We start from the raw sequence: 57,220 nt of genomic DNA, 5'->3' as shown, positions 1-57,220 counted from the left end.
CCTGCTGCGCCGGGCCAGCCTGCCGGTGCGGCTCACGCGGGCCGGGGCACGGGCGGCGCTTGCCAACCACTACGTGCCGCAGTACTTCCAGGCCCAGGAGCGGCGCCCGCGCATGGGCTGCTTTCCCTTTTCGTTCGTGGCGGCGGGGCAGGCCCTCAATCCGCCGGGGGTGCCGCCGCTGGGGGCCACCCTGGGGCTGGAGTACCGCGCTCCCTTTGCCCCCTTCCAGACGCAGGAGGAGGTGACCCGCCTGGGGCAGGCCCTCGCCCGCGCCACGGACGACCACGACCTGATCGTGGCCGACCTGTGGTTTGGCGACCTGCTGGGCCACCGGGGCCGGGCAGACGGACCCTTACCCGACACGCGGGCCGCGGCCCTGGCCTATCTGGCCCGCGTGGACGCCCTGCTGCGCGGCGCGCTGGAGGCCGGGGCGCGAGTGGTGGTGGGCAGCGACCACGGCAACCTGGAAGACCTGGGCACCAAGGGCCACACCGTGGCACGCGTGCCCTTTGCCGGCACGGGGGTGGACCTGGGCACGGCGGTCAACGTGGTGCAGGCCGGACAGGTCATCGCGGGCTGGTTTGGGCTGAAGGCTGTGGATGACGCAGAAATTGGCCCGCGCCTCTGAGAGACCTGCCGGTTATCCACAGAGTTGTCCACAGGGGCTGTGGACAAGCTGTGGATAACTGTTCCGACCTGTCCGGCAGCCGGTGGGGGCAGCGGCGTCCAGGACAGTCTTTTTGACGAGTACGCAGAAAAGAGCGGCTGGGCCGAGTTATCCACAGGGCTCAGTTTCACTGTGGATAACTCGGGTTCATGCTGATCCGGACCGCGGCGATGAAGGCCTCGACCGCCGACGGATCCTTCACGCCAGGACGGGCTTCCAGCCGGCTCACCGCGTCCACTCCGGCGGGCTGCAGGGCGCGGATGGCCTGCGCCACGTTCCACGGTCCCAGCCCCCCCGCCAGCCACGCCCCGGAGGGAAAGTGCGGGGCCAGCGCCGCCCAGTCCAGCGGCACCCCGCCGCCCGGCTCGGGGGCATCGAGCATGAGCGTAACGCCAGAAACACCCTCCCACACGTTCTTTTCCGTCGTCAGGTCGGCGGGGCGCAGAACGCGCAGAACGGGATAATACCCGGCGATCCGGCGCACGTAAACCCCCGGCAGCGAACCGTGCAGCTGCACCGCGCTGACCCGGGCCGCCTCGGCCGTACGCAGAACCTCGTCCAGGCCCTGGTCCAGAAAGACGCCCACCCGCGCCACCGACGGCCCCACATTCAGGCCCGCCTCGCGCGCCACCGCCGCACTGACCCGGCGTTTGCTGACCGGCGCGAAGATGAAGCCCAGCGCGTCCGCTCCGGCCTGCGCCGCGTGAACGGCGTCGGCCACCGTGGTGGTGCCGCAGACCTTGATCCTGATGGCGGGATCAGGCACCGCGGGCCTCCAGCGCCGAGAGGCGGGCTTCCAGCTCGCGGTTTTTCTGCAGCAGGGCAAGCAGCAGCAGGGCGTAGTGGTCGTAGAGCTTGGGCCGTTCCATGCGCATCTCGCCCGCCATCCAGCCGTTCAGCAGGCGCTCGGCCTCGCGCAGGACCTCATCGGTGGGCACCTCGCGGTAGCTGCGCTCACCGATGATTTCACGGGCAAAGTTAAGTTCGCGTTCGGAATCAGGCATGGAGCCATTTTGAGGGCTGGCCCAGCGGCGGAGGCCCGGTGCGGGAAGTGCCCCGTCTGTAGTGCCCCGGCTGTGCAGGGCGCCCCTGAACCCGCCGCCCCTTCAGGGCGCGTCTGCGTGCACCTGGACCTGTCCGGCCACCGCCAGTGCCAGCGTCAGGTCGCGGCCCGGCAGCGCCAGCGTCAGGGTACCCAGCGCCGCGTCCACCGTCCGCACGGTCACGCAGGCCCCCGGAGTCAGGCCCGCCGCCATCAGGGCCCGCAGACTGGCTGGATCGTGGTCGGGCACGCGGGCCACCGCCGCCGTCTCACCGGGCGCAAGCTGGGTCAGGCGGCGCTCGGCGCGCTCGGGCAGCTCGCCGGCCAGGGTGGGAATCGGGTCGCCGTGCGGATCGTGGGTGGGATCGCCCAGCCACGCGGCGATACGCGCCTCCAGCCGCTCGCTCAGGGCGTGTTCCAGCCGCTCGGCCTCCTCGTGGACCTCGTCGAGCGGCACGCCCAGGGCGCGGTGCAAGAACAGCTCCAGCAGGCGGTGGTGGCGCAGGACTTCCAGGGCCACGCGCTCGCCCTCGGCAGTCAGGCCCGCGCCCTGGTACGGCGCGTGCGCCACCAGTCCCTGCTCGGTGAGCTTGCGCAGCATGCCGGTTACGCTGGCGGGGGCCACTTCCAGCGCGCCGGCCAGCGCCTGGGTGCTGACTTTGCCCGCCCCGTCCCGGGCGGCCGGCTCTGAGGCGTGGCCCAGCAGGTACAGGTGCTTGAGGTAGTCCTCGGCAGAGCGGGACAGCGGACGGGCGGTCATGTCCTCCAGTTTAACGCCGTTTAGGGCCTGGGGTTGATGGGACAAACGAGCATGCTGAGCGCATAAAAAGGGAGACGATTTGTTATGCCGCACTGCGTTCAGGACGCCATTTTCCGCAAAGTGTCAGGTGCTAAGGAGGCGTCCAGTTCCCAGGAATATGCCGGAGCCGTCAATCAGGCCCTGATGGCCATGTGGGGGCAGTACACCGCCCCCTACCGCGTGGTGCGGTTTGAGGAGTACGGCTCTTACGTCCTGGAGTTCGGAGGTGAAGAGGGGCGCGCCGCCATCATGCGGAGGCACCTCCGGAGGCGGCCACGGTACTGGACGCCGCAAAACCACGTCACCTAGGACGCTGACGATGAGCCGATGGTCACGGGAACCAGCCTGGAATTCCTCGGCACCGAGACCGACGCGGCCTTGCGGGCCTGTCCTTACCCCTGGGCGAGTCTGGTGGGTCTGGCCCTGGCGCCCGACCTGGTGCCCCTGGTGCAAGTCATCCTGGCAGAGCAGGGAAGAACCCTCGATAACTGGCTGCAGTACTTCGAAAGCGACGACGCCCAGAAATGGTCCTGCCGATAGGCCTGGTGGGGGTGTGACGCCTTCACGGATGAGCCCGTGGACGCTTACTGGCTGACCGCTTGCCCAGAAGTGGTGCGCCGAACGCTGGGCGGCCTTTCTCAGAGGCAGGTGGCGGGGCTCATGGTGAATCCGGCAGAACCTGTCGGCATCCTGGTGGACCGGAAGGGGCAGATCCTGATGACGGAGTCTTTACTACTCCCCGATCAGCCACCTGTGGAACACCGCTCCCTTTGCCGAGATATCGGAGTTCCAGGTGCAGATCCTGGCAGGGCTTTGGTCTGTCGCACCATCTCGCCCGCTGGGTTAGGTGTCTCGGAAAGTCCCTCGCCGACAGCTACGAAGAAGGCGCGAGGCCAGGTTGAAAGGAGAGGAGGCTCTGCACAGGGCCTCCCCAGGACCGATGATCGGCCGCTCCGAGTCGGCGCTATTCCTGGCCGCGGTCCTCGATGACGCGATCAATAAATGCACCAACGTCGGGTGCGGTCAGGTAAAGGGCGAGCAAGTCGATGTGCAGGTATGCCAGGGTACGCTCCTGCGCCGGGAGGGTGCGCCGCAGGGCCTTGTTGGCCATCAATGTGGTGCGGTAGCTCAGTTGCACCAGTTCATCACGAAGGGTCGGCGCGCCCCGCGCAGGAATCTGGCAGCGCGCCAACAGCTCAGCCACCTTGCGGGCGTCCACGGGAAGGACTGGGGATGGCATGCGAGCGTAGCGCACGTCCTGGACCTGCCGTACCCGCTGCCGGAACTCCGGCAGGCAGAGATAAGCCAGCGTGAGGGAAACGTGCAGGGCGTTCCGGGACGCCCCACGCGGTGCCCGCGCTGTCCAGGCATCGTCGAGGGCCAATTCAAAGGAGCGGGTGACCCGGTAGCTCACCTGCACTTTGGCCTGCGTCAGTTCCTGGCGGCTAAACCATGGCACGCCCAGCCGCTGCGCGTGGTGCCGCATCTTCTGGATGCGGTCGTCGTCGGCCGTGGCATGGGCCGACTCGCCCTGGGTCTCCGAAACAAAGGCAAGGGGCGAGGGGAGGCGGTCCCCCTGCCGAAGGTGCTGGGCCTCCAAGCGGTCGAATTCGCTGCCCTGACCGCGCAGCAGCCGAGTATGGGCCTTCAGATGATCGGAGAGATTGGGTTCGGCTGGCTGGGTCTGGCGGTGCAGGGTCCAGAGCCCGGCTTTGAGGGTGAGGCTCTGCAATTCCTGCCGGGTCAGCGGCCCCAGGTCAGGCAGCAGACGGGAGAGGTACAGGCGGGCGGCGTGCAAGTTGAGCTGGTCTTCTGGCTGCGTCATGGTGTCTCCTGCTCCGCTTCTGGTCTGGCGGGGCAGCACACACTGGATCAGGCTCGCTCACACAGTCAAGGCCCAGCAGCACAGCATTTTCAAACAATTTCTCCGGTCAATCCAACACTCTGGAGGGAGAGGTCAGATGACTTGCGAAACAGCCGTCGCACACCCCCTACACCTCAATTTTCCTGCACTTCGGGAAAAGACAGCTGGCACCTTGAGCGTCACCAAGGATGCTGGCGGCAGGGGTGGCCAACGCCTGCGGATCACCGGCGTGACGCAAACTGAGCTGGAACGCTGCGCGGAAGCTGATCCGTACGGAGCCGGCCAGTCTCTGGGTAGTGGCGTCAGCACCTGGAACACGGCCCAAAGGCTGCGGCCAAGCTGAACCCCACCGCTCGCAGGGAACGCCCACACTCGCAATGTGGGCGTGTTTGCGCTGTGTGCCCCGCTGTGGCCCCTCCGGCCCAGCGTGCGGCCCCAGACCCCACCCGGCCCCACCCAGGGGCACTGTGCCCCGCTGAGGCGTTTTTTGGATCACGGTGCGGCCCCAGCACACCCAAGACTGCTCGCGTGCGCCACACACTTACTTCTTCTCTGATAAGTAAGCTCTGTTTATAGGGATTACCCCTGTGGGAAAACCACCCCCCCACCCGGTTTGCCGCACAGGAAAATCGCCCCCCCCGGTTTCCCCACAGGCAAACCGGGTGGCCGGGCGGAACGCAGGGGTATTTCCCTACTTCTTCCCGCGCCACTTCTTCCCGCGCCGCTGCGCGCGTGAATGCCCCCACCACCCTATCCCTTGCCCCCGCGTGACGCGGGGGTTTTTCTTTTCCCCCAGGAGGCCCGAGTGGCGCCGAACACCAGACCATGGGGCAAAGCCCTCGGTCAGCCGACGAGCAGGCTGGTCGGCACGCGGGCCAAGCCCCCTCAGGGCCGCGACATGACGCGCACCGTGTCCCACAGCGTGCCCACCGGACTGGTCGCCCGCACCCGCCTGCGCCTACTACCTTCGAGTCAATGATGACCTCGGCCAAGTGTTCAGCCGTACTCACCAGAGTTTCGAGCTGGGTCAGGAGCCGCACACTCCGTGTGTATGCCTGGGTGTATGACGGAAGACCGGGACGGTCTTCCCACAGCAAACTCCACCAGATCGAAGCGTGCGGCACCTTGAAGACGAAACGGCTGAGCAACAACGCGATCAACTCAGCGTCCGTGACTTTCTGATGCCTGCAGGTCTTCCGGGTGCTGAGGTCGCCGGGTCCAGCGGTAGAAGGAGCGGATGGCTGCACGGCGGCCTCAGTGGGGACGATATCTGGCCATATCGTCTCCCTGTTTATGCGCTCAGCATGCTCGTTTATCCCATCAACCCCAGGCCCTAAACGGCGTAGTTTATTCAGTTCTTCATGAGCGTTCCGTGCTTCCGGGCGGCCGCCCCCGCGCCCCCGGCGCGGCCACAGACGCCCGGAACTTTCCGGACGCTCGGCCCCTCTAAGGTATGAGGTGACTTTGCGTGAAGCCCTGGCCCCACCCACAGCGGAAGATCCCGGCCCGCCGGACGCCGTCCTCGTGCGCCTCGCCGCGCGCGACGAGCGGGCCTTCGAGGTGCTGGTGAGGCGTCACGCGGGCACCGTCCACCGCCTGGCCGCGACCATGGTCGGTCCGGGCGCGGCGGACGACGTGGTACAGGAGGTGTTTATCTCCGTCCACCGGGGGCTGAAGGACTTCCGGGGCGAGGCCACCTTCAGCACCTGGCTGCACCGCGTCACCCTGAACGCCTGTTACGGAGCGCTGCGCGGCAAGGGCCACCCCACGGTCTCCATGCACGACGCCCCCGAACCGCTGGCCCCCCACGACCCGGCCCGGACCGGCGAGCAGGCCGAGTTGCGCGACCAGCTGGCCCAGGCGCTGCAGGCCCTGCCCCGCGAGCAGCGCGAGGCCGTCTCGCTGCGCGAACTCGCCGGGCTGGACTACGCCGAGATCTCGCGCATCACCGGCGCGGAGCTGGGCACGGTCAAAAGCCGCATCAACCGGGGCCGCGCCGCCCTGCGAGCGTGGCTGACGCGCGCCGGAATCGAGCCGTGAACCCCCTCTCCCCGCCCATGCCCATCCACCAAGGACTTCTCCATGAATGACCACGACCTCGATACCCTGCTCGCCCGCGCCCGCGCCGAGACTCCCGCCGACGCCGGGGCCGCCGAACGTTTCCTGGGGGGCGCGGCCCTGCGCGACGAACGGGCCCGGGCGGCCCGGGCCCGACACCTGCGCGCCGGCTGGGTCCCGGCGCTGCTCGCCTCAGCGGCGGTGGTGGCGGGGGTCAGCGTGCTGCGTCCCCCTCCTGCGCTGCCGGCCAGCGCGGCCTACGAGGCGTATCAAAGTGCCTGGGGAGACGGCTGGTGAGGACGGGTGGACTGCGGGGGGCGCTGCTCGCGGCGCTGGTCCTGAGCGGCGCAGCGGACGCACAGGACGTGGACGATCTCAGCGCGGCCCTGCTGCGCGCGCGGACGCTGGAGGCGCGCGGCACCGCCGAGGTCACGGTGCTGTTTCCGCCCCGCGACGTGCCGACCCGCACGGCGAGGGCGCTGCCGCGCGTGCCGTTTCGCCCGGGCCTGCTGGCCCGCAACTTCACCGTGAAACGTGTGGGGCCGGAGACGGTCGCGGGCCGCTCCACCACCCGCTTTGACCTCACGCCCCGGGCAGGCGAGGCGGCCCGCTGGTCGCTGTGGATCGACACGCAGTGGAACATTCCGCTGGCCTACCAGGAGAACTTCCCCGACGGCACACCTGCCCGCCGCGCCGCGTTCACGGCGGTCACTGCCCAGCCCACAGCGGTCCGGGACCCGGTGCCGGCCCTGCCGGCCGGTCTGCGCGCAGCGGTCCTCGCCGCCCTGCCGGGGCTGCGGCTGCCTCCCGGCGTGGTGCCCAGCGAGGTCCGCAGCCGCCCCAACGGCCGGACCGAGATCACCCTGACCGACGGCGTGAACATGTTCGCCCTGGTCACCGCGCCGCGGGGCGTGCGGGCCGCGCCGGGCGTCGCGTCGCGGCAGGTGGCGGGCGGCTTCGTGTGGCTGGTCGGCAACCTGCCGGACCGTGCACTCCGGGCGGCGCTGGCCCAGGTGCAGCGGGTGGACTCCCCGGGGCTCGCTGCCCTGCGCGGAACTTTTTTGGAGCCCGGCGCATCTGACCCGTAGGGTGCCGCTTTCCCCACTCCACCTGACTCTACCCGCCCGCCCCCCCTCTGCCCCGGCCGCCCGTCACCCTCAAGGAGCATCCAGCGTGAGCCTACCCCCCCATCCCCGCCCCCTGACTTCCGAGGACGCCGCGCATTTTCTGCGGCGCACGGCCTTCGGCGCGACCGACGCACAGATCCGCGCCCTGGTCGGCAAGAACCCCCGTGACGTGGCGAGAGAAGCCCTGCGGTTCGACAGCCGCACTGCCCCCGGCAACCCCTTTGATCCCTCCACCGGCGCGACCCCGGGCGCGATGCTGCAGCTCACGCGTGCCGCATGGCTCTACGAACTGATGTACAGTCCCCAGCCGCTGCGCGAGCGCCTGGCCCTGACCTGGAGCAACCACTTTGTGGTCGGCACCGACAAGGTCAAGAACCATCCGGCCCTGGCCGGGTACCTGGGCCTGCTGCGCCGGCACGCAGCCACGCCCAGCTTCGAGCGCTTCACGCTGGAGGTCGCGCAGTCGCCGGCCATGCTGCGCTACCTCGATAACGATCTGAACCGCAGGGGGCGGCCCAACGAGAACTTCGCCCGCGAGCTGCTGGAACTGTTCACCGTGGGCATCGGCACGCCCGGCCGGCCCAACTACACCGAACAGGATGTCCGTGAGGGCGCGCGCGCCCTGACCGGCTGGAGCTTCGAGGGCGGGCGCGGCAACCCCAGGAACACCTACCTGCAGACCCCGCGCGCCAGCTTCAATCCCCGCCAGCACGACGACGGACAGAAAACGTACCTGGGACAGACCGGGCGACTGGGTTTCGAGGACGTGGTTCACCTGGCCGCCACCCACCCGCAGACCGCCGTGTTCGTGTCGCGCAAGCTGCACCGCACCTTCCTGGCCGACACCCCCGACGAGGCCGCCGTGCAGGGCAGCGCCGAGACCTTCCGGCGCACGGGCGGCAACGTGGGCGCGGTGCTGGAAGAACTGCTCTCCAGCGCGGCCTTCTATGCCCCGCACAGCCGCGCCCGCATCATCCGGGGTCCGGTGGAATACATCGTCAGCGCGGTCCGCACCCTGGGGGGACCCAAGCTGGAGGCCAAGCAACTGCTGAACCTGGCCCAGACCGCGGGCCGCATGGGTCAGCTGCTGCTGCAGCCAGACACGGTCAAGGGCTGGGACGGCGGGCGCGAGTGGATCAACGACTCGGCCCTGCTGACCCGCCTGCAGGTGGCCGCCGCACTGTCGCTGGGCGGGACTGCTCCCACACTGGACGCCGTACCCAGCGACCTGGCCCTCTTCGGCAGCGAGACCGGTCCGGCCCAGGCCGCCCTGAAGGGCCTGAACCCCAAACAGCGCGTGTACCTGGCCCTGATCAGCCCCGAGTTCCAGCTGGCCTGAGGCGGCCCTGAGGCGACGGCGGTTCCACCCAGCTTCCTTTCCGCGGACGGCCCCCAGCGCCCCGCGTCCCTATCTTCCCCGAGGTGTCCGATGCCCGACAGACGTGACTTTCTGAAACTCTCCGCCCTGGCGGTGGCCGCCACCACCGGCATGCCCGGCTTTCTGGCGCGCGCGGCGGCCCAGGCGGGCGGCTCCAAGACGCTGGTGGTCATTCAGCTCACCGGCGGCAACGACGGCCTGAACACCTTGGTGCCCTACAGCAACGGCGCGTACTACGCCGCGCGCCCCAACATCGCCATTCCCCGCAAGGACGTGCTTACCCTGACCCCGGATCTGGGAATGCACCCGGCCCTCAAGCCCCTGATGGGCCTGTGGGACGCCGGGCAGCTCGCGTGGATGGAGAACGTGGGTTATCCCAACCCCAACCGCTCGCACTTCGCCAGCATGGCGATCTGGCACACCGCCGATCCCACCCAGGCCGGAGCCGAGGGCTGGATCGGGCGGGTGGCCGAGAAGATCGGTGATCCCTTCTGCGCCTCCAATCTCGGGGGCACCACGCCGCTGGCGTTGCGGGCCGAGACCTTCAGCCTGCCGAGCATCGAGCGGGTGGATACCTTTCAGGTCAAGCTGCCGCAGGGCCTCGACGGTGCCCTGAACCGTCTGCTCGACGCCCCGCGCGAGGGCGAGGCCGACTACCTGCTGCGTGCCACCCGTCAGATGATGAAGAACACCGCGCGGGTGCAGGAGAACGTCAAGAAGTACCGCGCGGGGGCCAGCTACCCCGAGGGCCGCTTTGCCGAGCAGCTGCAGGACGCTGCCCGCCTGATCGCTGCCGGGGTGGGCCAGCGCGTGCTGTACGTGTCGCTGGGCGGCTTCGACACCCACGCCGGGCAGCGGGCCGAGCAGGACGAGCTGCTGGGCACGCTGGCGGCGGGCCTGAGCGCCTTCCACGCCGATCTGGAAAAACAGGGCTTGGCCGACGACGTGATCGTGATGGGCTTTTCCGAATTTGGCCGCCGGGTAGCCGAGAACGCGAGCGCGGGCACCGACCACGGCAAGGGCAGCGTGATGTTCGCGCTGGGCAAGGGGGTCAGGGGCGGGGTTCACGGCAGCAGCCCGGACCTCGAGGACCTCTCGGAGGGCGACATCAAGTACCGCCAGGACTTCCGGGGCGTGTACGCCGAGGCCCTGGCCCGGTGGCTGAAGCTCGACGACCGCGCCATTCTGGGCGGCACGTTCCAGGGACCGGGATGGGTCGCCTGAACGTCCGCTGGATGGGGGGCGGGCTGGCGACGCTGGTCCTGCTGGGAGCGCCGGTGGCCCTCGCCCTGCCCAAGTACCGTCTGCAGGCCATTCCGCAGCTGCGTTACGACGCAGACAATCCGCTGTGGACCCTGGACCGCCGGGTGATGGCCTGCACGTATTGCCATGTCCACGAGGGGGGCGGCGCGCCGTGGAATCCCTTTGGCGAGGCCATCCGCGCGGGCTTCCGGGCCGACGCGGAGGCGGGAGGAAAGGGCAAATTCCCGGACGTGCTGTACGCCACCCTGCAGGCCGGACAGGACGCCGACGGGGACGGCTACCCGGACGCGCTGGAGGTGTTTGCCCGGACGTTGCCCGGTGATCCCGCCAGCAGACCGGACCAGCCGCTCGCCGAGGTGCAGGCGGCCTTTGCGGTGGCCGGCGGGGTGGAGCAGTACGCGCCCGCAAAGGGCACCCCGAAGAAATAGGGAGAGGGGGCTCCGGGGGGTGGGAGCCTCAGCCGGATAGCGGCTGCTCCCAGGTCACCCACATGCGCCCGACGCGGTAGCCCAGCCGGGCGTTGACCCGCAGCATCGGCAGGTTGGGAACCATGCCCCCGGTCCCTGCGTGCGTGAAGCCCCCGGCCCGCGCCCAGGCCAGCGCGTCGGCCCCGAGCCACGTGGCGATGACCTCCTTGACCTCCTTGCCTTCCAGCTCAACGAGGCGGCGGCGCAGCGGGTCGGCGCTCTCGCGGAACTGTTCCGGCAGAGAGGTCCAGTGGCCGCGCACGCTGTCCGTGACGAGGCGCGCGGCGGCGGGAGCGTCGGCGTTCTGGAAGGCACGGAAGGTCCATGTGGCCGGGGCAGCGGGACCACAAGGCGAATCTGGACCGTAGGACAAATGGCCGAACCGGTGCATATGCACTGCGCGGGACAGCTTCCCGGTCATCAACACCGCAGCTCCGGGTATTCAGGATTTCTTATACTCGGTCCACATACACAGATTGGCTTGACGCCATTACGTTTCCGGCGTATTCTGCTGTCACCGGAACAGGAACGCCGATGGTGTGTTCGCAGTCGGGATCCGGAAGGGACTTTGCCACGACCCCTGGCCCAGCCCCCAGACACCGCCCCCTCGCGCCTCCGCAGACCCCCGCGGAGGTTTCTTTCTGCCCGCCCCTTGACAGGTGGTGGCCCGGAGCCGATGGTGCTCGCATGCCCAACCCCGCCGCACAGCACGCCCCGCTGCTGGACACGCTGGTCTCCCGGTTGCAGGAGACCGACGGCACGCCTCCCTACCTGCAGCTGCGGCAGGTCCTGACTGCCGCCGTTGCGGACGGAGCGCTGCGGCCCGGTGACGCCCTGCCCCCCGTGCGTGCCGTGGCCGCCGCCCTGGGCTTGGCCCCCAATACGGTCGCCAAGACCTACGCCCTGCTGCGCGAGGACGGCCTGACCGAGAACCGCGCCGGCGCGGGCACCCGCGTGCGCGCCGACCTTGTCACTGGACCGGAGGCCCAGTTGCAGGACCTGCGCGCCCTGCTGCGGCAGCTGCGGACGTCGGGCGTGCCCGCAGAGCAGCTGCACGCCGTGCTGAATGAGGTCCTTCTGGAACCCCCCGCCGGCTGACCCACCCCCCAGACCGGAACACACATGAGCGCAACGTCTATAAGTGTACTTGGTACACCATCCTCCCACAGGGTAGGATGACTCCCATGTCCACACCCCCCCCAGGCGGTCTCGAGCAGCTCAGCATCAACACCATCCGCACGCTGTCCATCGATGGCGTGCAGGCGGCGAACAGCGGCCACCCCGGCGCGCCGCTGGGCATGGCCCCGATGGGCTACGTGGTCTGGCAGGACTTCCTGCGCCACAACCCCAAGAATCCGCACTGGCCGGGCCGCGACCGCTTCGTGCTGTCGGCGGGGCACGCGAGCATGCTGATCTACAGCCTGCTGCACCTGACCGGTTACGACATGCCGCTGCAGGAACTCAAGAATTTCCGGCAGTGGAACAGCAAGACGCCCGGCCACCCCGAGTTCTTCCACACGCCGGGGCTGGACGCCACCACCGGGCCGCTGGGTCAGGGCGCGGCCATGACGGTGGGCATGGCGATGGCCGAGCGCCACCTGGCCGCCCGGTACAACCGCGAGGGCTTCGAGATCTTCGACAACTACACCTACTCGGTGCTGGGCGACGGGGACCTGCAAGAAGGCATCAACCACGAATCTGCCGCGCTGGCCGGGCACCTGGGGCTGGGCCGGCTGATCTGGCTGCACGACGACAACCGCATTCAGCTGGACACCCCCACCGAGAAGGCCGAGTCCGAGGACACCGCCGCGCGCTACCGCGCCTACGGCTGGGAGGTGCTGAAGGTCGAGGACGGCACCAACCTGGAGGAGATCCGCGCCGCGATCATCAACGCGCGCAACAACACCGCGCAGCCCACGCTGATTCAGGTGCGGACCATCATCGGCTTTGGCAGCCCGCGCGCGGGCACGAGCAAGGCGCACGGTGAACCGCTGGGAGCCGAGGGCGTGGCCGCCACCAAGGCCGCCCTGGGCTGGGAGTACCCGGCCTTCACCGTGCCGGACGAGGTGGCCCGCCACATGGACGCCACCGAGCGCGGCGCCCGGCAGGAACAGGAGTGGCAGGACCTGATGAAGCGTTACCGTGAGGCCCATCCCGAGCTGGGCCGCGAGGTCGACGCCCTGCTCGCCCGTGAGTTGCCCGCCGACCTTGCCTCCAGCCTGCCCACCTACGAGGTCGGCGGCAAGGCGGTGGCGACCCGCAACGCCAGCGGGGAGGTCATCAACGCGCTCGCAGCCGTGGTGCCGGGCCTGATGGGCGGCAGCGCGGACCTCTCGGGCAGCACCAAGACGACCATCAAGGACACCGAGGTCCTGAATGCCGACCACTACGGCGGGCGCAACGTGTACTTCGGCGTGCGCGAGTTCGGTATGGCCGCCGCCGCCAACGGCCTGTCGCTGTACGGCGGCGTGCGCCCGCTGGTCGGCACCTTCCTGGTGTTCGCCGACTACCTCAAGCCCGCCTTCCGCCTCTCGGCCATCCAGATGCAGCCGGTGACGTACGTGCTCACCCACGACTCCATCGGCCTGGGCGAGGACGGCCCGACCCACCAGCCCATCGACCAGCTCGCCATGCTGCGCGCCGTGCCGGGGGCCCACGTGATCCGCCCCGCCGACGCCAACGAAACGGCGACCGCGTGGCAGATGGCCCTGGAATACGAGAAGGGCCCCACCGCGCTGGCCCTGAGCCGCCAGGACCTGCCCATCCTGCCGGCCAACCCGGAAGGTGTGCGCCGGGGCGCGTACGTGATGCAGGACGCAGAAGACGCCCAGGTGATCCTGATCGCCAGCGGCTCGGAGGTCAGCCTGGCGCTGGACGCGGCGGCGGCCCTGAAAGGCAGCGGCGTGGCCGCCCGGGTGGTCTCGATGCCGTGCATGGAGGTCTTCCGGCAGCAGGACGTGGGCTACCGTGACAGCGTGCTCACGCCCGGCGTGAAGCGGGTGGCCATCGAAGCCGCTTCCAGGGGGCCGTGGTACGAGTGGGTCGGCCTGGACGGCGCGGTGATCGGCATGGACACCTTCGGCGCGAGCGCTCCGGCGAATGTCCTGTTCGAGAAGTTCGGCTTCAGCGTGGAGAACGTGGCGAAGGTCGTGAAGAGCGTTCTCTAATCCCCGTTTCCGGCGGCGGCGCCCCCTGTCCTGCGGGATGGGACGGGCGCCGCCCCCATTCACAGGGCGCGGCCGGGAGCACACCTGCCATCCCTGCCCCCGAATCGGTGGGCCAGGCCCGATCCGTCAGGACCATTCCATCTCCAAAGTCATTTCCGTACCCGGTTCCTCAATCTTTTCAGGTGGCCCGGCCTGTGAACTTTCCGTCGCCTCTTAAGACACGACCGCTTTCGTGTGGCAATTCCCCGCACATACGCCTAAACTGCGCGTGAATGCAGAGCCCGCCCGCACAGCCCGCCAACGCGGATCAAATCGACCTCCGGCAGGTGTTTGGCACCCTCAGACGCTACGCCCCCCTGCTGATTCTGACGCCCGTGGTGGTGGCCGGCCTGACGTACTGGCTTGCCGGACGGGAAGCTCCGGTCTATGAGTCGAGCGCTAGCATCATCGCCGTCGACAACAACGCCCAGAACTCCTTGATCAACAACACGCTGGTGACCGCCCCGCCGCTGCCGCAGGGCGCGGTGGAACAGGTGCTGCACAGCCGCAATCTGGTGACCGACATCGGCCAGCGCCTGGAGCAGAGCGGGCTCGACCCCACCCTGGTCGCCCAGATCCGCAGCGACCTGAACCGCGAGCTGACGGCCAACACCTTCAGCCGCCTGAAGGTGCGGGCCCGGCTGGACACCCAGCAGCGCGGCGTGTACGAGATCCGCGCGCAGGGCGAGAACCCGCAGGCCGCCCAGCAGCTGGCCGAGGCGGGCGTGGCTGCGCTGCTCGCGTGGGACAACGCGCGGGCCAAGCAGAGCGTGACCCGCTCGCGCCAGAGCCTGCAGGCGCAGCTCCAGAACCTGACCGAGCGCATCGCGTCCATCGGGGACCCGCTGGAGCGCCAGAGCCTGATCTCCGCGCGCGGACAGGTGCTGCAGAACCTGTCGCAGATGGCGGTGCTGGAAACGGCGGCCACCGGTACCCTGATTCCGGTGGCCGAGCCGGTGGCCCCGCGCGCCCCGGTCTCGCCGCGTCCGCTGCGCAACGCGGCGCTGGCCGGGCTGCTGAGCCTGTTTCTGGTCACCGGCGGCGTGCTGCTGAGTGACAGCCTGCGCCGCCGGGTCAACGGCCCCGAGGATCTGCTGCCCCTGGGTCTGCCGGTCCTTGCCCAGCTGCCCCTGGTGCGCCGCAAGCAGCTGGCCGGCGGCTTCCTGCCCGCCAGCCACAGCGGTCCGCTGTACGAGGGCCTGGGCTTTTTGCGCATCAACGTGCAGTCCACGCTGGGCGAGGGCAGCCACCGCCGGCTGGTGATCTCGAGCTCATACCCCGGCGAGGGCAAGAGTTCGGTGACCGCCGCGCTGGCCGAGAGCCTGGGGGCCAGCGGCCAGAAGGTGCTTGTCATCGACGCCGACCTGCGCCGCCCCACCCAGCTCAAGGTCTGGGGTCCCGATCGCCTGGCGACCCACCCGCTGCCCGGCACCGACCCCACGCTGCCGCCCGCCGCCACCCTCACTGAGATGTTCCTGCGCCCCGGCGCGGCGCATGCCACGGGCGTGGGGCCCAACGTGGACCTGCTGCCCGCCGGTACTCCGCAGCGCGGGGACGGCGGCAGCGGCATCCTCAACCAGCCCGCCTTCCGCACCTCGCTGGAGGGCTGGGCACAGGGCTACGACTTTGTGCTTATCGACACGCCGCCCATGCTCGGGCTGCCCGATACCCTGGCGGTGGCCCCCCACACCGACGGCGTGATCCTGGTGGTCGAAAACGGCAAGACCCGCCTGGCCGATGTGGAGCGCAGCCTGCAGAACGCCCGCGTGGCCGGCGTGCGGGTGCTGGGCATCGTGCTGAACAAGGTCACGCGCAGCAACGATGCGTACTACTACTACAACACGGCCTACGCCGCTGCGGCCCGGCCAGAAGCGCTGGCCAGCCCCCACCCGGACCGCAGCTGAACCCAGCTCGCCCGCTGAAGTGGGCGCCCGCGGTCCATATCCAATTCATCCCCTGAAACAGAGCAGTGCCCCGGGCGGGCCGCTGCTCTGTCCTCATCCCAGGCGCTGGCGTGGCCGCACCGGACCTGGGCGTGCACGTCACTGCATGCTGTGCCGCCACCATGCTGAGTCACCCCTGAGGCAAGACCCGGGCCAGCATGCACGTGCGGCGGCTGGCACGAACTCCAGCCGCCGCACGCCATAGCTTTCTCTGCGGCCTACGCCTGCAACTTGCTCTCGTGAATCGCTTCGTGGAGCAGCCCGCGGATGGCCTGGCCGTCCTGACCGTCCGCCGCCGCCTGCAGTGCGCCGAGCAGATGTCTGAGCTGACCCGAATCCGGTTCCTGCAGCGGGGCCGAGAAGATCTCGCTGTGGCGGGTGGCCCCCACGTTCTCGCCGCTGGTGAGCAGTTCCTCGTACAGCTTCTCGCCGGGGCGCACGCCCGAGAACACCACCTCGACGTCCTGCGCTCCCGACAGGCGGATCACGTCCTGCGCGAGGTCCAGAATCCGCACCGGTTCGCCCATGTTCAGCAGGTACACCGTGCCGTTGTCGGCCAGCCCGCCCGCCTGCAGCACCAGGCGGCTGGCCTCGGGGATGGTCATGAAGTAACGGGTCATGTCGGGGTGGGTGATGGTCAGCGGACCGCCCTGACGGATCTGCTGCAGGAAGGTGGGCACCACGCTGCCCCGGCTGCCCAGCACATTGCCGAAGCGCACCGACATGAAGGCCTGCCCCGGTGCGGCCCGCCCGGCGGCCTCGGCAATCACCATCTCGGCCACCCGCTTGCTCGCCCCCATGACGGAGGTCGGGTTCACGGCCTTGTCGGTGGAGATGTTCACCAGGCGGGCCACGCCGTACTTCAGGCACAGCTCGGCGACGTTGCGGGTGCCAAAGACATTGTTGTGAATGGCCTCGCTGGGCGCCGCTTCCATCAGGGGCACATGCTTGTGGGCGGCGGCGTGGAAGACCACGGTGGGCCGGTAGGTCTGGAAGATGTTCTCCAGACGCCCCTGCTGACGCACGTCCGCGATCAGGGCCACCACCTCGACCTCGGGCCAGTCGCGGCGCATCTCCTGCTCGATGGCGAAGATGCTGTTCTCGCCGCGGCCTACCAGCACCAGCCGGGTCGGCTGAAAGCGCACCAGCTGGCGCACCAGCTCCGAGCCGATGGAGCCGCCCGCCCCGGTAACGAGCACGGTCTGATCGCGCAGGTAGCCGGCAATGCTGCTCTGGTCCAGGGCCACCGGGGGCCGGCGCAGCAGGTCCTCCACGCTGACCTCGCGCAGCTGGTTGGTGGTGACGTGCCCGCCCAGCAGTTCGTAAAGCCCCGGCACGGTGCGGGCCGTGATGCCCGCCTCCCGCGCCGCGTTCACGTACTGCCGGATTACCGTGCCGCCCGCCGAGGGCATGGCGATGATCAGGATGGTGGCCCCGGTCTGCTGGACGGCTGCCGCCAGATGGTCCAGGCCGCCCAGCACCGGCAGACCGATCAGGTGCATGCCCCGTTTGTCGGCCGCATCGTCAATGAAGCCCACCGGCAACATGCCGTTGTCCGGAAAGCGCATCAGCTCGGCGGCCATCAGGCGTCCGGCGTCCCCGGCCCCGGCGATGAGCACGCGGATGGCGCTGGGCGAGGCGTCGTCTTCGGGGCGGCTGCGGCGACGGCGCTCCCAGCGGGGGCCGCCATTGTGTCGGCGTTGATCCAGCCGCCAGCGCGTGAGCAGACGCAGCCCCGAGAGCATCGCCAGCGCGAGCACACCCTCGAACAGCGGCACGGTCCACGGCACGAACAGCCACAGCCGCAGCAGCGGGGTCAGGAGGAGCATGACGAGCGTGACCAGCCCCACCAGCCGCGTCAGCCGCCCCAGGTCCTCGAAGGTGACATAACGCCAGATGTGGCGGTTGAGTCCGAACAGGCCCAGCACGGCGGCCTTGACCGGCACCCCGATGAGCAGATAGAGCAGGACGTCGCGGCCCACCCCGGTCAGGTCGCCGTCCAAGCGCAGCACATAGGCGAACAATGCCGCCACGCTGAAGACGACCAGATCCAGCGTCCACTTGCTGGCAGTGCTGTCTATGGCCGGCCTGTTGCCTTCACTCATGTGTCCCCTCCCCCACTGCACCACACCTGCCACTGCCCGTTCAGGAACAGTCGGGACTGAATGGCCATTCGGTAATTCGGCGCTCCTACCTACAGCGAGGAGCCCGGCGCTTTCCACAACTTCTTTTACAGGACCGTTGCTCTTCCCACCATTATAGGACGCCAGATTTAAGCTGTGGCCTCATTTAGTACATCGGTCACCACATCCGCCACCGCGTGCATGTCCTCTTCGGTCAGGGTCGGGTGGACCAGGAACATCAGCGAGGTCTCGCCGAGTTCCTGCGCGGCGGGCAGACGCTCGGCGGGGCCGAGGCCCGCGTTCACGAAGGCCTTTTCCAGATAGATCTCGGAACAGGTGCCGGTGTAACACGGTGCGCCGCGCGCCACCACCTCGGCCATGATCCGGTCACGGTCCCAACCTGCGCGCAGTCGCTCGGGGCGCACGTACACATAGAATTTGTACTGGGCGTGTTCAGAACCCTCGGGGGTCTGGGGCACGCGCAGGGCACTCAGGGCCGAGAAGCGGTCCTGCAGAACCCGCGCGTTGGCCTGACGCTGGCGGGTCCACTCCGGCAGCTTGCGCAGTTGCAGCCGTCCGATGGCCGCCTGGACCTCCAGCATGCGCCAGTTGGTGCCGAAGGACTCGTGCAGCCAGCGGAAGCCCAGCGGGTGTTCGCGGTGGTACACGGCGTCAAAGCTCTTGCCGTGGTCCTTGAAGGACCAGGCCTTGCGCCACAGATCCTCGTCGTGTGTGACGAGCAGGCCGCCTTCGCCCCCGGTGGTCATGATCTTGTCCTGACAGAACGAGAAGCAGCCCACATGCCCGATGGTCCCCACATGCTGTCCGCCATACTTTGCCCCGTGCGCCTGGGCGCAGTCCTCGATGACGTACAGGTTGTGTTCGCGGGCCAGGTCCATAATCGGGGCCATGTCGGCGGGCCACCCGGCCAGATGCACCACGATGATGGCCCGCGTACGCGGGGTAAGGACGGCGCGGATGGTTTCGGCAGTGATGTTACCGCTGTCGCGGTCAATGTCGGCCATGATGGGAGTTGCCCCGCGCATCACGGCGGCGCTGGCCGAGGCGATGAAGGTGCGCGGCGTGGTGATGACCTCATCTCCCTCGCCCACGCCCAGGGCGTACAGCGCCAGCTCCAGCGCCTGCGTACCGTTGTGCAGCGCTACCGCGTAGGGCACGCCCAGCACGGCGGCGTATTCCTTCTCGAACTCGCGGCCCTCGGTGCCGGTCCAGTAGTTGACCTTGCCGGAGCGCAGCACTTCCGTAACAGCCTCAATCTCGTCGGGCTCGAAGACGGGCCAGGGGGCCAGGGTGCGGTCCAGGGTTGTAGTGGCTGTATTCGTCATGATTTTGTCTCCTCTCGGACTCGGGCAGGCACGCCTACCGCCACACAGTGCGCAGGCAAAGACCGGATCACTACAGACCCCGCTCCAACAGTTGTCCACTTTTCGACTCGGATGCCCGGCGTGACCACGCTGCCGATGCCCAGAAATGCGCCCTCTTCCAGCTGCACACCGCCCGCCAGCTGGGTGCCGGGGGCCACATGCACGTAATCTTCCAGCACGCAGTCATGGTCCACCGTCGCGCCTGTATTCACGATGACTTGACTGCCTAGTACCGTATCCGGCTGGATTACCGCGCCTGCAAAGATGACCGTTCCCGGTCCTACCTGAACGCTTTCATGCACGGTGGCTGCCGGATGGATGGCTGAGGTCCATTCTGTGTTTGGAAACCGGGCGGCGATATCGCGCCGCACTGCGTTATTGCCGATGGCAAGGACGGCGCGGTGCCGCGTTCCCTTTAGACCGTCCAGACCGCCATGCACGGGGTAACCCAGCACCGAGTTGCCCCAGGATTCGGGGCGGTCATCCAGCACCCCGATCACATCCCACCCTGCCGCGCGGAGAGTTGCGATTACGACCTTGGCATGTCCGCCTGCACCCACTACTAGCACTTTGCTCATACGTCGCTTCGAGGACGGCCCTCAAACTTTGACATAGTCGCCTCTCCTTCTGCGCTGATGCCTTCCCGTTTAAACACCTTTTTCACGGTTAGCCACAGAATTTTTATATCTAGCGCAACAGTGTGATTGTCAACGTACCACACGTCCAGTCTGAACTTCTCATCCCATGAAATGGCATTTCGACCGTTAACTTGTGCCCAACCGGTGATGCCCGGCCGGACCTCGTGCCGTCGTGCCTGTCCAGGGGTATAGCGTTCTAGATATTCCATTAGCAGTGGGCGTGGACCCACTAGGCTCATGTCTCCGCGTAAAACATTAAATAATTCGGGCAGTTCATCCAACGAAGAAGAGCGTAAGAAGCGACCTAAAGGCCCCAAGCGCTCGCTGTCCGGCAACGGTCGGCCGTAGTTATCAACTGCGTTACTCATGGTACGGAACTTATACATAGTAAAGGGTTTGCCACGTAGACCAGGTCTCTTTTGACTGAATAGTACAGGCGTGCCTAATTTTTTATATATGATTATGCTCAAAATAATCCATAGCGGAAGCAGTGCCACGAATAGCATGGCGGCCAGTACCTTGTCGAGAATTGTTTTAATCATAATCTTAGCTCAAGATCTTCATATGCTGCGTTGAGTATTGTCAGTAACTTTGGATAAATATTCGAGCGTGAGAAATGATGAATCGCAAACCGATTTATTTCTTCTTCGGTATATTCTGCGTTCTGATGTTTTTTTATTTCTACAATGAAAGCATCGTATAGTGAATCGACGTCGCCAGGTTGATAATTGGTGCCCAAATTGTTGTTCTCGACAAGCTCCTCTAACTCACCGCTAGAGCCGTTTATGATACTCAGACCGTGAAAAAAGTATTCTGCAACTTTGTTTGGTAACGCTATGTGTGAACCTGAAGCAATCAAATTTAGACCGCAGTGATTTGATAATAGTAACTCAGTTAACTGATCTCTGTTTAATACTCCATGAAATTTGACATTTGACATGGATAAATTTTCGGGGAGATTCCCATATCCAGCTATATCGATGGTAAATGTATACTCATTTCTATTAAGGCGCTTAATCACTTCGTAAAGAGAATCTAAATCATATTGTCTTCCAAGGGATCCAGCGAAAACGAATTTAATAATCTTATTGTTCTTTGACACCTTACGATACTTGACGCTGTTAGAATCTATTCCTAAGTAGATAGTTTCCCCTAAGATATCCCTCTCCGACAAGTAGTACTTCGCTACCGCAATATTTTTCATGGAAGATCTGCTGACCATTCGTGTCAATGAATCCAGTGGAATTGCGAGCAATTTCAAATAGTGTGGTAGGATTGATTTTGGCCAGCTATCTTGAAAGTCGATTATGTATCCCCCTATCTTTCTGTACTTATTCAATAGATATAAGTAGTAGGCAGGAGAAATTAAGGGATGGCTAACTAAGACTAGTGTCCTCTCGTCGCTAGTTTTTAATAAATAGATTAACACTTGTATGCTATAAGAGAAGTGACTGAAAATTCTTCTTATGCTTAAGTTTTCGTACGCGGGTACCGGAAACAAAATGATATTAGGATTGTCATTAATCCGACGTCTCTTTTTTCGGTGCCCAAATGAAGCTGTGAGCCACGTAACTTGCCATGAATCTTCCGTCAGCAAATTGAATATCGTACTGTATCGTGTAGGTACATCTGTTTCACCCGGTATTTCATCGAACGGATTCACTATGACTATTTTTTTCACGATTTAATCTCCTATAAACCTCAAATAGTATTGCCGCTTGGGATTCCCAGGAATAATTGGCCTGAGCGAACTGCATTGATTTTCTGGCGTTTGCTGAATATTCGTTCGATGTAATTTTGAGTCCATTTTGCATGGCATTCGCTATTACGTCAGTATCAAGTGGATCTACAAATTCTATATTATCAATTTCACCTGCTATACTCTTCCATTTTGAAAAATTTGACGCAATAATATGACGTCCAGCCATCATATATTCAAAAAGTTTAACTGGTAAACTTTCTATATAAGTTGACGTAGGATGTAGTGTTACCATGGCGATTTTTGAGGCACTTAAAAATGAAAGCAGTTTTCGTCTCGATAGACTTCCGGTAAAAGTAACATCAATATCCTTAGACATCTCTTTGATTTTTCTTTCTAAAGAGGAAGAATGTATCGGACCAACTACGATGGACTTGATCTTTCTGTTACTTTTGATTTTACTCAAAGATTCCAATATTTGCAGGATCCCCCTATCTTCACTAATTGTGCCGACGTAAATGAAATCGTATTCCATTTCCAGGGGATTAATATTAATCGTATCACTGGAGAATTCCGAGCCTCTTGCGAAATTTTTAACCACAGTAGTTTTATGTGCTGGGAAACGCGATGCGATTTCTTCCGTCGCACATATGATGGCATCGAACCATAATCCTATGATTTTTGTAATGCCGATTAATGCTGTGTAAAACACAATGCGCAATAATGAGTTTAGGTACGGCTTATTCAGCATGTCTTGAGGCACATCTTCGTGAGAGTCGAATATAATTGTTCTTTGGCACAGCTTCAGTATACCGGCTACGAAAAATAGTTCGGGATCATGATAGTGTATGATTTGTGCCTTGCTTTTATAAGCCAGTCTTAATATATCTATATGAGCGAGCGCTCTTTTGATGCCCCTTCTCTTCTTAAAAGAAATCGAATCAGAGATTTCAATATTGCTTTCTGGGGCTACAAGTAAAACTTTGTACAATTTCCGTAAAGACTGGACTTCTTTATGAAAAATTCTATTGTCGTCGATCTCGTGTAAGATAGTAAGGTGAGCTACATCGTATGTCATTCTTCCTCCTTGTACACTATCAACAGTGCAAATAGGATTAATAATCCATGAGTGAAAAATGTTGTAATGACTCCCGCATTCATTAAAACATATAAATATACCATTCCACAGGAGGCGGCAACTGCATATGGTAATATTTTTGAGTAAAGATCCATCAAGTTAAGCACAAAGTACATGACCAAGAATTTATAAATATTCCAAATAAGTCCAAAGATGAATAGGATTCTCCAACAAAGTTTACATTTGCACGCAATTCTGGCCTATTAAAATAATATTGGCCGATTATAGCAGAATTACTATTCACTTTCTGCTCGCTTCAGATCTGGATGGATCTAGTACGATGTGCCGTTTCACGCTCGAGTATATTAGCCCGAGTAGGATTATATAAGCTACAATGCTTGCAGTCACATAAACATAGATAACCAAGTTAAGATTCTTGGAGAATATCGAGGAAAAAGAGATGGCTGCTGTAACTAAAACAATCCTTATAATATCCCAGGCTAGTTGCCAAGAATTGCGCCCCAACGAGTTTAAAGTTTGCGATATGGTAGAGATAGGCACTTGGAAAATTGCCATTATCAAAAGGGCATTTATAATTGGAATTGACGCGCGCCATTTATCACCTAAGATAAAAGGAGATAATAAAGTATTTAGTGGAATACTTACTAAGCTAAAGCAAATCACCAGCAATATACTTATTCTAAAGTATCGAGAAACCACTGTAAAAATTGAAGATCCTGAGGAAAGTGCCTTTCCTAACTCGCCTAGGAAAACTTGCCCTAAAGTAGTAGCAATAAGCGATACTGGAATTGCAATTAATCTGTTGGCAAAAACATAAAAGCCCACAGAAGAAGGCGTAAAAAATATACCCAGTAGAAATATTGGAGCCTGCGTCCCTAACGAATTAATCAGCGCAGCTGGAGCACTAAATTTCGGAAAGTTCAGGTAATTACTTAAAACAACTAAATTATTTTGAACAGATTGAACTTTAGTCTCCCGGCGGTATAGATTTAATGAGCTGCTTAGACCTGCAATGCGACTGCAGACGTCACCCATCACTAACGCTATAGGTGCCGAAAATAAGAACCCTATTGCCACCTGCCCGAAAGCAAGAACTCCTCCCTGCGCAGCTTTAGCACGTGCAATTACACTATATCCGTCGTGCCGAACCTGTAAAGCAGAGATGGCCTGGAAAGCACCAATTAATAATACAGATATTCCAACTAGGAGAGAGAAGATTAGAGGATTACTTTTGACGACTAAGAAACCTGTTGACAGAACATAGAAGGTCAGCATAATGGCCAAGATGGCGATGACACAACTAGTTTTAAAGGCTACTCGCGTTAAATTAAACGCATCAGCATTATCCCTTGCGATAGGGATGGCGGCCTCTAATCTCAAAGTGGCAATCACCGAAAAAACGCCAGATATCGCCAAATAAATGCCGAAGTCATTGAAGGCTTCGGGCGCATAGAGCCGGGTCAGGATGGGCGTAACCGCAAAGACTGCCAACTGTCCCAACACTGTCCCGCCCATCAAGGTCCCAACCCGTTTCAGAGCCGGAGCCGCCATCACCGCTTTCATGTCTTCAGCATGGCCTTCAAAGCCCGGATCACGGCCTCAACCGTGCCCATCGGAATCACATGCCCAATCGGCAAGCTCAACGCTTCCTTCGCCGCCAGCCTGCTGTGTTCATACGTTGGGTACTGCCCCTTATAAATTGGCAGTTCGTCCTGCGGAATCGGATAGTACACCATGGTCCCGATGCCCTGCTCTGCCAATTTCTGCTGTAACTCGTCCCGCCGCCCGTTCTGCACCCGAATGGTGTACTGGTGAAAGGCGTGGCCGTCCGTCAGTTCAGGCGTCACAATCCCCACAAGCCCTTTCAGTCCCTCGTTGTACTGCCGGGCCACCTTGCGGCGGTGGGCATTCCACTTCTCAATGTGCGGCAACTTCACCCGCAGGATGGCTGCCTGAAGGGTATCCAGGCGGCTGTTGTAGCCCACGGTTTCGTTGTGGTATTTCTTGCGGCTGCCGTGAACGCGCAGCATCCGGGCGGTGTCGGCCAGAGCGTCATCATTGGTCGCCAGCAACCCGCCGTCGCCGTAGGCCCCCAGGTTCTTGCTGGGAAAGAAGGAGTACGCACCAAAGTCTCCCATAGTGCCGGTCTGCTGGCCCTGCCAGCGGGCGCCGAAGCTCTGGGCACAGTCCTCGACCACCTTCAGGCCGTGCTTGTGGGCGATTTCCATAATGCGGGTCATGTCCACCGGGTTGCCGTACAGGTGAACGGGCATGAGGGCGCGGGTGGCCGGGGTGATGGCCGCCTCGATCAACTCCGGGTTCAGGTTCAGCGTGGCTGGATCGATGTCCACGAACACCGGCTTTGCCCCCACCATGCTGATGCTCTCGGCGGTGGCGAAGAAGGTAAACGGCGTGGTGATGACCTCGTCGCCGGGGCCGATCCCCAGGGCACGCAGGGCGATCACCAGCGCGTCGGTGCCGCTGTTCACGCCGATGGCGTGCTTGACGCCCAGGTACGCGGCGACCTCCTGCTCAAACAGGTGGACATCCTCGCCCATGATGAAATCGGTGCGGTCCAGCACGCGCCCGATGGCCGCCATGATCTCGGGGCGCAGCTCGTCGATCTCTGGCTCAAGATCAAGAATAGGAATGGTCCTGACCTGTTCAGCCGACATACATCTCCTTTTCGCGGTGTTGATGTGCCTTGTACTCATTCAGTCGGGCCAGCGCCTGCTGCTCATATTCCGGCGTCATCTTGCCGTAATAGATTTCATTCTCGATACTCCACGTATCACCATTCAGAGCTTTAAAAAGACTTGCTGCTGCAATATCAATCTGGCTATCATAGATTCTCTCACTCAAATCAAAGATAGTATCATCTTGGTAGACTGGAAGAAGTTTCCTGATTAGACCCTGCCCGAGATCAATTCGGGCATCAATCAGATGTGCAGTTACACCCAGAGGAATATCATGCATTATAGACCACAGCATTGAGTCCAACCCCCTGACTTCAGGCAAAAGGGCCGGATGCACATTAACAATGCCCACGGAGAAACGCTCAATGATAGGCTGCTTGATAATTCTCGCGCCGCCAATGATTCCCAAGGCGGGCTTCAATTCACGAAGGTATTGTTCACAACGCCTAGAATTATGTGGCAGGTTAACGAATTCAATGCCCAAATGACCTGCATATTCAGCCGGATTAAGCAGACCAATGTGCTTAATTTTCGTTCTGACTGTCGACTCCGAAATATTTAATTTAACCGCGTCGGCAGCAATTAGAGCACTAATTTTAAAGCCTTGGCCTAGAAGGCTAAAAACAAGATCCTGGGTTTTCTTGTGCGGGAAATTGTAGCCAAAAATCACCACATTAGTCTCTGACATGGACATCTATTCCACTCCAGTTATGAACTACGGTAGCCACCGTGCACCACAGGATATTCATCTAAGAAGGAAGTGTCGGCTTCCTGTTGTTGGGCTACTCAAGGGGACGGAGCGAATCTGGGCCACCGTGGCAATCGCTTGGTACGTGTCGTCCAAGCTAAAGCCCTGGCCCGCCAGCGTGCGGCGGTAGACCTCAGTATGCAGATCGGTGAAGCCCTCGCTAAATTCTACCTCCTGACCGTCAATGGTGATGGACCGGTAGGTGCGCTGGCCTTTGGCAATCTGCTCCTCGGGCAGGTAAGTGGGATCAATGGAGAGGAACCAGCGCACGCGCGCGCGTTCCAGTTCCAGATAGCCGGCACACACGGTCTCGCTGCGCTGGTGAACCTCCACGTGCTCGATGTCCCCGAACAGCCAGCTCAGCATGTCGAAGAAATGCACCCCGATGTTGGTCGCCAGCCCGCCACTTTCCTCAGTGCGGCCTTTCCAGCTGCGCAGGTACCACGTTCCCCGGCTGGTCATGTATGACAGGTCCACGTCGTACTTGTCACCGCTGCTGGGGTTCAGCTCGGCCTTGACCTTTTCCAGTGCTGCGTGCGCACGCAGCTGCAGGATGGTCCACACCCGCCGCCCGGTCTCCTCCTCCACTTCCTTGAGGGCGGTGATGTCTTCCGGGTTCAGCACGATGGGCTTCTCGCACAGGGCGTCGGCCCCGGCCCGCAGCGCCATGCGAATGTGCGGGTCATGCAGATAGTTGGGGCTACAGATGCCCATATAATCCATGCCCATCCCCTGGCGGCGCGCATCGTACAGATAGCGCTCGAAGATCTCCGGCTGGGTAAAGAACTCGGCGTCCGGAAAATACGAGTCCATGATGCCGACTGAATCGAAAGGATCCAGGGCCGCCGTCAACACGTTGCCGGTGTCCTTGATGGCCTTGAGGTGCCGGGGCGCAATGTACCCGGAAACGCCGGTCAGACCAAAGCGTTTCTGTTCAGAAGTCTGAGCGCTCACAGCAGGGTCACCTTGTCGCTCGTCAATCCACGGGTGGCATAGCGGGTGTCCAGCACGGCCTGCGACTGCTCAACCACGTTGGCGTAATCCACGTTGCTGTGTTTGGTCGTGATGATCACCAGATCGGCGTCTCTCAGGATCTTATCGGTCAATTCAATACTGGTGGCCTGCACACCGTGCTCATCGACTTCCGGCGTCCAAGAATCGTGAAAGGACACATCCGCTCCAGCCAGCTTCAATAGACGGTAAATCTGTAATGCTGGCGACTCGCGGTAATCGTCCAAATCACCCTTGTACGCCATACCCAGCAACAGCACCTTAGACCCGTTCAGTGCCTTGCGTGCGCCGTTCAACACACGTGCAGCCTTGTCCACCACGAACTCGGGCATCTTGCGGTTGGTCTCGCCGGCCAGCGCAATGAAGTGCGTCTGGAAGTTGTATTCCCGCGCCTTCCACTCCAGGTAGTGTGGGTCCAGCGGGATGCAGTGGCCGCCCACACCGGGACCGGGGTAGAAGGGCATGATACCGAAGGGCTTGGTGAAGGCCGCATCCAGCACCTCCCACACCGAGATGCCCATGCGGTCGCACAGCAGGGTAAGCTCGTTGGCCAGCGCAATATTCACGGCCCGGTAGGTATTCTCATAAACCTTGACCATCTCGGCGGTTTTGGCGCTGCTTACCGGAACGACATGATCAATGGTCTGGCGGTAGAAGGTCACGGCAACTTCCAGGCTGGCCGGATCGTTGCCGCCCACGACCTTGTTCGTGTTCTTGGTGGTGTATCGGGCATTGCCCGGATCGACCCGCTCGGGCGAGTGCGCCAGGAAAAAGTCCACGCCCGCCTTGAGGCCGCCCGCTTCCAGGATCGGCTTCATGACCTCTTCGGTGGTGCCAGGGTAGGTGGTGCTTTCCAGGCTGATGAGTTGGCCCGGACGCAGGCGGGCCGCGATCTCGGCGGTCACGCTGCGCACGTAACTCAGATCGGGGCTCAGGTTGCGGTCCAGCGGCGTGGGCACGCAGATTACGATCACGTCCAGCTCGGGAACCACCTCGAAGTCGGTGGTCGTTGAGACGCAGCCCGCCTCAACGACGGCCTTCAGATCCTCGTCCCGCACGTCGCCGATGTAGTTCTCGCCACGCGCCACCATTCCCGTACGCTCGGAACTGCGGTCAATGCCGACCACGTGGAAACCCACTTTGGCCTTCTCGACGAGGAAGGGCAGGCCCACATAGCCCAGCCCCACTACGCCTACTCGGGCACTGCGGTTATGAATTTTCTCCACCAGCGCAGAAACGGAATCGGTCTTAATCACATGAGGCATCATATCCGTCCTCATAAAGGCCGACGTGACGAAATTCATACGCCCTTCATCAGGAGTCCAGAAAGTGGGCCTTCTGACAGGGTGAGTGTCGATCAGATCCCTTTATAACTGACTGTCTGTCTAGATATGCGGGACGCTGGCATGGCCCCCCTGCACCACCTCCAGCCGGTTGCCAAAGGGGTCCTGCAGGAATACGCGGGCCACCCCGGCCTCGGCGTCTACGCGGCAGGTGACTCCGTGGGCCGCGCAGTGGACCTGAAAGGCGGCGAGGTCGGCGCAGCGCAGCCCCGGATGGCCCTTCTCGCGCGGCACGAAGTCGGGGGTCACGCCCACGTGCAGCTGCCGCCCATCTGGCAGGGCAAACCATACGCCACCGCGGGCCTGCAGCGGCGCGGGCTTCTGCAGCTCGCGCAGGCCCAGGAAGGTTCCGAAGAAGGCGCGGGCGGCGGCCTCACACCCCGCCGGGGCCTCGATCTGCACATGGTCCAGTCCGGTGATCAGGGAAGACATGCCCGGAGGGTAACGGGATGGGCGTGCCCACCGGGGTACTTCCCTGGAGACAACAGAACCCTCAGGCCTGGGCGGTCTGCCCCTCTTCCTGCGCCGGGTCAAAGCCGTCGCGGGCCCGCACCACCAGGGTCAGGATGTCGTAGGTGGCCACCAGTTCGTCGTTCTGGTTGGTGATCTCGGCGTGCCACTCCACCACGCCGGTGGGGCGCGTTTCCTCCGGGCGCAGGTCCTTGCGGATCTTGCGCTTGCAGGTCAGGCGGGTGCGGATGGTGTCGCCGATCCCCACCGGCTCCACAAAACGCAGGTTCTCCAGGCCGTAGTTCGCCAGCACCGGCCCCGGCGCGGGCGAGACGAACATGCCGGCGGCGGCGGAGATCAGGAAGTAGCCGTGCGCCACCCGCCGCCCGAAGATGCCCTCTTTCGCCCCGATCTCGTCCACGTGGGCATAGAAATGGTCCCCAGTCAGGCCCGCGAAGTTCACGATGTCCGCCTCGGTGACGGTGCGGCGGTGCGTGAGCAGGCTGTCCCCGACCTGAATTTCGTCAAAGGTCTTGCGGAACGGGTGAACCACGTCCTCGGTGACCTCGCCGCCCGGCACGTACTCGCGGGTGATCGCGCTCAGGGTGGTGGGGTCGGCCTGTACGGCCACCTTGTTCATGTGGTGCTTGACCCCGGAAATGCCGCCCAGTTCCGCGCCGCCGCCCGCCCGGCCCGGGCCGCCGTGCAGCAGCTGCGGCAGCGGCGAGCCGTGGCCGGTGCTCTCCTTGGCGTCGTCGCGGTTGAGGACCAGCAGGCGGCCGTGCGTGCTTGCCAGCCCCAGGACCAGCTCGGTCGCCTCGGCGCGGTCGTGGGTAATCACGCTGCCCGCCAGCGAGCCCCGGCCCAGACGGGCCAGCGTGATGGCGTCGTCCAGCGTGTCGTAGGGCAGCAGCGTCGCCACCGGCCCGAAGGCTTCCAGCTCGTGCGGCCCCGTCGCCGTCAGGGGGGAGTCGCACAGCAGCACGGTGGGGTCGAGGAAGGCCCCCTTCTCGCGGTCGCCGCCGCGCAGTTCACCCTCCGCACCGCCGATCACCACGCGCGCCTCCCGGCCCAGCTGCGTCAGCGTTTCCCGCACGCGGTCGCGCTGTTCCACGCTCACCAGGGCGCCCATGCGCACGTCGTCGCGCGCCGGGTCGCCCAGGGTGACCTTGCCCAGTTCCTTTCTCAGCGCCTCGGTGACGGCCTCCACCAGACCCGACGGCACGATGGCGCGGCGGATGGCGGTGCATTTCTGGCCTGCCTTGCCGGTGATCTCGCGGGCCACCTCCTTGACATACAACGTGAACTCGGGGCTGTCGGGCGTCACCGTCAGGCCCAGCACCGAGGCGTTCAGGCTGTCGGCCTCGGCATTGAAGGGCACCGAATGGGCTATCAGGTTCGGGTGCACCTTCAGGCGGGCCGCCGTCGCCGCCGAGCCGGTAAAGGCCACCAGGTCCTGCTCGCGCACGTGGTCGAGCAGGTCGCCGGGCTCGCCGACCACCAGCTGCAGCGCCCCCTCGGGCAGCAGGCCCGACGCGATGATGTCGCGCACCACCCGTTCGGTCAGGTAGGCGGTCTGCGGCGCGGGCTTGACCAGGCTGGGCATCCCGGCGATAAAGGCGGGCGCGAGTTTTTCCAGCATGCCCCACACCGGAAAGTTGAAGGCGTTGATCTGCACCGAGACGCCCTCGCGCGGCACGAGCAGGTGGCGGGCCACGAAGGTTCCGGCCCGGCCCAGGCGCTCGACCTTGCCCTCGGGCAAAAAGCGCTCGTCGGGCAGCTCGCGCCGGGCCATGCTCGCGTAGCTCAGCAGTGTGCCGATGCCGCCCTCGATGTCCACCCAGCCGTCGCGGCGGGTCGCGCCGGTGAACAGGTTCAGGGCGTAGTACTCCTCCTTGCGCTCCATCAGGTACAGGCCCAGGGCCTTCAGGATCCGCGCCCGCGTGTGGAAGGTTATCTTTCTCAGCGCCGCGCCGCGCTCGCGGCCGTAGGCCAGTGCCCCGGCAAAGTCCACCCCCTCTGAGGAGATCACGGCGATGGGACGGCCATACACGGCGTCCACCAGGGTCTGGCCGTCGGCGTTGGCGTGCCAGGTGCCGGACACGTAGGAGGCGGGTCGGAGGATGGAAGGAATGGTGGTCATGGTTGTCCGTCATCTTTCCACGGGCCGGGCCGGGCAATGGTGCGCGCCCCCGGGGCCGGGGTCCCGGCCCGATTGCCTACACTGTCTGCCATGCAGTCCTACCTCGACCTGATGCGGCACATTCTCGACCATGGCGTCGACAAGGCGGACCGGACCGGCACCGGCACCCGCAGCGTGTTCGGGTACCAGATGCGTTTTGACCTCCAGGCAGGCTTTCCCCTCGTGACCACCAAGAAGGTGCACCTCAAGTCCGTGATCCACGAATTGCTGTGGTTTCTCAAGGGCAGCAGCAACATCTCCTACCTCAACGATCACGGTGTCACCATCTGGGACGAGTGGCGCGTCCCCTACCGCCTGGACCGTGAAGCCGTGCTCATCGACCCGCGCCCGCAGGTGGTGCCGGCCCCCTATGCCGGGACCTACCAGACCGACCACCTTCAGCTCGACGAAGAAGGCGTTCGGCTCGCTCAGCTGTGGACCCGGCTGATGCAGGCCTGCCACGATCCCGCGGACCCCGGCTACCCCGACCTGGGTGCGCGCGGCATTACCGTCCACCCGGTCTGGCACGATCCCGCGCGCTTTATACAGGACGCCCGCACGCTTCCACACTGGTTCTACAAGCAGAAGGACTGGCCCAACTTCGTCCTTGACCTCAGCTACTACGGCGCGGCCCAGTACGGTCCCGACACCACCGTCTGGCTCCGGAAAGACGAGGTGGAATTCTATGCCTGCCAGGCCCATCCGACCGCCCTGCAGGTCACCGCGCCCGACGGGACCACCACCGTGCACTTGGGCCGGGACACCGTCGCCCAGGTCCTCAGCGGGCTGCCCGGCGACTTCCAGGGCTATGCCTTTCAGGTCGTTTCCATCGACGCTCAGTTGCTGCGCCTGAACCTGATTCCACACGGTGAACTCGGCCCCGTTTACGGCGTCCAGTGGCGGGAATGGCCCGATCCCCGTGAAGGCACCCCCATCGACCAGATTGCCCGGGTGATCGACCAGATCAAGCGCAACCCCGACAGCCGGCGCCTGATCGTCAGCGCCTGGAACCCCAGCGAGGTCGACGGCATGGCCCTGCCCCCGTGCCACACCATGTTCCAGTTCTACGTCGCCGGCGGACGGCTCTCGTGTCAGCTCTACATGCGCAGTACCGACGTTTTTCTGGGTGCCCCCTTTAATATTGCGTCGTACTCACTCCTGACGATGATGGTGGCGCAGGTCTGCGGACTTCAGCCCGGAGAGTTCATCCTGACGATGGGAGACGCGCACCTCTACGCCAACCACTTCGAGCAGGTCAAGCTCCAGCTCAGCCGTCCCCCCCATCCACTCCCGACGATGTGGATCGACCCGTCCGTGCAGGACATCGGCGACTTCACGTTCGACAGCTTCAAACTGCTCGACTACAAGGCCCATCCGGCGATCAAGGCCCCCATCGCCGTGTAGTTGGCCGCATCCTGTCACCCAACGTGTTGAAATCAGCCGTATGTCCTGCGGAGGAGACCTTCTCTCGCACCACCCGGACCGCGCCCAGATCATCGCGCGCCGGAGCGCCGCGACGCGCGCCCGCATGGCGGGGTTGACTGCGGAACAGCGGGTGGCCCGGTTCGGTCTTCCTGGCCCGCGCAATGGGATGTATGGTCGGCGTCATTCCCAGAGTACCCGCCAGAAGATGTCTGAAACCTCGGCACGCAGCACGAAACGTGGCCCCGAACATGCCAATTTTGGCCTCAGGCGATCCGACGCGACCCGGGCCCGGATCTCCGAGGCAGCTTCTGCCCGCACCGAAGACAAAAATCCCTTCTACGGCCACAAGCACGGTGACGCCACCAAGCACCGAATCGCCGAGCAGAAGCGGGGCCAGCAACCGGCCAACTCACGTCCAGTCGTCGCCGACGGCGTTGCATATCCCTCCGTGACGGCGGCGCGGCACCTCCACATCTCCCCGGCACTGGTCATCTATCGCCTCAAATCCCTCAAGTACGACTATCACTACGCCGAAAGCGACGTGGACACCCCGGGATGCGTCGGCAGTCCGTGAACTCTGCAGCCTGTAAACCACGCGGCGACTCCCGGGCCCGGTCGACTTATCCGTTCTGCAGTCCGGCGTGGCAATCTGACCTCCGGCGGGCCGGTTCTCCCCACCGCCCTGGAGAAAGCATGATCGAACCACACCACAACGCTGTGTTTGCCCCGACCTTATACCCCGAGGTCGCCGTTTGACCCCCCCACGCCTGACCGCTGTGGTGGCGATGGCCGAGAACCGCGTCATCGGCAGAGATGGCGACCTGCCGTGGCGGCTGCCCGCCGACCTCGCGCACTTCAAGCGGCTCACGCTGGGCAAGCCGGTGGTGATGGGCCGCCGGGTCTACGATTCCATCGGCCGGCCCCTGCCTGAGCGGCAGAACATCGTCCTGACCCGCAATCCGGACTTCGTGGCGCCGGGCTGCGCGGTCGTGCACACGCCCGAACACGCGCTGCAGGCCGCCGAAAACGCCGCCGAGATCATGATCATCGGCGGCGAGGAGGTGTACCGGCTGTACCTGCCGGCGCTGACGCGGGTGGAACTCACGCTGGTCCACGCCGAGGTTCCGGGCGACACCTTCTTTCCCGAACTGCCCGGCGTGTGGACCGAGACGGCGCGCAGGGAGCGCCCGGCCGACGCCCGCAACCCGTACGCCCTGAGTTTCCTCACGCTGGAACGCGCGGGCGCAGACGGTTGAGGCCGGGCCGCCGACCGTTTTCTAGAGCTTCACGACCATCTTGCCGGTGTTCTCGCCGCTGAGCATGCCCATGAAGGCCCGGGGCATGTTCTCGATGCCCTCCACCACCGTCTCGTCGTAGTGCAGCTCGCCCGAGGCGAGCCAGCCGCCCACCTCCTGCACGAACTGCGGAAACACGCTGTTGTAGGTGCCCACGATAAAGCCCTTGAGGGTCAGCTGCTTGCCGATGGCGAGGGCCAGGTTGCGCGGCGCGCTGGGCGCGGAGGTGGCGTTGTACTGGCTGATCGCTCCGCACAGCGCGGCCCGGCCAAACACCTTAAAGGCGGCCAGCGCCGCTTCCAGGTGGTCGCCGCCCACGTTGTCGAAATACACGTCGATGCCGTCGGGCGCGGCCTCGCGCAGCTGCGCCATGACCGGGCCGTCCTTGTAGTTGAAGGCGGCGTCAAAGCCCAGCTTCCCGGTCAGGTGCGCCACCTTGTCGGCCGATCCCGCGCTGCCGATCACGCGCCCGGCTCCCTTCAGGCGGGCGATCTGGCCCACCGCGCTGCCCACCGCCCCCGCCGCGCCCGACACGAACACCACGTCGCCGGGCTTCATGGCCGCGACCTCCAGCAGCCCCGCGTAGGCGGTCTGGCCGGGCATGCCCAGGATGCCCAGATAGGCGCTGGGCGACACGCCGGGCCGGGCATCGACCTTGCGGGCCGATGTGGCCTTCAGCACAGCGTGGGTCCGCCAGCCCTGGTCATGCAGCACCAGGTCGCCGGGCTTCAACGTGTCCACACCGGAAGCCACGACCTCCCCCACCGCTCCGCCGGTCATGGTCTCGTTCAGCGCGAAGGGCGGCGTGTAGGATTTGACGTCGTTCATGCGCCCGCGCATGTAGGGATCAACCGTCAGGTACAGGTTGCGCACGAGCACCTCGCCTGATCCGGGCTGGCCCAGCTCGCGCTCGATCAGGGCAAAATCGCTGTCCTTGGGCGCTCCCTGGGGGCGGGCCGCCAGCTGGATTTCACGGGAGATGGTCCGGTCAGTGGTCGTCATGTGGGCATTGGGCCGCGTTTCCCGGCCTGCAACTGTAAGCAGGCGGCACAGTTCCAGTACCCGCGCAGTACCCGGGGGGGCGCTCAGTCGGCCCGGTCGCCCTGGGCCTGGCGCACGGCGTGGCGGGCCGCTCGCCTCACCTCGGCCACCGGCCCGTTGGCCAGGGTGTTGAGCACGTCGCGGTACCGGTCCTCGATGTCGGCGCGGTCGCCGGAGTTCTCGATGCCCCGCAGGGCGTCCTCGCGCACCAGCCCCGCGTGGCGGCGGATCACGCCGCGCCGCTCGGCGTCGGTCAGGCAGGAGGCGGTGGTGCCCAGCACCTCCAGCATGCGCAGCATCACGCTGGGGCTGCTCTTGCCGTACTGGCGGATCATGTGGAACATGCTGTCGGTCAGGCCGTCAAAATCGGTGACCGGCACGACCAGACGCAGCTGGTGGTCGTGGTAATACACCCCGTCGGGCCAGCGGCGGTCCTGCAGGCTGCACAGCGCGTCGCCGAAGCGGTCGATGATGTCGATGGCCGTCACCGGATCGTTCACGCCGGGGCTCAGGGCGCGGGCCGCGACCTCGGCCAGCTGACGCACGCTGTATTCCAGGTCCTGACCCACGGTGCGGCGGTCGCCCAGCGTCAGGGCGTCCATCACGTTCTCGGGCAGCCGCGGCACGCCCACCGCAATCACCGAATTGGGAAACACGTAGTCGCCGGGGCGCACATGCAGCAGCAGCGCCACCTGCGCGTCACAGGCCAGCTTGAGCAGCAGCTCGGTGTCCATCAGCTGCAGGTAGCCGCTGCTCGGCGCATGCAGCGTCTCGCCGCCCAGCCAGAACTCCTGCGGTGGGGCCGTCGCTCCGTCGTGGTCGGGGTCGTCTTCCAAGGTCGCGTGCATCAGGGCCGAGCGCATGTCGTTGCGCAGCAGGTTGGCAATCTGGGTCATGTTGATCGAACGGGTGATGTGCGCGAGGTAGTACACGAGCATGCCCACGCAGGCCACCCCCAGCGCCAGCGCGAAGGTCACGTTGTAATGCGGCACGAAGGGCTGGTCGTTGCTGCCGGTCACCGCCCGCAGGGTGTAGAGCGAGAAGGCGAAGGTGGAGATGAAGGTGCCCAGGGTGAACTGGTTGCCGCGGTCGCTGGTGAAGTTCTCCAGCAGTCGGGGCCCCATGGACCCCGCGGCGTACGACAGCGCCGCGATGGTGATGGAAAAGACCGTGCCCGCCACGCCGATGGAACTGCCCGCGATGGCCGACAGCAGGCTGCGTGATCCGGTCTCGCCGCCGCCGTACACGAAGTTCAGGCTCTCGGGCACGCCGTACTTCTCCTCCATGTTGATGCCCGTCTCGGCCAGGATCAGCGCCAGCACCGTCATCACCGCGGGGACGAACCAGAACTCGCGGGTGATCATGCGTGAGCGCAGCGCCAGGCGTTTGATGTTCTTCATGGCCGCTGGGCCGGGGTGGGTCCACCGCCCCCGGACGGCCCGGAGTCCCGCGTCTCCCGCTGCGCCGCCTGACGCGACGGTGGATTGTCCCCGCGGGCCGGCCAGCCCTCGCGCTGGCGCTCACGGTCGCCATCGGTGATCTCGGTCTGGTCGTGAAACAGCACCTGCTGGGTCGGAAAGGGCAGGTCGAAGCCGGCCGCGGGCAGCGCGCCCTTGATGGCCTCCAGCACCAGGTCCTGGGCCTCGACCGCCTCGCGGCGCACCGGCGGATTGATCCAGAAGCGCACCTCCAGGTTCACCGAGAAGTCGCCGAGTTCGCGCACCAGCACCGTGGGGGCCGGATCGGCCAGCAGGCCGTCTATCTCCTGCAGGGTCTTCAGGATCAGCGCCCGGGCCGCCGCGATGTCGTCGCCGTAGCCGATGCCCACGGTGACGGCCAGACGGCGGTGGTCGTAGGCAGTATTGACGGTCACGCGGTTGGTGTACAGCTCGGAGTTGGGAATCACCACCTGGCGGTTGTCGTAGGTGCGCAGCAACGTGGCGCGCACCTGGATGTCCTCGACCACGCCCTCGTGGTTGCCCGAGACGATCTGGTCACCGATGCGAAAGGGCCGGGTGATCAGGATCAGCAGGCCCGCGAGCAGGTTCTGGAAGATGTCCTTGAAGGCAAAACCGATGGCGACCCCGCTGACCCCCAGCGCGCCGAACAGCGAGGCGGCCGTCAGGGTCGGGAAGATCACGGTCAGGGCCACGAGCACACCCACGCCGAGCACCACCCACGACGCGATGCGCGAGAAGACGAGCGCGATGCCCCGGGGCTGGCCGGCGCGCTGCGCCACACTGATCACGGCGTTGCGGGCCAGCCGGGCGATCACCATGAAGATCAGGAAGATCAGCAGCCCGATCAGCACATTGGGAATGGCCACGATAAAGCCCTGCAACATGTTCTGCAGCCGGGCCCACATGGCACTGAGTTCAAGATTCATGAGAACTTCAGCGTACCCTGCGGCGTACTGGGGCCGTATTCATGGCCTCTTGGCCATTGGCAGCACGTTCTGGCCGACCACTGCGCCGTCCCCCGACGACTGCAGGATGCTGATGCGCCCGCCGGATTCCAGCACCGCGAAGGCGACCTGCTCCAGGCTGTTCACACCCGCCTGACGCAGTTCCTCGTGCAAGATGGCCTCCGAGACGCGCGAGCGGCGCATCGCCTCGCGGCGCATCTGCCCGCGCTCGACGAGCACCACCGGGCCGTTGTCAAAGACCTGCTGGGCCCGCCGCGAACGCGCACTGGCTCCCGAGACGAGCGACTGCGCTCCCACCAGCACAAGCAGGCTCAGGCTGCTTTCCACCACGCTGCGGCCCAGGATGGCGCTCGCGACCAGCGATCCGGCGGCCACATTGGTCAGGAAGTCGTAGGAGGTGAAGGTGGCGAAGGTCCGGGAGCCGAAGGTGCGCGCGAGCACCACGATGTACCCGAACAGCAGCAGCGTGCTGAGAACGATACGAATCACCAGCCGCACCGACCATCCGTTCTGGGGCGTGAGCAGTTCGCTCAGGACCGACCACAGCAATTCCATCCCCGCAGTCTGGACCCCCCGCCGCGCGGGGCCGTGTGAAACCGGGGGCCGCAGGGTTCATGCTTGGAGGCCGCGTGGGGGGGGGCCGGCACTCAGCCGGGCAGCTTGCCTTCCAGTGCACCGGGGTTGCGCGGCGGGTCCGCGCGTTTCGCGGCGTCTCCCTCGTCCGGTGGACCGAGCGAGATCACGGTGGTCTCGGGCGGCAACTCCACCTCCGTGCCGGTGAGCACCGAGAACTGGCCCCCGCGGCCCGCGAGCAGCAGCGTGGCGCCGGGCTGGTCGCGCCGGAAGTCCTCCAGGGTGTATTCCTCGGTCAGTCCGGTGCGGCGCACGCGTTCGCCGGCCTGATGGCGCTCCTGCAGTTCATCGAAGGTGGGGGCGTGCAGGAAGGCGGACGTGGCCCGCTCCGCCTCCTGCAGGCGGGTGCGCTGGTCGGCGCCGCGCGGCTGCAGCTGAAACACGTTCGCCTTGCCGAACTCGCGCCGGTACTTGGCCGCGCTCAGGGCGTTGGCCTCGTCGTTGGGCGTCAGGGCCAGCAGGTGGCCCAGCCCTTCGAGGGACAGCCGGTCGGCCGCCTCGCCCAGCAGCGTGCCGTAATGGCTGCGCAGCCCCTCCAGCCGCGCCTGAGCGATGTTGTTGCGGTTGGTGTCTGCAAGCAACACTTCTACATTCTCGGCCTTCAGGGCGGCGGCCAGCTCGCGGCCCAGCGGGTGGGCGCCCACGATCAGGTAACCGAAGGGCTCGGCCTCCAGCACGTTCAGCGCGCGGGCCACCGGGCGGGCGGTCAGACTCGCCAGGATCACCGTGCCCACAATGACCGCGAACACCAGCGTGAGCAGCGTTTCGGCCCCCGGCACGCCCAGGGCGGTCAGCCGCTCGGCAAACAGCGCGCTGATGGCCGCCGCCACGATGCCGCGCGGTCCCACGTAGCTGATGAACAGCCGCTCGCGCAGGTTCAGGCTGGTCCCCAGGGTGCTGAGCAGAACGCTGGCGGGCCGGACGACCAGCACCATGGCGAGCAGCAGCAGCAGGGGTCCTGGCGTGAACACCGCGCCCAGCGCCTCGGCCGGCACGTTGGCCGCCAGCGCCACGAAGATGGTGGACAGCAGCACCACCACCAGCTCCTCTTTGAAGTGCAGCACGCCCTCGGCCTGCGGCACCCGCGCGTTGGCGACGATCAGGCCCATCAGGGTGGTCGAGAGCAGGCCGCTCTCGGGCGCAAACGAATCGCTGATCCCCAGCGCCAGCAGAACCCAGGCAAGCACACTGGGGTTCACCAGATGCTCGGGCAACCACTCGCGTCTCAGGACCACCGCCAGCGCTCCGCCCATCACCACCCCCACGGCCAGCCCCACGCCCACAAAGGACCCCAGGTGAACCAGCGTGGCGCTCAGGGCCTCTTCCCTTCCCGAAGTGCGCACCCACTCAAAGGCGATGGCGGCGGCCAGGGCCCCCACCGGATCAATCAGGATGCCCTCCCAGCGCAGCACCCCGGCGACCTTGGCGTTGGGGCGGATGTTGCGCAGCAGCGGCGCGATCACGGTCGGGCCGGTGACGATCACCAGCGCCCCGAACAGGGCCGCCACGCCCCACGGCAGACCCACGATCAGGTGCGCGGCCAGCGCCGAGAGGCCCCAGGTGATTCCCGCCCCCACGCCGACAAGCCGCCGCACCGCCCGCCCCAGCCCCCGGATGTCGGCGAACTTCAGGGTCAGGCCGCCCTCGAAGAGAATCACGCCCACCGCCAGCGAGGTCAGCACCGACAGGCCCTGGGGGCGCAGCGCCGTGCCCGGCGAGATCCAGTGCAGCACCGGGCCCACCAGAAAGCCCACGAGCAGCAGCGGCAGAATGGCGGGCACCCGCAGCCGCGCGGCGAGAACCTGGGCCGCCAGGCCCAGCGCCACCATCACCGGCAGCGCCACCACGGCTTCTTCAAGGTGCAGCATCGCCGGAAGTGTAGCGGAGCGGGGGCGCGCACAGACGGTATCCCGCGCCCTTGCGTCCCCCGGCGGCCATCGGGCATACTTCCTGGGCCGCAGGGCCGCCGTTCCCACTTCGCGTGAGGCCCCCTGACGATAACCCCGTCCCCCCCCCGCTCTCCCCGGCCCGCGCATTCGCCGTGAGCCGCGCCGCGCCCTTCCGGACGGCGTTCCCCGAGGTTCTGCATGACGTTTATCCCCGCTTCTCCCGCATCGCCCCCGCCCGCTTCCCGGCCCTCGGCCCTGCAGACCTACCTGCGCGAGTGGTTTCACAATCCGCGCGGCGACATCCTGGCGGGCATCGTGGTCGCCCTGGCCCTGATTCCCGAGGCCATCGCCTTTTCCATCATCGCCGGGGTGGACCCCAAGGTGGGGCTGTACGCGTCGTTCATCATCGCGATGGTGATCGCCTTTATCGGCGGCCGGCCCGCCATGATCAGCGCGGCCACCGGAGCGATGGCCCTGCTGATGGTGGGCCTGGTCAAGAACCACGGCCTGGAGTACCTGTTCGCCGCGACCATCCTGACCGGGGGGCTGCAGATCGTGTTCGGCTGGGCGCGGCTGGCCCGTTACCTGAAGTTCGTGCCGCGTCCGGTGATGGTGGGCTTCGTCAATGCGCTGGCGATTCTGATCTTCTCGGCGCAGTTGCCGCAGTTCGTGGGCGCCGGCTGGCAGATGTACGCGATGGTCGCCGCCGGGCTGGCGATCATCTACCTGCTGCCGCGCGTGTTCCGGGCCGTGCCCAGCGCCCTCGTCGCCATCGTGGCGCTCACGGCCGTGGCGGTGTGGACTGGGGCGGACGTCAAGACCGTGGGCGACATGGGCGCGCTGCCCGCCACGCTGCCCCCGCTGCACTTTCCCCAGGTGCCGCTGACCCTGGAAACGCTGCAGATCATCTTTCCGGTGGCGCTGACGCTGTGTCTGGTGGGCCTGCTCGAGAGCCTGCTCACCGCCCAGCTGGTCGACGAGCGCACCGACACCACGAGCAACAAGAACACCGAGTCGCGCGGACAGGGCGTGGCGAACATCATCACCGGCTTTTTCGGGGGAATGGCGGGCTGCGCCATGATCGGCCAGAGCATGATCAACGTGTCCAACGGGGGGCGCGGGCGGCTGTCCACCTTCGTGGCCGGGGCGTTTTTGCTGCTGCTGATCCTGGTGCTGCAGCCGCTGCTCGTGCAGATTCCGATGGCGGCGCTGGTCGCGGTGATGATCGTGGTGAGTGTCAGCACCTTCGACTGGAGCAGCGTCCGTACGCTGACGGTGTTTCCGAAGGGCGAGGGCATCGTGATGATCGCCACCGTGCTGACTACCGTCGTCACGCACGACCTCTCCAAGGGCGTGCTGATCGGCGTGATCCTCAGCGCGCTGTTCTTCGCGCGTCAGGTCTCCAAGCTGTCGTCGGTCACCGCCAGTGACCACCCGGACGGCCGCACCTACCGGGTGGAGGGCCAGCTGTTCTTCGTGAGCACCCACGACTTCGTGCACCAGTTCGACTTTGCCCATCCGGCCCGGCGGGTCGTCATCGACCTCAGCGGCGCCCACCTGTGGGACGGCTCCGCCGTCGCCGCGCTCGACAAGGTCGTGCTGAAATACCAGGCGCTGGGGGTGGAGCCCGAGATTACCGGCCTGAACGAGGCCTCGGCCCACCTGCTCGACCGCCTGGGCACCTACGACAAACCGGGCAAGGCCCCCGGGGCCGGCGGACACTGACCGCCCCGCCGGGCACCGGTGCGGGGAAGGGAGGCGAACGGCTGATGTACACTGGCAGCCACAATCCTGCTGGACTGCGGCGGGTGCCGGCGACCATACGCCGAACTGGAGGAGTCTGCGGGCAGGACTTCTCCATTTTTCGTGTGGGGCTGCCTGTGATGTGCTGCCTCCCCGGCGCCGCTCCGCTGCAGTCCGTATGCTTGACTTTCCGTTTCCACCATAAGGAGCTCTCCGTTGAACAGCCTGACCGTGTTGCCCGCTGCCTGTCCCCTGCCTCATCCCCTGCGCCGCCTCCGGGGAGCCTGTCATGCATGAGACCGGCGGTGAACCCCTCAACCTGCTGACCAGCCTGGGCCTGAACCTCAGCCCCGGCACCCTGACCGCGCTCGCCATCGTGCTGTTCGTGGCGACCTACGCCATGATCCTGCTGGAAAAGTACGTTCACCGCACGGTGGCCGCGCTGCTGGGGGCCTGCGCCGTGATGGTGGTGGGCATCCTGACGCCCAGCCAGGCGTGGGCAAGCATCGACTTCAACACCATCTTCTTGCTGTTCGGCATGATGAACATCGTCAATGTGCTGAGCCGCAGCGGTTTTTTTGATCTGGTCGCGCGCCGCGCCATGATCATCACCCGCGGCGAACCGGCGCGGGTGCTGTGGACCTTCTCGATCCTGACCGCCGTGTTCAGCGCCTTTCTGGACAACGTGACCACCGTGCTGTTCATGGCCCCGGTGGTGGTGACGGTGGTCACCCGGCTGGGCCTGCGGCCCATGCCCTACCTGATCGCCGTGATCCTGGCGAGCAACACCGGCGGCACCGCCACGCTGGTGGGCGATCCCCCCAACATCATCATCGGATCGGTGGCGGGCAAGGGCTTCGGGGACTTTCTGGTGAACGTGGCCCCCTTCGCCACCGTCGCCACCTTTATCGGCATCGCGCTGATGCACCTGCTGATGCGCGCCCGCGGCGACCTCGCGGCCAACGGCTCGGGCGAGCGGCTGCGTCAGGTCCTCACCGACAACACGCCCATCAAGACCAATCCCCGGTTGATGAAACAGGCGCTGGGCGTCTTTGCGGTCACGCTGCTGCTGTTCATGATCGGTCACCCCCTCGGCCTGGAAGCGGGTCTGGTCGCCCTGACCACCTCCACCTTCCTGATGCTGATCGCCGACCTGACCCCGGTGGAACTGTTCGAGCAGGTGGAGTGGACCACGCTGCTGTTCTTCATGGGTCTGTTCATCGTGGTGGGCGGCCTGGAACACGTGGGCGTCTTCCAGACGGTGGCCGCGGGCCTGACCGACGCCATCGGCGGCAACATCGGAGCCGGCATCCTGGCAGTGGGCTTTTCCAGCGCGATCATCAGCGGCTTTGTGGACAACATTCCCTTCACCATCTCCATGGCGAGCGTGCTGCGCGAGTTGCAGACCACCCTGGGGCCGGCCATGGACCCGCTGTGGTGGGCGCTGTCGCTGGGCGCATGCCTGGGCGGCAACCTGACCCTGATCGGCGCGTCGGCCAACATCGTGGTCTCGGACATCGCCGCGCGTGAGGGCCACCCGATGGGCTTCGGGCAGTTCATGAAATACGGCACGCCGGTGGCGCTCGTAACGGTCACGGTGGCGCTGGGGCTGTACTACCTGGCCTTCATGCTGGGGCAGTAGGACGGCGGGGCGGGCTTCCGTCCCCCTTTCCCCCTTCTGTACCCGGCCCTGTTCCCACCGAACGATGTTCTTGGACGTTGCAACGCGACGTTCGCGCTCAGCCCGAGGCCGCCCCATGGCGGAGAGAGCCGCGCAGAAAGAACCCCCGTCCTTTAGGGCGGGGAGCAGTCAGACCATGATCCAGGAGACCTCCATGCAAATTCTTGAACTCGCCACCCTGCTGGTCTGCGTGACCGCCGCCCTGGCCTTTGTCAACGCTCGGTACTGGAAGCTCCCCGCCTCGATCGGCGTGACGGTAGGTGGCCTGGGCGTGAGCCTGATCATCTTCGGGCTGGTCAGTCTGGACGTGCCGTTCGCGCGGGAAGCCGTGACCCTGGTGCGCGGCATCGAGTTCAATGATTTCGTGTTCGAGGGCGTGCTGTCCTTCCTGCTGTTCGCCGGGGCGCTGGGCGTCAACTCGCACGCGCTGTGGAACCTGCGCGGCCCGGTGCTGACCTTTGCACTGCTGTCCACCGCCATCTCGATTGCGCTGGTGGGCGGAGCCACCTACGCGCTGCTGGGGCTGTTCGGGATCGAGGTGTCGTTCGTGTACTGCCTGCTGTTCGGCGCGCTGATCAGTCCCACCGATCCGGTGGCGGTGCTGGGCATGCTCAAGCAGGCGGGCGTGCCCAAACGCATCGAGACGCTGGTGGCCGGCGAGAGCCTGTTCAACGACGGCGTGGGCGTGGTGGCCTTCGCCGTGCTGGCGGGCATCGCCGCCGCCGGGGGTGGAGAAGCCCACGGACCAGCGATGGACGTGGGCGGGGTGGCGCTCTTCTTCGCCCAGGAGGCACTGGGCGGGCTGGCGCTGGGACTCACGCTGGGCTGGGTGGGCTGGCTGGCCCTGCGCTCGGTTGGCGATTTCGTGGTGGAGGTGCTGGTCACGCTGGGCGTGGTCCTGGCCTGCACCGCTGTGGCCGCCAACCTGCATGTCTCGGCGCCGCTGGCCGCCGTGGCCGCCGGGCTGCTGATCGGCTCGCTGGCCGACCGCCGCCCCGAGGGCCTGTCCTCGCGTGAGCGATACGAGGGCTTCTGGCACCTGGCCGATGAGCTGCTGAACATCTTTCTGTTCGCGCTGCTCGCGCTGGAGGTCGTGGTGGTGCGCTTCAGCGGGCAGTCGCTGCTGCTGGGCCTGATCACCATTCCGCTGGTGCTGCTGATCCGCACGATCAGTGTGCAGTTGCCGGTCCTGGTGCTGGGACGGCGGCGCGACTTCAGTCCCTACACCCGCCGCCTGATGGTCTGGGGCGGGCTGCGCGGAGCGATCAGTGTGGCCCTGGCCTTCACGGTACCCGCCGGCCCTGAACGCGACCTGTTTCTGGTCATGACCTACGTGGTGGTGGTCTTTTCCATCATCGTGCAGGGCCTGACGGTGGGACGACTCGCCGCGCGGGCCAGCGGCGGGGACACCGCGGAAGCGGCGTGACCGAACGGCAGAAACGCGCTGCAGGCCTGATCCTGGGTCTGGCGGGCCGCTGGTGGATCTGGCCGTGGCCCTGACCGGACTGACCGTCTCCACGGTGCGCCGCCGCCCGATCTCCTGGGGGCGGCGGCGGCTTGTCATGCTCATCTACGGGGGGGCCGGGCATGGACGGGGTGGACGCTGCTGACGACCGGATAGACCGGAGCGGGCGGCAGGAAAGACGGGAAAAGGTGGGGGCCGCTGGACGCCGGCAGCGAGGGGCAGCGGCCCGCGCCTGAGGAAGCGTCTGCGGCATTCGTGCATGAACCGTGCACCGGTTCTGCGCCGTGCGGGCGCACCCTCTGGGACAGGACGGAACCCCCCGGGCCACCCCGGCCCCCGCCCACGAGGAGAACACCATGCGCCCTTCTATCCTGAGCCTGCTGACTGCCCTGAGCCTCGCCGCGAGCCCCGCTCTCGCCGCCTCTGCCTCCACCGTCTATCCGGTGGTCGCCATGGGCGATGGGCAGATCTACAACGTGCTGTACACCGAGAGTTCGTGGATGTCGCTGGCCGTGCCGCTCAGCGACGTGGGCGGCAGCGTGCCCAGCAATGTCAGTCTGTCCGTCAGCGGTCTGCCCGAAGGCACGACCATTACCCTGGACGGCGTCAGTCAGGTAGGTGACCTGCTGTTGCTGGACGTCACGGTCAGCCGTGACGATGACCGCATGGGGGTACATGACACCGCGATCCTTGCCCTGAAATCCGGCGACCAGACCCTGACCACCCTGAGCATCCCCGTGGTCGGCGCCGCCTACAACGAGTAAGCGGCCCCCGACCGCGGTCAACAGCAACCAACGTGGCGGGTTGCCACTCCACACCCGTCGCCCCGGTGCCCGGACAGCCCGTCCAGCGCTTTGCTGGACCGCTTCAGACCGGCCCTCCATGGGCCGCTGAATTCCCGGCGCGCAGGATGTGTGGCCGTCCCTCCCCACCAATCCGGTGGGCACGCAGCACGCCCAGCTCCGCAAATCCCGACTGCGCCAGAAACTCCAGCTCCAGCCGGTCGGTGAAGCTTGTGAGATTGAAGCGGCGCTGCAGCGTGTCCTCCCCAGCGCCCGAACCGGCCCCGAACACGTAGACGGTGCCGTGGGGCCAGGCCTGCAGGACCCCGGTCAGCTCGGAAACAGAGACAGCGTGCCGCTCGGCCTCCACAAGATTCAGCCCCAGCGCGAACTCCAGCTCCTGTTCACTCCAGCCGTGCCCGGCGGAGACGCGGCCCGAGCCGTCCTCATCGAGGGCGCCGGGGGTGCCGTGCCAGACCTGGGGACCCATCTTCAGCCGCAGGTGGGCCTGCTGCAGATCGGCGCTGTCCTGGACAACCTGTTCCAGCACGCCGCGCCGTTGCAGGGCGGGCAGCGCTCCGAAGCGGGTATCCCGCCGCGTGAGCTGCTCCAGCGTCAGCTCGAAGGAGCACTGCGGCGGATGGGCGGCGTACAGAACGTGAACGAGCATGGGCCCTCCTGAGCTGGTGCCGGGAGCAGGGGAAGCGCCGGCGGGTCATGAGTCCCGGCGGCCTGTCCCCGGAGTTTCACAGCCGCCGCGCTGCGTTCGTCTTCCCAACCACTGTAAGCGGCGCTGTCATCACCTCAGCCCCGACTTTCTCTGCATGACGTTTCAGACCGCCTGTGCGGGTGTACCGACGGCCCACCATGCCGAACCGTTGTCGATGGGTGACCTCCCCACAGGAGACGTCTCTTCGCTGAGCAGACGAAGGAGCGGATCGCGATGGTGGGCCGCCAAAGACCATGACGCCTAAGCGGGAGACTGTGCCGGGCCAGCCTGCCCACCCAGGAAGCACCGGGGCAGATTCACGCGGTAGAGGCTCAGGGGTGTCTGCCGGTCAGACAGTCAGGACGCACCCATCCGTGGCCTGCGCGGGCACCTTCCCCCACGAACCTGCGGGATGACCTGTTGGAGGCTGCCGGGGGCCGCTAGAGTCAGCTGATGCTTGCGCGACCCCTGCTCCTCGGCCTGTCTCCGAATACCGTCCGTCTCCCCTCCGCCCGTCCTCAAGGGGTCTGCCCTCCACTGGACCCCGCATGATTCCCTGGGTTCCGCTGGCCCGCGCGGCCATTCCCGGCACCCAGCAGGACCTGTGTCTGTACCGCCGTGGCGACCAGCTGGAGTTCTCCATTCAGATCTCGGGTTACATCAGCGAGCTGATGAACAGCCGCATGCACGCCTCCGAGGACGCGCTGGCCGAGCTGGGCTGCGCGGTGATCGCGGAGCGCCCGGCGCCGCGTGTGCTCGTGGGGGGCCTGGGCATGGGCTTTACGCTCGCCGCGGCCCTGAAGGCGCTGGGACCGGACGGCGTGGTCACGGTGGCCGAGCTGGTACCCGAGGTCGTGGAGTGGAACCGGGGCCCACTGGGCGAGTGCGCCGCCTTTCCACTGAAAGACCCCCGCACCCAGGTCCATGTCGGCGACGTGGCCGAGCTGCTGCGGCAAGGGCACGCCGCCTATGACGCCGTGCTGCTGGACGTGGACAACGGCCCCGAGGGCATGACGCACCACGGCAACAACTGGCTGTACTCGCCACACGGACTGGCGGCCACGCAGCGGACCCTGCGGCCTGGCGGCGTGCTGGCGGTCTGGTCTGCCACACCGGACGAGCGCTTTACCCGGCGCCTCCGGCAGGCAGGCTTCCGGGTCGACGTGCGCACGGTGCGTGCCCGGCCCGGCAAGGGGGCGCACCACACCATCTGGCTGGCCCACCGGACGCAGGGGGCCGCCGTCATACCGGCCAGAACCCCCCAGCGGAGCCGGCGGCGGCGAAGCGCCCGGCCCTAAGACACAAGGGGCGTGGACTCCTCGGCTTGGTCAGGAATCCTGCCTGTTGCCCGAACGACGCAGCAGCCTGGGCCTGCTCTGATGCTGCGTGGTGGTCAGGCGGCTGTAGGTTGGCGTTCGAATTCGCGGGCCATCCAGCCCCCAGAAGTCGAGTGATGGTGCCGACCATTCCAGAGTATCCCGATGACCTCGAACACGGCTTGCCCAGCAACGGTTCGGTCCTCAAAGCTGGTGTCCTCCAGCAGGTTTTGTTTCAGGAAGCCAGAAAGGCTTTCCACCACGGCGTTAACCCAGCAATCTCCCTTGCGGGTCATCCTGCCCCTGGCCCGCAGATGGGCCAGTTCTGCTTGAAAGGTCCCATCCCCAACTCCTGAGACATCAAAGTCCAGAAAGATCGGGAGCCGGGCATCCATTCCCTTCGCGGTAAATCACGCTTTTTTCACGGTGGGATCTGTACCATTGCCTCATCTCACCGTTCTTGACCCTGCAAGCCCATTTCCTCACCCAATCAACGCTCCTGCTTTCGGTCCTGTCCATCCCCGTACAGCCCTCGTGCAAAAGAGCCGCAGGGATGTCCCGGACGTGACCGCTGGCCTCACAGGGTAGTGCCACATCCTCCCCCCTTTGATGACTTTCGGTTCTTGCAGGAGTGGTGAGAAGCCGAGGCTATAAAGCTCCACAGCTCTGCGCGCGAAAGCGGCAGAGGTATTTGCCGCCCGCCCCCCAACCTCCCGGCGAGGACCCTGACGCAACGAAGCTCCCGTTACCTGTGATTTCAGGGGGCATTGCCCCTCCCCTCAGCCAAGCCCATAGGTGGAACGCTTTAGTTCATTTGCCCTTTGAGGAATCTCATGGCCTACCCAGTGTTTTCTTCAAGCCCGCCTGTGTTCACAACAGGTTCGCCCGTGCACATCACGACGATGAACCTGAGTCGCCTCAAAAGCAATTCAGCACCAGAGACTTCCCTGACGCAACTCTATGGCGCCAATTCGCCCGGGCTGGCTGTGGGTAGCGCTGTGCCCAGATCCAGCATTTTTACAGTTTGTTCGACACCCTCAGCACCACTTCTCCCCTCCGTAAGGTCCACCTCTACAGTCACCGGGACTGCCCCTGTGGCAAGGCCGCCCGAGTGGTTGCGGAGAATACGCCCGCCCAGACCCAACGGTTCGCTTTTCATACTTCTTGCCTACCTCCACAGCACCGATGCCGGAAACAGTGTTGCGCGTTCAAGGATCGGCCCTGGCGCTCCTGTGTCCGCTCTCCTGAAAGGGGGAGGTGAGTGCCTATAAGGTGCGCATTCGGGCGTTTGTCAAGTGCGGCATGAGTTCATCTCGCCTCTGACTCATCAGGAGCACCGCCATGAAAAAGATGCTGATTCTTCTGCTGGCCCTGACCACTTTGAATGGAATGAACTCAAGTCTTGCCGACTCGGTACCGCAGGCGGTGGTGGTGGCCAACACCAGAGACGGAGATGCACTGGTCTATGAGCAGCTGTACACCGAGTGTGCCTGGCAGGGACTGGCCCTGCCGGTTGAAGTGATGGCCGCCCTGGGTGATCCCCATCGCTTGGTCGTGAAGGCAGAGGATCTGCCCAGCAATGTCAAGGTCAGCCTGCGCCCCGGCAAGACTGAGGGCGTGGTCGGTCTGAAAATCACCCGCACCGACAGGATGCAGGACGTTCGCCAGATGGGCCGCCTCATCCTGACCAATCCCGCCACGGGCTACAGCTACACCGTACAGGCGATGGTCGTGGGACTTGAACAGGCTGAAAAATAACGTTGTCAGGAGCTGTTTCCGTATTTAAACGCCTCAGCACAGCCGCACACCGTCACCTCAGGAAATGGAAAATGATGTGAGGTTCGCCACCACGAACCGAAGGAAGAGCAGGGGGACCGACCGGTCCCCCTGCTCCCATTTCAACGGCTGTCTGTCCACCTGTGGCGCAGCGGCCTTGCCCCGCGAAAGGTACTGATTGAGCGGGACATTTCCTGTCCTCGAGACAGCCACGGCCTGCTTGCAGCTCGCAATGTTCGGCTCAGGGGGATCGGCCTCGCTAAGAGGGCAGAGCATTACCGCCTGCATCCGTTGACTGCCGGCAACAGGACTCCGGACTTGTTGTACATATTTCCGGGAGTATTACCGCCCAGTTGGGCATACGTGCCCGTCTTCCCGTTGAACACGCTGCCGTTCCCGGTGACCAAATTTCCCATCACGCTCGCGCTGGAGAGGGTGGACCCAGCCGTGGGAGACGGTCTGGTAAGGACCAGTGCTGCCCACGCCAGCGGTCTACGCCGCTTTGGTGTTTCATCCTCCCCGGGCTGTACAGATGCACGTTGCCGCCCTGCTGCTCCGCCGATGCCGTCACGACGTTGTTTTCGATGATCTCGCCGCTCCGGGTGAGGCTTGATCAGGTTGTTCTGCCCAGCCTGGGTGGATTGCCCCATGATCCCACTGTCAAAACAGGACGCCGCCGTTGAATCGCCGTCCATTCTGCGTCTCTGCCCAGCACAAAGTCTGCCGTACCCATTAACGGCGCTATTCGCCACCGGGCAGCCGGCCCAGATAGAATTCAAACAGCGCGGACATCGTGTGGTGGTCTGCCAACCAGCCCCCCTCATTCAGGACCATCCCACCCCACGCCCGTGCTTTCAGGTGGACATATGACGGTAGCCTGGTCCTTTGCTGTTCTCGGCCCCCCCCGCCTGCTTCGCTACGGCGCCGACGTGAATCTGCGTTCGCACAAGGCCATTGCCCTGCTCGCCATTCTTGCCCTTGATGGCCCCACCCCGCGTGAAACACTGGCCTCGATCCTGTGGGAACGCGACCGTCATCACGCCCGACAGAGCCTGCGCGCCGTCCTCAGCACCCTCACGCAGTTGCTCGGCGATCCTCCCCTCCTCTACGCCGGCCGGACCATCCTGCACCCTGATCTCGGTGCCATGAGTCTTGATGCCCATCAGCTGGGGACCGAGGATCCGGACACTTTCCTCTCGCTGTGGCGGGGCCCCTTTCTGTCGGGGGTAACCATTCGTGACAGTCCGTCCTGGGACGACTGGCAATCCCGCTGGGAGATGCACCTCACGCATTCTTATCTGGACCGGGCACTCGCTCTGGCTGGCGCAGCCCTGCGCAACGGTCGCCCGGCCGACGCGGCTCACCTGACCGAACGTCTTCTGGAACTCGATCCATTCTCGGCCGAAGGGGCACGCCTCCTCCTGCTGGCCCACGAACATGCCGGTCATACCGCCGCCGCCCGCCTGTTCCACGAGGCATTTACCCACCGCTACCGTGCCGAATACGGAGAGTTTCCCAACCTGATCCTCCAGCAACAACCGCTGCCGGTGACCGCCTCCTCGCCCGCTCCTCCCGCTCCCACCAGCTTTGTCGGAAGACGCGCCGAGCGCGTGCGGCTCCTTCATCTGCTGCGCTCTCCCGGATGCCACCTGATCACCCTGCACGGGCCGGGTGGAATCGGCAAGACCCGTCTGGCCCTTCAGGTGATTCAGGACCTTCAGACCGAGCCAGGCGGTGGAGAATTCCACAAGGTGCTGTTCGTGGCCCTCGAGCACTGCGCGCATGCCTCCGAGGTGCCCGCCTGCCTCGCCGCAGCGTTCGGAGTACCGCTGGCAAACGAACGCGACGCCCTTCAAACCTTGAGTCAGTTCCTGCGCGAGGGGCGTACGCTGGTCATTCTGGACAACTATGACGACCTGCTTGCCTTCACGCCCCTGCTGATGCAGCTTGCCAGGTCCTGTGCAGGCGTCACCTTTCTGGTGACTTCCCGTGAGCGCCTGCGTGTGCGGGACGAACACGTCATCATGGTCGGCGGCATGGACGTGCCCGCTCCCACGGCACTCCATGAAGACTTTGACCGCGCGGATGTGGTGAGGCTCTTTCGCAGCCGCGCCAGTCAGGTGAGCCCTCTGGTCCTGACTGCGGACACCCGTCCGCTGATCCGCCGCATCTGTCTGGCCGTGGGAGGGTCTCCCCTCGGCGTGGAACTCTCGGCCGCGTGGACCGGCGTGCTGCCCCTGGAAGCCCTGGCCGACGAGCTTGAGCGCGACGCCCTTCACCTGGATTTTCCCATGGTGGACCTCCCGGGCCGGCACCGTAGCCTCGCCCGTGCGCTGGAAGCCTCCTGGCAGCGCCTGAACCCCGAGCAGCAACAGGTGCTCGCTCGCCTGACTGTCTTTCGGGGCGGGTTCAGGTGGGAAGCCGCCCGGGTCGTGGCGGGCGCCACCCTGAATACCCTCGAAGAGCTCACGGCCAAAGCCCTGATCACACTCCTGCCCGGGGGCCGGTCCTCGTTTCACCCGCTGGTGCGGGCGTTTGCGATCAGCAAGCTGGCTCCGGATGATGCACGAGAATGGGCTGTCCGGCACGCCACCCACTTCCGGGAGCGGCTCACTCTCCTCAACCATGAGGCGGGCGGCGCGGCGTCTCCGGCGCTGGTCACGCTGCTGCGTGAAGAGGAAGCGAACATCCGTGCGGCCCTGCAGTGGCTGATCTCCCAGGGCGCGTATGCGGACCTCGCACTGATGGCCGAACCGGTGCTGTGGTCCTACCCGCTGATGGGCCGTTTCCAGGACGGTCTGGCCTTCTGTGAAACCCTGCTGCCCAAACTGCAGGAGCCGCCGGCACGGCAGGCGCGTGCGTCGTTCATGATCGGATACGCGTGGCTTACCCTGTTCACCAACGACGTGCCCCGGGCACTGGCACTGGGCCAGGAAGTGCTCAGCGTGGTGGCTGACCAGGAGGACCCGCTGTTACGTCTGCGTGCCCTGGATGGATACGGACAGGCGTGTGTCCGTGCGCTGATGCTGACCGAGGGCCGGGAGGTGTTGCGCCAGGCGGAGACCATCGCTCGTGAGTTAGGTGACCCGACACGCCTGATGCGGACGCTGAACAACCTGGGCCTGGCCTCGGCGCTGCTTGAGGCCTTTGACGAGGCCAGGCGGTGTAATGGCGAGGCGTACGCGTTGTACACGGGTGGGCACGTACCACCTGGAATGGACGTGATCTGGCTGCTGTCCAGCATTAGCGTGGAATGGATGCTGCAGAATGACCTGCTGGCGTCACGGACCGTTCTGCTCGAGGCGCTGGGCATGATTGAGGCTTTGGGGGTGCAGGGACAGGAGCCGATCGTGTCGTCTGTGCTGGGTCTGGTGGAGTTGGAACTGGCGCTTCAGCAGCGTGAACAGCCCAATCTCGAAGTGCTGAAGGCGCGTGTGGAACAGACGCTCGCGAGCAGCGTGATCAGTGGGGAGTTGTTCGCGAGGACGCTGTCACGCGGCGTGCATGGCCGACTGTCCTTGCTGGACGGTCTGCGAAGAGACGGAGCAGTGGCAGTATTGACCAGCCTGTCGGAAGCCTGGGAGACGCGTAATCTTGTGGTCTTCACGTGGTTGCTGCCGTACGGGGTCCTCGCTTTGAAAGTGGCCGGGGATGAAGTTGGTGCGGCGGCGCTTGCGGCATTTATGGCCCAGCCCGCTTCTGGAAGCGTCTGGGAGCGGAGCCGGAGTGAGCGAGAATCGCAGATGGCATGGAGTGGAAGCCCGAAGTCGGCCCAGGGATCCGTGAGGATCGGTTCCGCCAGCGAGGCAGCGAGGCGGATTCAGGCTGTTCTGACCTCTCTGCCCACAGATGAGGATCAGGCAACCCATTGATCTGTCAAGCCATCAGGGATTTCACCTTGTGCCTCAGCGCTGGATCCAACCATAGATTCGTGGAGGCCGGGACCGAGTGCCGACTGGCATCAGGCACCGACTGCGCCGTGGCCAATTCCAGCACACAGACGCTGCAATTTTTTCGGCGTCAGCGCGTCACTCAGCCGATGCCCGTCGGGGCGCACCATTTCTGCCCACGAATCCTGCGGGCCGCTTTGCATCCTTCTCGTCTTGCCCTCTCACTATCCCGTCATACCCACCCAGAGCCAGGGCCCTCGGCTGCCCGCCAACCCTACATGCCGCAATGAAAAAACCCCCTCTAGGAGGGGGTTTTCTTGGTGTGTCCGAAGGGATTCGAACCCTTAGCCTTCTGCCCCGCAGGTGGAAGCTTCCCCCATTTCCGTCCTCCCAATAGCGCGGGGTGAAGCGTGACAGTCTCCTTGAGCCGCGTCGTAATCATCGAAAACGATGAGCTGGTGCGGACCATCTACCGGACGCTGGTCGAGGACACACCCGGATTTCAGGTGGTCAGCTCGGTGGGGACGCTGGCCCAGGCCGAGCGGGACCTGCGACACTTGCAGGTCAATCTTCTAATGGTCGACATCTACTGCCGGCCGGCAATGGTCTGACCTGGGCCAGCCAGTTGCCGCGGGAAGGGGGCAGCAACGTCTCGGGGCCGTGCATCTACGCGATCCCAACCGACAGCACCGTCCTGGCGGTCTCGCTGCGCATGATCGGTGTGACCTTCAGCACCACGGCGGCGCGGACCATGAACAACCTGCGCGGCTTCCAGCACGTCAACTTCACTGCCTGCGTGTTCGAGGGGCCGTCCGAGGCGACGGGCGCAGACATGCACGGTTTAGACGCCACCACGAACGCCTGCCAGCGTGTGACGGCCTTCGGCAACATCGCCCTAGGCGGTCTGACCAGCTACATCCTCGCCACCAACAATATCCTCAAGGCCCAGATTGACCGCCTCAACTCCTGGAACACCATCGTCCTCTCCCCGATTCTTGCCATCATTAACCTGATCGGCAACAACCCCACAGTGGCCGCGGCATCCTCACCCGCCACTGGGCCACTGTGACCGGGGCAAAAGTGGGGGCGACAGTGATCGCCACTCCTGAATCCGTGCTGCCTGCTGGCGAGTCACACTACGCCTATGTCAGCGCCGCAAACACGATCCAGATTGTTCTCGTGAACGCCACGGCGGCACCCATCAACAACCTTGGGCAGAAGTGGTACGTGTAGGTTCAGAACTCCTCGTGAGACATGGCATCAGGCGTACATCGGTTCGCCATCCTTTGCATCTATCGCCGCCTGATGCCGCCGACTCACCATCCAACTGCTGATGCTGATTGCAATAAGCGCGAACAGTGGTTTCGCCCCGTTGACATCGCTGCTAACTGCATGGCACATGGCCCAAAACAACAACATCAGCAGCAGCAGCGCTGAGGTTTCCGTGCCATCCCGCCGCGCCACCCAGGTATTCCGCACCGCCCAGAGCGTCAGGGCCAGCAGCAGCAGTCCAGGCAGCCATCCCGCCTCCGCCCACACCTCCAGCCACAGGTTGTGAGGATAGGTGAGGGGTGTGGAGGAGGGAGGGACGATGACGTTGGTGACCTCCGAGTAGCGGCCCACGCCCACGCCGAGGGGGTTAACGAGCCCCGCATCCCAAGCTGCGGCCCACAGTTCTCCGCGTGCCGAGGCGCTGGAATCAAGCTCCCCGCTCGCGCCAGCGGTGAAAAATTGAGCAACGCGCTCCACGCTGGCGCTGGGCAAATACGGCACGGCCAGGGCCACGCCGCCCGCCACGAGCGCGAACGCCACCGCCAGACGCCCATTCCCCCGGCGCATCACCCTGGGGGCCAGGAGCACAATCGCCCCCAGCAGCGCGCCGATCAGCGGGCCGCGAGAACCACTGGACAGCAGCAGGCCCGCCAGCGGCAACACCAGCAGGGCGGTGGGCAGCGCACGCCAGCGGCGGTAAACCGCCATCACCAGCACCCACAGCAGGGCCATCCCGACGCCCCGGCCCACGGCGATGGTGTTCGTGCCCTCCACGTCTAGGCGGTAGAGGGCACCTCGACTCGTCACAAATTCAATTCCAGCGACTACGGTTACCACAGCACCGAGCAGAGCCATTGCGTTTAGCAGGCGGCTCAGCGAGGCGTGCGACTGGATCAGCACGGTAGGGGCAAGAGCCGAGAGGAGGGTCAAGGTGTAGAAAAAGAGCGATTTCTGAGCGGTCAGCGGTCCCCAGGTGTGAATGAGCAGGCCGGGGAGCCACAGGGCAAAAAAAGTCAGCAGCGGCCCCCAGGATCGCGGCACGGCAAGCTGTCGCCAGATGGTGTACGCCACGGCCAACGCGGTCACGCCCGCCGCGATCACGGTCAGATCGGGCAAAAAGGCCAGTGCGGGGAGGCCCTTAATGAGGTAAGTTACGAGCAACAGCGCGAGCGCACTCTCCATAAATCCGAACGGGCGTTCGCGTGTTGCTGATAAGGTCATGACTGCTTTATAGCCCATCCCTTAAGGGGCGGGCGGTGAAAATCAGATCACTCACGAAAAGATTACGATTCCCTGTGAATACGCCCTCAGTATCCCGCACGATCAAATCGTTGGTGAAGGCCAGCACCAATTTGCCCGCTGCTGGCACGTTCATCGTCATGGTCTGCGTCATGGTGAAGTGCTGGTTTAACAACTCTTGCCCATCCAGATTGACCTGCAATTCCGCCCCCGCCCCTTCTGCCGCGTCCCCGCGTGCTGAGAAAGACAGCGTGCCGGGGCCGCATACTCCCGCGCTGATCCACGAGAACGCCCGGAACTCCCAGGCTGCACCATTCTGGCGCAGGGCGTCTACCACGCCGGGATAGTCGATTGAACACTGCGCTGGGCTGGGACAGGCGGGCGGAGAGAACGCCAAAACTGGCGGCTCGGTCCGACCTGCGCTCTAGTGGTCTGATTCAGAGGAATGTTGGGAGTGGGAGGCGTACGCTTGAGGTGGAGGTGCGCCATGCGCCGTGGCCTCAGGTCACCTGTTCCCCAACCGACATCTGAAGAACGGAGTTTGCTCGAAGCGCTGGTCCGACGCCGCCAGACCCCGAGGGGTCTGGCCACCCGCGCCCGGATCATCCTGCTCAGTGCAGATCACCCGGAACTCACCCTGACCGAGATCGGGGCGAAGGTAGGACTGTGTGACGACACGGTCAGTGTCTGGCGACGACGCTTCAACCAGCACGGAGTCCAGGGACTGGGCGACGCGCCCAAAAGTGGCGCGCCGCGGTCCATCCTGGATCAAGACGTGGAACAGGTCGTGCGCCTCACCCTGGACACCTTGCCCAAGGACGCGACCCACTGGACGACCCGGAGCATGGCCAGGGCGAGTGGAATGACGCAGAGTGCGGTGTACCGGATCTGGCAGGCCTTTGGCTTACGGCCCCATCTGACTTCGTCCTTCCAGTTGTCCAAGGATCCACTGCTGATCGAAAAGGTGCGAGATATCGTCGGCCTCTATCTCGCACCACCTGACCGTGCTCTGGTGTTGTGCGTGGAGGAGAAGCCACAGATCCAGGCGCTGGAACGTGGCTCGGCCACGTTCCCCCTGCGGCCGGGACAGGAAGAACGCACCGGCCACACCTATGTCCGGCATGGCACCACCACCCTGATGGCGGCTCTGGACGCCAAGGTCGGCTCGGTTATTGGCAAGTGCTACCCCCGCCACCGGGCGCTGGAGTTCAAAGATTTTCTCCAGGAAATTGATCAGCGAGTTCCTGAGGAACTCGCGGTCCACGTCATTCTCGATAACTACATCACCCACAAGACCAAGACCGTGCAGGACTGGCTGGTGGCGCATCCCCGCTTTGCCTTTCACTTCACGCCGACCAGTGGGTCATTGCCTGACGGCCTGACACAAAGTATGAGAAAGCGTCCCCGGTAGGGGACACTTTCTGTTTGTGACAACCGAAAATGCCACCGGG

The 57,220-nt window shown here is 64.6% G+C and carries 52 protein-coding genes (1 of these 52 cut by a window edge); 25 read left to right on the top strand and 27 right to left on the bottom strand.

Going from position 1 to position 57,220, the window contains the following annotated elements; genetic code table 11:
* Nucleotides 1-628: the 3' portion of a metalloenzyme domain protein gene (locus IEY21_RS11485; protein ID WP_188904484.1), read on the top strand. Its footprint begins 263 nt before the window's first position; 628 of the gene's 891 nt are visible here — the last part of the coding sequence; its start codon lies beyond the left edge, outside the window; its stop codon occupies nt 626-628.
* A gap of 166 nt (nt 629-794) precedes the next feature.
* Here IEY21_RS11485 and IEY21_RS11480 read toward each other — a convergent pair whose 3' ends face one another.
* From IEY21_RS11480 to IEY21_RS11470, 3 genes are all read right to left on the bottom strand, one after another.
* Nucleotides 795-1,433, bottom strand: coding sequence for a phosphoribosylanthranilate isomerase (locus IEY21_RS11480; RefSeq protein ID WP_188904483.1), 639 nt, complete (start codon nt 1,431-1,433; stop codon nt 795-797).
* On the bottom strand, nt 1,426-1,671 hold the full coding sequence (locus IEY21_RS11475) for a hypothetical protein (RefSeq protein ID WP_188904482.1): 246 nt from the start codon (nt 1,669-1,671) through the stop codon (nt 1,426-1,428). The genes IEY21_RS11480 and IEY21_RS11475 overlap by 8 nt, the downstream gene beginning before the upstream one ends.
* A gap of 102 nt (nt 1,672-1,773) precedes the next feature.
* Nucleotides 1,774-2,469, bottom strand: a complete 696-nt coding sequence (locus IEY21_RS11470) for a metal-dependent transcriptional regulator (RefSeq protein ID WP_188904481.1) — start codon at nt 2,467-2,469, stop codon at nt 1,774-1,776.
* A 366-nt stretch (nt 2,470-2,835) separates the two neighbouring features.
* Between IEY21_RS11470 and IEY21_RS11465 the strand changes: the two genes are divergently transcribed.
* On the top strand, nt 2,836-3,048 hold the full coding sequence (locus IEY21_RS11465; RefSeq protein ID WP_188904480.1) for a hypothetical protein: 213 nt from the start codon (nt 2,836-2,838) through the stop codon (nt 3,046-3,048).
* A gap of 424 nt (nt 3,049-3,472) precedes the next feature.
* Here IEY21_RS11465 and IEY21_RS11460 read toward each other — a convergent pair whose 3' ends face one another.
* Nucleotides 3,473-4,333: a hypothetical protein gene (locus IEY21_RS11460; RefSeq protein ID WP_188904479.1), complete on the bottom strand. Its 861-nt coding sequence runs from the start codon at nt 4,331-4,333 to the stop codon at nt 3,473-3,475.
* A 1,497-nt stretch (nt 4,334-5,830) separates the two neighbouring features.
* Between IEY21_RS11460 and IEY21_RS11455 the strand changes: the two genes are divergently transcribed.
* The 6 genes from IEY21_RS11455 to IEY21_RS11430 all read left to right on the top strand — a co-directional run bounded on the left by IEY21_RS11455 (nt 5,831) and on the right by IEY21_RS11430 (nt 10,626).
* Nucleotides 5,831-6,412 (top strand): RNA polymerase sigma factor, encoded by a 582-nt coding sequence (locus IEY21_RS11455; RefSeq protein WP_373290510.1) that lies wholly within the window; start codon nt 5,831-5,833, stop codon nt 6,410-6,412.
* Between the two features lie 42 nt (nt 6,413-6,454).
* Complete coding sequence (locus tag IEY21_RS11450; RefSeq protein WP_188904478.1) at nt 6,455-6,727, top strand: hypothetical protein; 273 nt, start codon at nt 6,455-6,457, stop codon at nt 6,725-6,727.
* On the top strand, nt 6,724-7,518 hold the full coding sequence (locus IEY21_RS11445; protein ID WP_229753052.1) for a LolA-like protein: 795 nt from the start codon (nt 6,724-6,726) through the stop codon (nt 7,516-7,518). The genes IEY21_RS11450 and IEY21_RS11445 overlap by 4 nt, the downstream gene beginning before the upstream one ends.
* 85 nt (nt 7,519-7,603) lie before the next feature.
* Nucleotides 7,604-8,896 carry a DUF1800 domain-containing protein gene (locus tag IEY21_RS11440; protein WP_188904477.1) on the top strand — a complete coding sequence of 431 codons (1,293 nt, stop codon included), beginning with the start codon at nt 7,604-7,606 and terminating at the stop codon, nt 8,894-8,896.
* A gap of 90 nt (nt 8,897-8,986) precedes the next feature.
* Complete coding sequence (locus IEY21_RS11435) at nt 8,987-10,159, top strand: DUF1501 domain-containing protein (RefSeq protein ID WP_188904476.1); 1,173 nt, start codon at nt 8,987-8,989, stop codon at nt 10,157-10,159.
* Nucleotides 10,147-10,626 carry a hypothetical protein gene (locus IEY21_RS11430; RefSeq protein ID WP_229753051.1) on the top strand — a complete coding sequence of 160 codons (480 nt, stop codon included), beginning with the start codon at nt 10,147-10,149 and terminating at the stop codon, nt 10,624-10,626. The genes IEY21_RS11435 and IEY21_RS11430 overlap by 13 nt, the downstream gene beginning before the upstream one ends.
* Nucleotides 10,627-10,654: 28 nt before the next feature.
* Here IEY21_RS11430 and IEY21_RS11425 read toward each other — a convergent pair whose 3' ends face one another.
* Complete coding sequence (locus IEY21_RS11425) at nt 10,655-11,038, bottom strand: hypothetical protein (RefSeq protein WP_188904475.1); 384 nt, start codon at nt 11,036-11,038, stop codon at nt 10,655-10,657.
* 314 nt (nt 11,039-11,352) lie between these two features.
* Between IEY21_RS11425 and IEY21_RS11420 the strand changes: the two genes are divergently transcribed.
* The 3 genes from IEY21_RS11420 (at nt 11,353) to IEY21_RS11410 (ending at nt 15,775) form a co-directional block, all read left to right on the top strand.
* Nucleotides 11,353-11,763: a GntR family transcriptional regulator gene (locus IEY21_RS11420; protein ID WP_188904474.1), complete on the top strand. Its 411-nt coding sequence runs from the start codon at nt 11,353-11,355 to the stop codon at nt 11,761-11,763.
* 86 nt (nt 11,764-11,849) lie between these two features.
* On the top strand, nt 11,850-13,832 hold the full coding sequence (gene tkt, locus IEY21_RS11415) for a transketolase (protein ID WP_188904473.1): 1,983 nt from the start codon (nt 11,850-11,852) through the stop codon (nt 13,830-13,832).
* Nucleotides 13,833-14,104: 272 nt separating this feature from the next.
* Complete coding sequence (locus IEY21_RS11410; RefSeq protein ID WP_188904472.1) at nt 14,105-15,775, top strand: tyrosine-protein kinase family protein; 1,671 nt, start codon at nt 14,105-14,107, stop codon at nt 15,773-15,775.
* A 257-nt stretch (nt 15,776-16,032) separates the two neighbouring features.
* Here IEY21_RS11410 and IEY21_RS11405 read toward each other — a convergent pair whose 3' ends face one another.
* The 13 genes from IEY21_RS11405 to paaZ all read right to left on the bottom strand — a co-directional run bounded on the left by IEY21_RS11405 (nt 16,033) and on the right by paaZ (nt 31,149).
* Complete coding sequence (locus tag IEY21_RS11405; protein WP_188904471.1) at nt 16,033-17,919, bottom strand: polysaccharide biosynthesis protein; 1,887 nt, start codon at nt 17,917-17,919, stop codon at nt 16,033-16,035.
* Between the two features lie 167 nt (nt 17,920-18,086).
* Nucleotides 18,087-19,283 carry a DegT/DnrJ/EryC1/StrS family aminotransferase gene (locus IEY21_RS11400; RefSeq protein WP_188904470.1) on the bottom strand — a complete coding sequence of 399 codons (1,197 nt, stop codon included), beginning with the start codon at nt 19,281-19,283 and terminating at the stop codon, nt 18,087-18,089.
* Complete coding sequence (locus tag IEY21_RS11395; RefSeq protein WP_188904469.1) at nt 19,280-19,900, bottom strand: acetyltransferase; 621 nt, start codon at nt 19,898-19,900, stop codon at nt 19,280-19,282. The genes IEY21_RS11400 and IEY21_RS11395 overlap by 4 nt, the downstream gene beginning before the upstream one ends.
* Complete coding sequence (locus IEY21_RS11390; protein ID WP_188904468.1) at nt 19,897-20,502, bottom strand: sugar transferase; 606 nt, start codon at nt 20,500-20,502, stop codon at nt 19,897-19,899. Before IEY21_RS11390 ends, IEY21_RS11395 begins: the two co-directional genes overlap by 4 nt.
* A complete protein-coding gene (locus tag IEY21_RS11385) occupies nt 20,499-21,164 on the bottom strand; it encodes a glycosyltransferase (protein WP_188904467.1) in 666 nt (221 codons plus the stop codon). The genes IEY21_RS11390 and IEY21_RS11385 overlap by 4 nt, the downstream gene beginning before the upstream one ends.
* A 442-nt stretch (nt 21,165-21,606) precedes the next feature.
* Nucleotides 21,607-22,737: a glycosyltransferase gene (locus IEY21_RS11380; protein ID WP_188904466.1), complete on the bottom strand. Its 1,131-nt coding sequence runs from the start codon at nt 22,735-22,737 to the stop codon at nt 21,607-21,609.
* 300 nt (nt 22,738-23,037) lie between these two features.
* Nucleotides 23,038-24,321 carry an oligosaccharide flippase family protein gene (locus IEY21_RS11375; protein WP_188904465.1) on the bottom strand — a complete coding sequence of 428 codons (1,284 nt, stop codon included), beginning with the start codon at nt 24,319-24,321 and terminating at the stop codon, nt 23,038-23,040.
* A complete protein-coding gene (locus tag IEY21_RS11370; RefSeq protein WP_188904464.1) occupies nt 24,318-25,433 on the bottom strand; it encodes a DegT/DnrJ/EryC1/StrS family aminotransferase in 1,116 nt (371 codons plus the stop codon). The genes IEY21_RS11375 and IEY21_RS11370 overlap by 4 nt, the downstream gene beginning before the upstream one ends.
* The gene (locus tag IEY21_RS11365; RefSeq protein ID WP_188904463.1) at nt 25,423-26,142 is read right to left on the bottom strand and encodes a formyltransferase family protein; all 720 of its coding nucleotides are present in this window, start codon (nt 26,140-26,142) and stop codon (nt 25,423-25,425) included. Before IEY21_RS11365 ends, IEY21_RS11370 begins: the two co-directional genes overlap by 11 nt.
* A gap of 57 nt (nt 26,143-26,199) precedes the next feature.
* Entirely contained in the window at nt 26,200-27,156 is a 957-nt protein-coding gene (locus IEY21_RS11360; protein ID WP_188904462.1) for a Gfo/Idh/MocA family oxidoreductase, read from the bottom strand.
* Entirely contained in the window at nt 27,153-28,469 is a 1,317-nt protein-coding gene (locus IEY21_RS11355) for a nucleotide sugar dehydrogenase (protein ID WP_229753050.1), read from the bottom strand. Before IEY21_RS11355 ends, IEY21_RS11360 begins: the two co-directional genes overlap by 4 nt.
* A 129-nt stretch (nt 28,470-28,598) precedes the next feature.
* Complete coding sequence (locus tag IEY21_RS11350; protein ID WP_188904460.1) at nt 28,599-28,988, bottom strand: VOC family protein; 390 nt, start codon at nt 28,986-28,988, stop codon at nt 28,599-28,601.
* Between the two features lie 61 nt (nt 28,989-29,049).
* Nucleotides 29,050-31,149 (bottom strand): phenylacetic acid degradation bifunctional protein PaaZ, encoded by a 2,100-nt coding sequence (paaZ, locus tag IEY21_RS11345; RefSeq protein WP_188904459.1) that lies wholly within the window; start codon nt 31,147-31,149, stop codon nt 29,050-29,052.
* A gap of 90 nt (nt 31,150-31,239) precedes the next feature.
* Between paaZ and thyA the strand changes: the two genes are divergently transcribed.
* The 3 genes from thyA to IEY21_RS11330 all read left to right on the top strand — a co-directional run bounded on the left by thyA (nt 31,240) and on the right by IEY21_RS11330 (nt 33,869).
* A complete protein-coding gene (thyA, locus tag IEY21_RS11340) occupies nt 31,240-32,592 on the top strand; it encodes a thymidylate synthase (RefSeq protein ID WP_188904458.1) in 1,353 nt (450 codons plus the stop codon).
* A gap of 226 nt (nt 32,593-32,818) precedes the next feature.
* A complete protein-coding gene (locus tag IEY21_RS11335; RefSeq protein ID WP_229753049.1) occupies nt 32,819-33,187 on the top strand; it encodes an NUMOD3 domain-containing DNA-binding protein in 369 nt (122 codons plus the stop codon).
* Nucleotides 33,188-33,365: 178 nt separating this feature from the next.
* Entirely contained in the window at nt 33,366-33,869 is a 504-nt protein-coding gene (locus IEY21_RS11330) for a dihydrofolate reductase (protein ID WP_188904456.1), read from the top strand.
* A 21-nt stretch (nt 33,870-33,890) separates the two neighbouring features.
* On the opposite strand, the gene IEY21_RS11325 is transcribed toward IEY21_RS11330, so the two are convergent.
* The 5 genes from IEY21_RS11325 to IEY21_RS11305 form a co-directional block, all read right to left on the bottom strand.
* The gene (locus tag IEY21_RS11325; RefSeq protein WP_188904455.1) at nt 33,891-34,910 is read right to left on the bottom strand and encodes an NADP-dependent oxidoreductase; all 1,020 of its coding nucleotides are present in this window, start codon (nt 34,908-34,910) and stop codon (nt 33,891-33,893) included.
* Between the two features lie 83 nt (nt 34,911-34,993).
* Entirely contained in the window at nt 34,994-36,349 is a 1,356-nt protein-coding gene (locus tag IEY21_RS11320) for a DUF2254 domain-containing protein (RefSeq protein WP_229753048.1), read from the bottom strand.
* Entirely contained in the window at nt 36,346-37,335 is a 990-nt protein-coding gene (locus IEY21_RS11315) for a mechanosensitive ion channel family protein (protein ID WP_188904454.1), read from the bottom strand. Before IEY21_RS11315 ends, IEY21_RS11320 begins: the two co-directional genes overlap by 4 nt.
* 39 nt (nt 37,336-37,374) lie before the next feature.
* Nucleotides 37,375-37,929 (bottom strand): DUF421 domain-containing protein, encoded by a 555-nt coding sequence (locus tag IEY21_RS11310; protein ID WP_188904453.1) that lies wholly within the window; start codon nt 37,927-37,929, stop codon nt 37,375-37,377.
* Between the two features lie 92 nt (nt 37,930-38,021).
* Nucleotides 38,022-39,875: a cation:proton antiporter gene (locus IEY21_RS11305; RefSeq protein WP_188904452.1), complete on the bottom strand. Its 1,854-nt coding sequence runs from the start codon at nt 39,873-39,875 to the stop codon at nt 38,022-38,024.
* A 219-nt stretch (nt 39,876-40,094) separates the two neighbouring features.
* Between IEY21_RS11305 and IEY21_RS11300 the strand changes: the two genes are divergently transcribed.
* The 4 genes from IEY21_RS11300 (at nt 40,095) to IEY21_RS11285 (ending at nt 45,549) form a co-directional block, all read left to right on the top strand.
* Nucleotides 40,095-41,621, top strand: coding sequence for a SulP family inorganic anion transporter (locus IEY21_RS11300; RefSeq protein WP_188904451.1), 1,527 nt, complete (start codon nt 40,095-40,097; stop codon nt 41,619-41,621).
* 307 nt (nt 41,622-41,928) lie between these two features.
* A complete protein-coding gene (locus tag IEY21_RS11295; protein WP_188904450.1) occupies nt 41,929-43,281 on the top strand; it encodes an ArsB/NhaD family transporter in 1,353 nt (450 codons plus the stop codon).
* A gap of 193 nt (nt 43,282-43,474) precedes the next feature.
* Nucleotides 43,475-44,746, top strand: coding sequence for a cation:proton antiporter (locus IEY21_RS11290; RefSeq protein ID WP_188904449.1), 1,272 nt, complete (start codon nt 43,475-43,477; stop codon nt 44,744-44,746).
* A gap of 395 nt (nt 44,747-45,141) precedes the next feature.
* Nucleotides 45,142-45,549 (top strand): hypothetical protein, encoded by a 408-nt coding sequence (locus IEY21_RS11285; protein WP_188904448.1) that lies wholly within the window; start codon nt 45,142-45,144, stop codon nt 45,547-45,549.
* 103 nt (nt 45,550-45,652) lie between these two features.
* Here IEY21_RS11285 and IEY21_RS11280 read toward each other — a convergent pair whose 3' ends face one another.
* Complete coding sequence (locus IEY21_RS11280) at nt 45,653-46,237, bottom strand: hypothetical protein (RefSeq protein ID WP_188904447.1); 585 nt, start codon at nt 46,235-46,237, stop codon at nt 45,653-45,655.
* Nucleotides 46,238-46,824: 587 nt separating this feature from the next.
* Between IEY21_RS11280 and IEY21_RS11275 the strand changes: the two genes are divergently transcribed.
* Nucleotides 46,825-47,574 (top strand): spermidine synthase, encoded by a 750-nt coding sequence (locus IEY21_RS11275; protein ID WP_188904446.1) that lies wholly within the window; start codon nt 46,825-46,827, stop codon nt 47,572-47,574.
* 95 nt (nt 47,575-47,669) lie between these two features.
* On the opposite strand, the gene IEY21_RS11270 is transcribed toward IEY21_RS11275, so the two are convergent.
* Nucleotides 47,670-47,888 carry a hypothetical protein gene (locus IEY21_RS11270; RefSeq protein ID WP_188904445.1) on the bottom strand — a complete coding sequence of 73 codons (219 nt, stop codon included), beginning with the start codon at nt 47,886-47,888 and terminating at the stop codon, nt 47,670-47,672.
* Nucleotides 47,889-48,933: 1,045 nt separating this feature from the next.
* Between IEY21_RS11270 and IEY21_RS11265 the strand changes: the two genes are divergently transcribed.
* The 5 genes from IEY21_RS11265 to IEY21_RS11245 all read left to right on the top strand — a co-directional run bounded on the left by IEY21_RS11265 (nt 48,934) and on the right by IEY21_RS11245 (nt 54,491).
* The gene (locus tag IEY21_RS11265; protein WP_188904444.1) at nt 48,934-49,350 is read left to right on the top strand and encodes a hypothetical protein; all 417 of its coding nucleotides are present in this window, start codon (nt 48,934-48,936) and stop codon (nt 49,348-49,350) included.
* An 884-nt stretch (nt 49,351-50,234) separates the two neighbouring features.
* Complete coding sequence (locus IEY21_RS11260) at nt 50,235-53,240, top strand: AfsR/SARP family transcriptional regulator (RefSeq protein ID WP_188904443.1); 3,006 nt, start codon at nt 50,235-50,237, stop codon at nt 53,238-53,240.
* 428 nt (nt 53,241-53,668) lie between these two features.
* Entirely contained in the window at nt 53,669-53,869 is a 201-nt protein-coding gene (locus tag IEY21_RS11255; RefSeq protein ID WP_188904442.1) for a response regulator, read from the top strand.
* A gap of 14 nt (nt 53,870-53,883) precedes the next feature.
* Nucleotides 53,884-54,327, top strand: coding sequence for a hypothetical protein (locus IEY21_RS11250; RefSeq protein WP_188904441.1), 444 nt, complete (start codon nt 53,884-53,886; stop codon nt 54,325-54,327).
* Nucleotides 54,328-54,350: 23 nt separating this feature from the next.
* Nucleotides 54,351-54,491, top strand: coding sequence for a hypothetical protein (locus IEY21_RS11245; RefSeq protein WP_188904440.1), 141 nt, complete (start codon nt 54,351-54,353; stop codon nt 54,489-54,491).
* A 27-nt stretch (nt 54,492-54,518) separates the two neighbouring features.
* On the opposite strand, the gene IEY21_RS11240 is transcribed toward IEY21_RS11245, so the two are convergent.
* Nucleotides 54,519-55,751 (bottom strand): O-antigen ligase family protein, encoded by a 1,233-nt coding sequence (locus IEY21_RS11240; RefSeq protein ID WP_188904439.1) that lies wholly within the window; start codon nt 55,749-55,751, stop codon nt 54,519-54,521.
* Nucleotides 55,752-55,758: 7 nt separating this feature from the next.
* Nucleotides 55,759-56,106 carry a hypothetical protein gene (locus IEY21_RS11235; RefSeq protein ID WP_188904438.1) on the bottom strand — a complete coding sequence of 116 codons (348 nt, stop codon included), beginning with the start codon at nt 56,104-56,106 and terminating at the stop codon, nt 55,759-55,761.
* Between the two features lie 204 nt (nt 56,107-56,310).
* Between IEY21_RS11235 and IEY21_RS11230 the strand changes: the two genes are divergently transcribed.
* Complete coding sequence (locus IEY21_RS11230) at nt 56,311-57,180, top strand: IS630 family transposase (protein WP_188904437.1); 870 nt, start codon at nt 56,311-56,313, stop codon at nt 57,178-57,180.
* Nucleotides 57,181-57,220 lie beyond the last annotated feature (40 nt).

The organism is Deinococcus aerophilus, from assembly GCF_014647075.1.
Classification (GTDB): Bacteria; Deinococcota; Deinococci; order Deinococcales; family Deinococcaceae; genus Deinococcus; species Deinococcus aerophilus.
This window is presented reverse-complemented; position numbering and strand designations above follow the sequence as displayed.

Coding starts and splice junctions, on each gene's coding strand:
- IEY21_RS11475 (WP_188904482.1), bottom strand. CDS start 1,671: ATGCCTGATTCCGAACGCGAACTTAACTTTGCCCGTGAAATCATCGGT.
- IEY21_RS11470 (WP_188904481.1), bottom strand. CDS start 2,469: ATGACCGCCCGTCCGCTGTCCCGCTCTGCCGAGGACTACCTCAAGCAC.
- IEY21_RS11465 (WP_188904480.1), top strand. CDS start 2,836: ATGGTCACGGGAACCAGCCTGGAATTCCTCGGCACCGAGACCGACGCG.
- IEY21_RS11460 (WP_188904479.1), bottom strand. CDS start 4,333: ATGACGCAGCCAGAAGACCAGCTCAACTTGCACGCCGCCCGCCTGTAC.
- IEY21_RS11450 (WP_188904478.1), top strand. CDS start 6,455: ATGAATGACCACGACCTCGATACCCTGCTCGCCCGCGCCCGCGCCGAG.
- IEY21_RS11435 (WP_188904476.1), top strand. CDS start 8,987: ATGCCCGACAGACGTGACTTTCTGAAACTCTCCGCCCTGGCGGTGGCC.
- IEY21_RS11430 (WP_229753051.1), top strand. CDS start 10,147: ATGGGTCGCCTGAACGTCCGCTGGATGGGGGGCGGGCTGGCGACGCTG.
- IEY21_RS11420 (WP_188904474.1), top strand. CDS start 11,353: ATGCCCAACCCCGCCGCACAGCACGCCCCGCTGCTGGACACGCTGGTC.
- tkt (WP_188904473.1), top strand. CDS start 11,850: ATGTCCACACCCCCCCCAGGCGGTCTCGAGCAGCTCAGCATCAACACC.
- IEY21_RS11410 (WP_188904472.1), top strand. CDS start 14,105: ATGCAGAGCCCGCCCGCACAGCCCGCCAACGCGGATCAAATCGACCTC.
- IEY21_RS11405 (WP_188904471.1), bottom strand. CDS start 17,919: ATGAGTGAAGGCAACAGGCCGGCCATAGACAGCACTGCCAGCAAGTGG.
- IEY21_RS11400 (WP_188904470.1), bottom strand. CDS start 19,283: ATGACGAATACAGCCACTACAACCCTGGACCGCACCCTGGCCCCCTGG.
- IEY21_RS11395 (WP_188904469.1), bottom strand. CDS start 19,900: ATGAGCAAAGTGCTAGTAGTGGGTGCAGGCGGACATGCCAAGGTCGTA.
- IEY21_RS11390 (WP_188904468.1), bottom strand. CDS start 20,502: ATGATTAAAACAATTCTCGACAAGGTACTGGCCGCCATGCTATTCGTG.
- IEY21_RS11385 (WP_188904467.1), bottom strand. CDS start 21,164: ATGAAAAATATTGCGGTAGCGAAGTACTACTTGTCGGAGAGGGATATC.
- IEY21_RS11380 (WP_188904466.1), bottom strand. CDS start 22,737: ATGACATACGATGTAGCTCACCTTACTATCTTACACGAGATCGACGAC.
- IEY21_RS11375 (WP_188904465.1), bottom strand. CDS start 24,321: ATGAAAGCGGTGATGGCGGCTCCGGCTCTGAAACGGGTTGGGACCTTG.
- IEY21_RS11370 (WP_188904464.1), bottom strand. CDS start 25,433: ATGTCGGCTGAACAGGTCAGGACCATTCCTATTCTTGATCTTGAGCCA.
- IEY21_RS11365 (WP_188904463.1), bottom strand. CDS start 26,142: ATGTCAGAGACTAATGTGGTGATTTTTGGCTACAATTTCCCGCACAAG.
- IEY21_RS11350 (WP_188904460.1), bottom strand. CDS start 28,988: ATGTCTTCCCTGATCACCGGACTGGACCATGTGCAGATCGAGGCCCCG.
- paaZ (WP_188904459.1), bottom strand. CDS start 31,149: ATGACCACCATTCCTTCCATCCTCCGACCCGCCTCCTACGTGTCCGGC.
- thyA (WP_188904458.1), top strand. CDS start 31,240: ATGCAGTCCTACCTCGACCTGATGCGGCACATTCTCGACCATGGCGTC.
- IEY21_RS11335 (WP_229753049.1), top strand. CDS start 32,819: ATGTCTGAAACCTCGGCACGCAGCACGAAACGTGGCCCCGAACATGCC.
- IEY21_RS11325 (WP_188904455.1), bottom strand. CDS start 34,910: ATGACGACCACTGACCGGACCATCTCCCGTGAAATCCAGCTGGCGGCC.
- IEY21_RS11320 (WP_229753048.1), bottom strand. CDS start 36,349: ATGAAGAACATCAAACGCCTGGCGCTGCGCTCACGCATGATCACCCGC.
- IEY21_RS11315 (WP_188904454.1), bottom strand. CDS start 37,335: ATGAATCTTGAACTCAGTGCCATGTGGGCCCGGCTGCAGAACATGTTG.
- IEY21_RS11310 (WP_188904453.1), bottom strand. CDS start 37,929: ATGGAATTGCTGTGGTCGGTCCTGAGCGAACTGCTCACGCCCCAGAAC.
- IEY21_RS11305 (WP_188904452.1), bottom strand. CDS start 39,875: ATGCTGCACCTTGAAGAAGCCGTGGTGGCGCTGCCGGTGATGGTGGCG.
- IEY21_RS11300 (WP_188904451.1), top strand. CDS start 40,095: ATGACGTTTATCCCCGCTTCTCCCGCATCGCCCCCGCCCGCTTCCCGG.
- IEY21_RS11295 (WP_188904450.1), top strand. CDS start 41,929: ATGCATGAGACCGGCGGTGAACCCCTCAACCTGCTGACCAGCCTGGGC.
- IEY21_RS11290 (WP_188904449.1), top strand. CDS start 43,475: ATGCAAATTCTTGAACTCGCCACCCTGCTGGTCTGCGTGACCGCCGCC.
- IEY21_RS11285 (WP_188904448.1), top strand. CDS start 45,142: ATGCGCCCTTCTATCCTGAGCCTGCTGACTGCCCTGAGCCTCGCCGCG.
- IEY21_RS11280 (WP_188904447.1), bottom strand. CDS start 46,237: ATGCTCGTTCACGTTCTGTACGCCGCCCATCCGCCGCAGTGCTCCTTC.
- IEY21_RS11275 (WP_188904446.1), top strand. CDS start 46,825: ATGATTCCCTGGGTTCCGCTGGCCCGCGCGGCCATTCCCGGCACCCAG.
- IEY21_RS11270 (WP_188904445.1), bottom strand. CDS start 47,888: ATGACCCGCAAGGGAGATTGCTGGGTTAACGCCGTGGTGGAAAGCCTT.
- IEY21_RS11265 (WP_188904444.1), top strand. CDS start 48,934: ATGAAAAAGATGCTGATTCTTCTGCTGGCCCTGACCACTTTGAATGGA.
- IEY21_RS11260 (WP_188904443.1), top strand. CDS start 50,235: ATGACGGTAGCCTGGTCCTTTGCTGTTCTCGGCCCCCCCCGCCTGCTT.
- IEY21_RS11240 (WP_188904439.1), bottom strand. CDS start 55,751: ATGACCTTATCAGCAACACGCGAACGCCCGTTCGGATTTATGGAGAGT.